This is a genomic window from Streptomyces sp. AM25 (genome assembly GCF_058146165.1).
This window is the reverse complement of the sequence record NZ_JBKIWN010000023.1, coordinates 1-56,199: the sequence shown is the minus strand read 5'-3', so window position 1 is coordinate 56,199 and position 56,199 is coordinate 1. Positions and strand designations below refer to the sequence as shown.

General features: G+C 72.0%; 51 protein-coding genes and 1 riboswitch. Of the genes, 33 read left to right on the top strand and 18 right to left on the bottom strand.

The features are described 5' to 3' along the window. Positions 1-242: 242 nt before the first annotated feature. Together ACLHRZ_RS27930 and ACLHRZ_RS27925 are read left to right on the top strand one after the other, a co-directional pair. Positions 243-605, top strand: a complete 363-nt coding sequence (locus ACLHRZ_RS27930) for a DUF805 domain-containing protein (RefSeq protein WP_490421313.1) — start codon at positions 243-245, stop codon at positions 603-605. 132 nt (positions 606-737) lie between these two features. After that, positions 738-998 (top strand): hypothetical protein, encoded by a 261-nt coding sequence (locus ACLHRZ_RS27925; protein ID WP_490421312.1) that lies wholly within the window; start codon positions 738-740, stop codon positions 996-998. Positions 999-1,120: 122 nt separating this feature from the next. Here the strand turns inward: ACLHRZ_RS27925 and ACLHRZ_RS27920 are convergent, their stop codons facing one another. Beyond that, positions 1,121-2,050 (bottom strand): carbohydrate-binding protein, encoded by a 930-nt coding sequence (locus tag ACLHRZ_RS27920; protein WP_490421311.1) that lies wholly within the window; start codon positions 2,048-2,050, stop codon positions 1,121-1,123. Between the two features lie 826 nt (positions 2,051-2,876). Here ACLHRZ_RS27920 and ACLHRZ_RS27915 point away from each other — a divergent pair. From ACLHRZ_RS27915 to ACLHRZ_RS27875, 9 genes are all read left to right on the top strand, one after another. Then, entirely contained in the window at positions 2,877-5,060 is a 2,184-nt protein-coding gene (locus tag ACLHRZ_RS27915; protein ID WP_490421310.1) for a hypothetical protein, read from the top strand. Positions 5,061-5,126: 66 nt separating this feature from the next. Next, positions 5,127-6,644 (top strand): GT4 family glycosyltransferase PelF, encoded by a 1,518-nt coding sequence (gene pelF / locus ACLHRZ_RS27910; RefSeq protein ID WP_490421309.1) that lies wholly within the window; start codon positions 5,127-5,129, stop codon positions 6,642-6,644. Continuing rightward, entirely contained in the window at positions 6,641-8,083 is a 1,443-nt protein-coding gene (locus tag ACLHRZ_RS27905; RefSeq protein WP_490421308.1) for a hypothetical protein, read from the top strand. Before pelF ends, ACLHRZ_RS27905 begins: the two co-directional genes overlap by 4 nt. Positions 8,084-8,154: 71 nt before the next feature. After that, positions 8,155-9,156 carry an SDR family NAD(P)-dependent oxidoreductase gene (locus ACLHRZ_RS27900; RefSeq protein ID WP_490421307.1) on the top strand — a complete coding sequence of 334 codons (1,002 nt, stop codon included), beginning with the start codon at positions 8,155-8,157 and terminating at the stop codon, positions 9,154-9,156. Between the two features lie 49 nt (positions 9,157-9,205). Continuing rightward, positions 9,206-9,919, top strand: a complete 714-nt coding sequence (locus ACLHRZ_RS27895; RefSeq protein WP_490421306.1) for a nucleotidyltransferase family protein — start codon at positions 9,206-9,208, stop codon at positions 9,917-9,919. A 9-nt stretch (positions 9,920-9,928) separates the two neighbouring features. After that, positions 9,929-10,828 carry an NAD-dependent epimerase/dehydratase family protein gene (locus tag ACLHRZ_RS27890; RefSeq protein WP_490421305.1) on the top strand — a complete coding sequence of 300 codons (900 nt, stop codon included), beginning with the start codon at positions 9,929-9,931 and terminating at the stop codon, positions 10,826-10,828. After that, complete coding sequence (locus tag ACLHRZ_RS27885) at positions 10,825-11,505, top strand: spherulation-specific family 4 protein (protein WP_490421304.1); 681 nt, start codon at positions 10,825-10,827, stop codon at positions 11,503-11,505. The genes ACLHRZ_RS27890 and ACLHRZ_RS27885 overlap by 4 nt, the downstream gene beginning before the upstream one ends. Next, positions 11,502-12,356 (top strand): endo alpha-1,4 polygalactosaminidase, encoded by an 855-nt coding sequence (locus tag ACLHRZ_RS27880; protein WP_490421303.1) that lies wholly within the window; start codon positions 11,502-11,504, stop codon positions 12,354-12,356. Before ACLHRZ_RS27885 ends, ACLHRZ_RS27880 begins: the two co-directional genes overlap by 4 nt. Before the next feature lie 179 nt (positions 12,357-12,535). Then, a riboswitch (cyclic di-AMP (ydaO/yuaA leader) is annotated at positions 12,536-12,689 on the top strand. Positions 12,690-12,693: 4 nt separating this feature from the next. Further along, entirely contained in the window at positions 12,694-13,161 is a 468-nt protein-coding gene (locus ACLHRZ_RS27875) for a C40 family peptidase (RefSeq protein WP_490421302.1), read from the top strand. On the opposite strand, the gene ACLHRZ_RS27870 is transcribed toward ACLHRZ_RS27875, so the two are convergent. Further along, positions 13,154-13,573, bottom strand: coding sequence for a YchJ family protein (locus ACLHRZ_RS27870; protein WP_490421301.1), 420 nt, complete (start codon positions 13,571-13,573; stop codon positions 13,154-13,156). The two genes, ACLHRZ_RS27875 and ACLHRZ_RS27870, sit on opposite strands and share 8 nt — an antisense overlap. Positions 13,574-13,734: 161 nt before the next feature. On the opposite strand from ACLHRZ_RS27870, the gene ACLHRZ_RS27865 reads away from it, so the two are divergent. Then, complete coding sequence (locus ACLHRZ_RS27865; RefSeq protein WP_490421300.1) at positions 13,735-14,196, top strand: hypothetical protein; 462 nt, start codon at positions 13,735-13,737, stop codon at positions 14,194-14,196. A gap of 46 nt (positions 14,197-14,242) precedes the next feature. Here ACLHRZ_RS27865 and ACLHRZ_RS27860 read toward each other — a convergent pair whose 3' ends face one another. After that, positions 14,243-14,659, bottom strand: a complete 417-nt coding sequence (locus tag ACLHRZ_RS27860) for a hypothetical protein (protein ID WP_490421299.1) — start codon at positions 14,657-14,659, stop codon at positions 14,243-14,245. 295 nt (positions 14,660-14,954) lie between these two features. On the opposite strand from ACLHRZ_RS27860, the gene ACLHRZ_RS27855 reads away from it, so the two are divergent. The 6 genes from ACLHRZ_RS27855 to ACLHRZ_RS27830 all read left to right on the top strand — a co-directional run bounded on the left by ACLHRZ_RS27855 (position 14,955) and on the right by ACLHRZ_RS27830 (position 18,682). After that, positions 14,955-15,221, top strand: coding sequence for a hypothetical protein (locus tag ACLHRZ_RS27855; RefSeq protein ID WP_490421298.1), 267 nt, complete (start codon positions 14,955-14,957; stop codon positions 15,219-15,221). A gap of 84 nt (positions 15,222-15,305) precedes the next feature. Beyond that, positions 15,306-15,761: a phenolic acid decarboxylase gene (locus tag ACLHRZ_RS27850; protein WP_490421297.1), complete on the top strand. Its 456-nt coding sequence runs from the start codon at positions 15,306-15,308 to the stop codon at positions 15,759-15,761. Between the two features lie 59 nt (positions 15,762-15,820). Then, positions 15,821-16,306 (top strand): MarR family winged helix-turn-helix transcriptional regulator, encoded by a 486-nt coding sequence (locus ACLHRZ_RS27845; RefSeq protein WP_490421296.1) that lies wholly within the window; start codon positions 15,821-15,823, stop codon positions 16,304-16,306. Positions 16,307-16,380: 74 nt separating this feature from the next. Continuing rightward, positions 16,381-17,298, top strand: coding sequence for an endo-beta-N-acetylglucosaminidase H (locus ACLHRZ_RS27840; RefSeq protein ID WP_490421295.1), 918 nt, complete (start codon positions 16,381-16,383; stop codon positions 17,296-17,298). A gap of 6 nt (positions 17,299-17,304) precedes the next feature. Beyond that, positions 17,305-17,520, top strand: a complete 216-nt coding sequence (locus ACLHRZ_RS27835; protein ID WP_490421294.1) for a hypothetical protein — start codon at positions 17,305-17,307, stop codon at positions 17,518-17,520. A gap of 154 nt (positions 17,521-17,674) precedes the next feature. Continuing rightward, positions 17,675-18,682 (top strand): terpene synthase family protein, encoded by a 1,008-nt coding sequence (locus ACLHRZ_RS27830; RefSeq protein WP_490421293.1) that lies wholly within the window; start codon positions 17,675-17,677, stop codon positions 18,680-18,682. A 119-nt stretch (positions 18,683-18,801) separates the two neighbouring features. Here ACLHRZ_RS27830 and ACLHRZ_RS27825 read toward each other — a convergent pair whose 3' ends face one another. After that, positions 18,802-19,248 (bottom strand): RICIN domain-containing protein, encoded by a 447-nt coding sequence (locus ACLHRZ_RS27825; protein ID WP_490421292.1) that lies wholly within the window; start codon positions 19,246-19,248, stop codon positions 18,802-18,804. 125 nt (positions 19,249-19,373) lie between these two features. Here ACLHRZ_RS27825 and ACLHRZ_RS27820 point away from each other — a divergent pair, with 125 nt between their 5' ends. The 3 genes from ACLHRZ_RS27820 to helR all read left to right on the top strand — a co-directional run bounded on the left by ACLHRZ_RS27820 (position 19,374) and on the right by helR (position 23,094). Then, positions 19,374-20,369, top strand: a complete 996-nt coding sequence (locus ACLHRZ_RS27820) for a TolB family protein (RefSeq protein WP_490421291.1) — start codon at positions 19,374-19,376, stop codon at positions 20,367-20,369. Positions 20,370-20,518: 149 nt separating this feature from the next. After that, complete coding sequence (locus ACLHRZ_RS27815; protein ID WP_490421290.1) at positions 20,519-20,806, top strand: hypothetical protein; 288 nt, start codon at positions 20,519-20,521, stop codon at positions 20,804-20,806. Positions 20,807-20,862: 56 nt separating this feature from the next. Beyond that, positions 20,863-23,094, top strand: coding sequence for an RNA polymerase recycling motor ATPase HelR (gene helR, locus ACLHRZ_RS27810; RefSeq protein ID WP_490421289.1), 2,232 nt, complete (start codon positions 20,863-20,865; stop codon positions 23,092-23,094). Here helR and ACLHRZ_RS27805 read toward each other — a convergent pair. Further along, the gene (locus tag ACLHRZ_RS27805) at positions 23,045-25,201 is read right to left on the bottom strand and encodes a hypothetical protein (protein ID WP_490421288.1); all 2,157 of its coding nucleotides are present in this window, start codon (positions 25,199-25,201) and stop codon (positions 23,045-23,047) included. The genes helR and ACLHRZ_RS27805 overlap by 50 nt on opposite strands. 130 nt (positions 25,202-25,331) lie before the next feature. Here ACLHRZ_RS27805 and ACLHRZ_RS27800 point away from each other — a divergent pair, with 130 nt between their 5' ends. Together ACLHRZ_RS27800 and ACLHRZ_RS27795 are read left to right on the top strand one after the other, a co-directional pair. After that, the gene (locus ACLHRZ_RS27800) at positions 25,332-26,657 is read left to right on the top strand and encodes an alpha/beta hydrolase (protein ID WP_490421287.1); all 1,326 of its coding nucleotides are present in this window, start codon (positions 25,332-25,334) and stop codon (positions 26,655-26,657) included. Next, the gene (locus ACLHRZ_RS27795) at positions 26,654-29,197 is read left to right on the top strand and encodes a phosphatidylglycerol lysyltransferase domain-containing protein (RefSeq protein WP_490421286.1); all 2,544 of its coding nucleotides are present in this window, start codon (positions 26,654-26,656) and stop codon (positions 29,195-29,197) included. The genes ACLHRZ_RS27800 and ACLHRZ_RS27795 overlap by 4 nt, the downstream gene beginning before the upstream one ends. Here ACLHRZ_RS27795 and ACLHRZ_RS27790 read toward each other — a convergent pair. Then, complete coding sequence (locus tag ACLHRZ_RS27790) at positions 29,115-29,762, bottom strand: HD domain-containing protein (protein ID WP_490421285.1); 648 nt, start codon at positions 29,760-29,762, stop codon at positions 29,115-29,117. The genes ACLHRZ_RS27795 and ACLHRZ_RS27790 overlap by 83 nt on opposite strands. A gap of 122 nt (positions 29,763-29,884) precedes the next feature. Here ACLHRZ_RS27790 and ACLHRZ_RS27785 point away from each other — a divergent pair, with 122 nt between their 5' ends. After that, positions 29,885-30,370: a MarR family winged helix-turn-helix transcriptional regulator gene (locus ACLHRZ_RS27785; RefSeq protein ID WP_171079426.1), complete on the top strand. Its 486-nt coding sequence runs from the start codon at positions 29,885-29,887 to the stop codon at positions 30,368-30,370. 90 nt (positions 30,371-30,460) lie between these two features. Beyond that, positions 30,461-31,081: a DsbA family protein gene (locus ACLHRZ_RS27780; protein WP_490421284.1), complete on the top strand. Its 621-nt coding sequence runs from the start codon at positions 30,461-30,463 to the stop codon at positions 31,079-31,081. Positions 31,082-31,123: 42 nt separating this feature from the next. On the opposite strand, the gene ACLHRZ_RS27775 is transcribed toward ACLHRZ_RS27780, so the two are convergent. Then, positions 31,124-32,155: an IPT/TIG domain-containing protein gene (locus ACLHRZ_RS27775; RefSeq protein WP_490421283.1), complete on the bottom strand. Its 1,032-nt coding sequence runs from the start codon at positions 32,153-32,155 to the stop codon at positions 31,124-31,126. Between the two features lie 168 nt (positions 32,156-32,323). Here ACLHRZ_RS27775 and ACLHRZ_RS27770 point away from each other — a divergent pair, with 168 nt between their 5' ends. Continuing rightward, positions 32,324-33,844, top strand: a complete 1,521-nt coding sequence (locus ACLHRZ_RS27770) for an MFS transporter (protein WP_490421282.1) — start codon at positions 32,324-32,326, stop codon at positions 33,842-33,844. A gap of 29 nt (positions 33,845-33,873) precedes the next feature. Here ACLHRZ_RS27770 and ACLHRZ_RS27765 read toward each other — a convergent pair whose 3' ends face one another. The 4 genes from ACLHRZ_RS27765 to ACLHRZ_RS27750 all read right to left on the bottom strand — a co-directional run bounded on the left by ACLHRZ_RS27765 (position 33,874) and on the right by ACLHRZ_RS27750 (position 41,014). Further along, positions 33,874-34,410: a hypothetical protein gene (locus tag ACLHRZ_RS27765; RefSeq protein WP_490421281.1), complete on the bottom strand. Its 537-nt coding sequence runs from the start codon at positions 34,408-34,410 to the stop codon at positions 33,874-33,876. Positions 34,411-34,548: 138 nt separating this feature from the next. Next, positions 34,549-37,116 carry a class III lanthionine synthetase LanKC gene (lanKC, locus tag ACLHRZ_RS27760; protein WP_490421280.1) on the bottom strand — a complete coding sequence of 856 codons (2,568 nt, stop codon included), beginning with the start codon at positions 37,114-37,116 and terminating at the stop codon, positions 34,549-34,551. A 166-nt stretch (positions 37,117-37,282) separates the two neighbouring features. Further along, positions 37,283-39,919 (bottom strand): class III lanthionine synthetase LanKC, encoded by a 2,637-nt coding sequence (gene lanKC, locus ACLHRZ_RS27755; RefSeq protein ID WP_490421279.1) that lies wholly within the window; start codon positions 39,917-39,919, stop codon positions 37,283-37,285. A 33-nt stretch (positions 39,920-39,952) separates the two neighbouring features. Further along, entirely contained in the window at positions 39,953-41,014 is a 1,062-nt protein-coding gene (locus tag ACLHRZ_RS27750) for a radical SAM protein (RefSeq protein WP_490421278.1), read from the bottom strand. A 411-nt stretch (positions 41,015-41,425) separates the two neighbouring features. Between ACLHRZ_RS27750 and ACLHRZ_RS27745 the strand changes: the two genes are divergently transcribed. Continuing rightward, the gene (locus ACLHRZ_RS27745) at positions 41,426-43,462 is read left to right on the top strand and encodes a GAF domain-containing sensor histidine kinase (RefSeq protein WP_490421277.1); all 2,037 of its coding nucleotides are present in this window, start codon (positions 41,426-41,428) and stop codon (positions 43,460-43,462) included. A 20-nt stretch (positions 43,463-43,482) separates the two neighbouring features. After that, the gene (locus ACLHRZ_RS27740; protein ID WP_490421341.1) at positions 43,483-44,175 is read left to right on the top strand and encodes a response regulator transcription factor; all 693 of its coding nucleotides are present in this window, start codon (positions 43,483-43,485) and stop codon (positions 44,173-44,175) included. Positions 44,176-44,193: 18 nt separating this feature from the next. On the opposite strand, the gene ACLHRZ_RS27735 is transcribed toward ACLHRZ_RS27740, so the two are convergent. Further along, a complete protein-coding gene (locus ACLHRZ_RS27735; protein WP_490421276.1) occupies positions 44,194-45,033 on the bottom strand; it encodes a glycosyltransferase family 2 protein in 840 nt (279 codons plus the stop codon). A gap of 229 nt (positions 45,034-45,262) precedes the next feature. On the opposite strand from ACLHRZ_RS27735, the gene ACLHRZ_RS27730 reads away from it, so the two are divergent. Beyond that, the gene (locus ACLHRZ_RS27730; RefSeq protein WP_490421275.1) at positions 45,263-45,394 is read left to right on the top strand and encodes a hypothetical protein; all 132 of its coding nucleotides are present in this window, start codon (positions 45,263-45,265) and stop codon (positions 45,392-45,394) included. Between the two features lie 115 nt (positions 45,395-45,509). Here the strand turns inward: ACLHRZ_RS27730 and ACLHRZ_RS27725 are convergent, their stop codons facing one another. Then, positions 45,510-46,472, bottom strand: a complete 963-nt coding sequence (locus tag ACLHRZ_RS27725; RefSeq protein ID WP_490421274.1) for a hypothetical protein — start codon at positions 46,470-46,472, stop codon at positions 45,510-45,512. Positions 46,473-46,713: 241 nt separating this feature from the next. Here ACLHRZ_RS27725 and ACLHRZ_RS27720 point away from each other — a divergent pair, with 241 nt between their 5' ends. Genes ACLHRZ_RS27720 through ACLHRZ_RS27710 form a run of 3 tightly spaced genes read left to right on the top strand, consistent with a single transcriptional unit; the run spans position 46,714 to position 49,220 of the window. Beyond that, on the top strand, positions 46,714-47,529 hold the full coding sequence (locus ACLHRZ_RS27720; RefSeq protein WP_490421273.1) for a MetQ/NlpA family ABC transporter substrate-binding protein: 816 nt from the start codon (positions 46,714-46,716) through the stop codon (positions 47,527-47,529). Between the two features lie 6 nt (positions 47,530-47,535). Continuing rightward, on the top strand, positions 47,536-48,561 hold the full coding sequence (locus tag ACLHRZ_RS27715) for a methionine ABC transporter ATP-binding protein (protein WP_490421272.1): 1,026 nt from the start codon (positions 47,536-47,538) through the stop codon (positions 48,559-48,561). Next, complete coding sequence (locus ACLHRZ_RS27710; RefSeq protein WP_490421271.1) at positions 48,558-49,220, top strand: methionine ABC transporter permease; 663 nt, start codon at positions 48,558-48,560, stop codon at positions 49,218-49,220. Before ACLHRZ_RS27715 ends, ACLHRZ_RS27710 begins: the two co-directional genes overlap by 4 nt. A gap of 130 nt (positions 49,221-49,350) precedes the next feature. On the opposite strand, the gene ACLHRZ_RS27705 is transcribed toward ACLHRZ_RS27710, so the two are convergent. The 5 genes from ACLHRZ_RS27705 to ACLHRZ_RS27685 all read right to left on the bottom strand — a co-directional run bounded on the left by ACLHRZ_RS27705 (position 49,351) and on the right by ACLHRZ_RS27685 (position 54,345). Next, positions 49,351-50,304, bottom strand: coding sequence for an oxidoreductase (locus ACLHRZ_RS27705; RefSeq protein ID WP_490421270.1), 954 nt, complete (start codon positions 50,302-50,304; stop codon positions 49,351-49,353). Positions 50,305-50,366: 62 nt separating this feature from the next. Further along, positions 50,367-51,830 (bottom strand): FAD/NAD(P)-binding protein, encoded by a 1,464-nt coding sequence (locus ACLHRZ_RS27700; protein ID WP_490421269.1) that lies wholly within the window; start codon positions 51,828-51,830, stop codon positions 50,367-50,369. A 53-nt stretch (positions 51,831-51,883) separates the two neighbouring features. Continuing rightward, positions 51,884-52,441 carry a hypothetical protein gene (locus ACLHRZ_RS27695; RefSeq protein ID WP_490421268.1) on the bottom strand — a complete coding sequence of 186 codons (558 nt, stop codon included), beginning with the start codon at positions 52,439-52,441 and terminating at the stop codon, positions 51,884-51,886. A 30-nt stretch (positions 52,442-52,471) separates the two neighbouring features. Further along, positions 52,472-52,942, bottom strand: coding sequence for a MarR family winged helix-turn-helix transcriptional regulator (locus tag ACLHRZ_RS27690; RefSeq protein ID WP_490421267.1), 471 nt, complete (start codon positions 52,940-52,942; stop codon positions 52,472-52,474). Continuing rightward, a complete protein-coding gene (locus ACLHRZ_RS27685) occupies positions 52,939-54,345 on the bottom strand; it encodes an MFS transporter (RefSeq protein ID WP_490421266.1) in 1,407 nt (468 codons plus the stop codon). The genes ACLHRZ_RS27690 and ACLHRZ_RS27685 overlap by 4 nt, the downstream gene beginning before the upstream one ends. A gap of 154 nt (positions 54,346-54,499) precedes the next feature. Here ACLHRZ_RS27685 and ACLHRZ_RS27680 point away from each other — a divergent pair, with 154 nt between their 5' ends. Next, the gene (locus ACLHRZ_RS27680) at positions 54,500-56,122 is read left to right on the top strand and encodes an alpha/beta hydrolase (protein ID WP_490421265.1); all 1,623 of its coding nucleotides are present in this window, start codon (positions 54,500-54,502) and stop codon (positions 56,120-56,122) included. Positions 56,123-56,199: the final 77 nt, after the last annotated feature.

The window sequence follows — 56,199 nt, the reverse complement described above, 5'->3', positions numbered from 1 at the left end:
GCGGGCTCGTCGTGGCTGGTGGCGCCCACGCGGCGGAGCCGCATATTCAGCAGGGCCCCGCGCCCCTTTGGGGCGCGATCACGCATTGCACTTCGCCAAGCCCGCTCAGCGGTCGAACGTCTGGAAAGCGGGCTGCTGATCTTGCACAGGTGAATTATGGCGCCCCGCCGACATGGTGTAGTTTTTACCTCGGCTTTACGTAGGAGGCGGGCCCTTCGGGGCCCATTGCTTTGGGAGACCCAGTGCACTGGTTCGTGGATGTACTCAAGAAATACGCGGTGTTCAGCGGGCGTGCGCGCCGCCAGGAGTACTGGATGTTCACCCTGGTCAGCTTCGTCATCAGCATGGTGCTGGCGATCGCCGATTCCGTGTTCGGCACGGACCCGCTCATCGGGGCCGTGTACGTCCTCGCCGTGTTCCTCCCCACCCTCGCCGTCACCATCCGGCGCCTGCACGACACCGACCGTTCGGGATGGTGGGTGCTGTTCGGCCTGATTCCGCTCGTGGGCTGGATCGTCCTGCTGGTGTTCATGTGCCTGGACACCACGCCGCACCACAACAAGTACGGCCTCAGCCCCAAGCAGCTTCCGGCGTACGGGGCCTAAAAGGCCGGCCGGCGGCACGGGCATTGACAGCCGGATATCGCAGGGCGAGCCTGGAATCGGGCGCCGTGTGCGGTTGAGGGAATCCCGCGGACGTCTGCGACGCCCGGGCGTCTTCCCACGAGGAGCTGCACCATGTCGAATTCCCTCGGTTCCGGGCGCCGGGTGCTGGTCACGGCCATCACCGCGCCCCTCCTGCTGGTCTCGGCCGGAGCGGCGACGCAGGCCGTCGGCGCGCCGTCCGTCCCGAATACGGTGACGGTCACGACGGCTGCCGCGCATCCCAAGGCTCCGGCTGTCTCCTGTGCCGCGCTCAAGAACTGGCTGGACCACCACAGTGCCAACACGCAGCAGTGGCGCAAGGTTTCCGTGATGTGGCAGGAGAAGTGCCTCTGACCGGATGCCGATGCGCATAGGCGCGTACTGGCGCGTACAAGTGCGCACAGGACAAGCACCGACCCCGCCGCTTCCGGCGGGGTCGGCGCTTTCTCCCGGCGTCGCCTACTGCCGCGCGTCTCCTACTGCTTCACCGTCCAGTGGTCGTCCGCCCCCGCCTGGACGAATTTCAGCCCCGGGCACAGGAATGCGGCGCCGTCGGGATTCGGCTCCGTCCACGGCGAGTCCGACGGGCCCGCCGCCTTCCATGCGCCCCCGCTCCGCAGCTGTATCGACGAGCTGTCGAAGACCGTGCTCGCCGCCTCCGTGCAGTAATAGCCCGTACCCGTCGCCGGGTTGACGCTCGCGTAGATCTCGAACATGTCCCAGCCGTGGTCCAGCCCGCTGCGGTCCTGCCCCGACTGGCGGAAGAGGAGTTCCCAGGCTGCGGTCCGGTAGTTGTAGAGGTACGACGACCAGCTGTTGGACGTGGCGTCGTCGCGGACCATCTGCACGCTGTAGGCCGTGCCGCCACCGCTGTTCGTCGTCGTGTACTTCGCCAGGAAGTCCGTGTCGATCGCGAGCACCTTCGCCGGGCCGCCGGGATCGCTGCACCAGTCCCAGGCCCAGATCTCGTTGCCGCTGTTCGCGTATGCGGTGACGACCTCCATGCAGGAGTTCTGGGCCTTGGTCGTGGGCGCGTAGGTGAAGTTGTCGGAGGCCGAGACCCGGTACGAGGGGTCCACGGAGTGGGTGGCCGTGATGCCGTCGTGCGTCCCGGGCTGCGGGAAGACGCCCCACCAGTTGTGGGTCAGGTCCGCGGCGAACCCGGGCCGGTGGGTCCAGGCGGCGGCGCTGCGCTCCCGGCGGCCCTCGGCGAAGGTGCGGACCGCGCGGTCGCGGCCGGGGGAGTGGCCGGGGGCGTGCGCGGCGGTGACGACTCCGCGGTGGGGTGCGTCGGGTGCGGGAGCGGTGCCGGCGTCGTGGCCGGCTGCGGGAGCGGCGCCCAGAACGGGCAGGACGGCCAGTGCGGCGACCACGGCTGCGACAAGGGGCGTGCGGCGTCTTCTCACGTGGCTCCTCCAGGGAACGTGGGGGGTGGGAGCGTCGGTGCCATGTCACGTTGTGCTCATGACAAATTCCAACGTCCATGCCCCCTGACTTTCGGTCAAGAGCCGTCGCAGCGGAACTCAACCGCCCCTCGGAGTCGTCCGGTTCGCATGGGGCCCACGGAACCGGGATGACCGGTCTGGTCTTCGCTCGGCCCCAAGATGCCCTCCGGTAACGGCAGATGCCAGACGCTCTCGCCGCATGCGTAGCGCAACAGGCATATTGGACAGCACGCATCAGGCCGATCTCGGGGCGTTCGGATACGGGAAGGGCAGGTGCGACGCGGTTCCGGCAGAGGTGGTCCAGGGGTGTTGTATACCAATGTCGGCACAGGTCACCCTGGCGATGCCCGGACATCCGCGCGAAACGCGGACGGCAAAGAGCCGTGAGAGGTTACAGCGAAAACAGGCCAGGGATTCATGAACGGATCCGGGCACCTCTCCAGTGAGCCCCGCGTGGCCTCCGGGCATGGCGCACTATATGGCTGAGCGGTCGGGAGGCGGAGCCTCCCGGACCCGGGGCGCGGCCGCGCCCCGGCGCCGCATCGATGCCGCGCGGTGCTGGCTCCGTCCGCGCGGCCCGGATCCGGGCAATCGGCGTCCGCTTCCGTGTCAGGGCAGGAGCGGGCGCAGCCGGTATGGGGAGTCCGGCTGATGCGGGGCCGAATGGTGGGGATCATTCGCTGTGCGTGGCGCATCCGGAGAACGAGCCCGGTGCTGCCCGCACTTGTCCTGGACGACATGGCGGCGCACCCCATGCGCGCCCTGCGTCCCGGGGGGAGTTGACGTCATGGGAACGAGAAGCAGAAGCAGACGTGCTGCACGGCCGGTCGCGGCGGGGGCTGCGGCCGTCCTGCTGGGCATGGCCCTGCCGGCCGGTGCCGCGCACGCGGCCGACGCCGCGCCGCGCATCGACCTGAAGGTTCTGGTGGTCGACGACGGCGGGCCCTCGGTGGAGGCCATCCGCAGCACGCTGGACGCCGCGGGGACCCCGTACACCAGGGTCGATCTCACCGACCCCGCGCGCCAGAAGATCGACGACACTTTCCTCGCCGACACCGTGGACGGGCAGGCGCGGGCCAAGTACCAGGGCATCGTGCTGCCCAACGACAATCCCTTCGGCGGGGGTTCGGCCGAGATGGCCGCGCTGGCCGGCTACGAGAAACGATTCGGCATCCGCCAGGTGGACGCCTACACCTACGCCCGTCCGGCCGTCGGCCTGAACGTTCCCGCCGACTCCGGTTACGCCGGCACCCTGGACGGGAAGACCGCCCAGGTCACCTCGGCGGGGGCAACCGGCCCCTTCGGTTACCTCAGGAAAAACGTTCCGTTCGAGGACAACGACCCGAACGTCAGCGAAAGTTACGGCTACATTGCCCAGCCGCTCGCCCAGCAGCCCGACGGCGCCGGCTACACCACTCTGCTCGACGCCCCGGTCCCCGGCGGCACCGGGCGCGGGTCGCTGATCGGCCAGTACAACCACGACGGGCGCAGCGAGCTCGTCATCACCTTCGTCGCCAACCAGTACCAGACGCAGTACCGGCTGGTCTCCCGCGGCATCGTGGAGTGGCTGACCCAGGGCGTCCACCTGGGCGCCTCCCGCAACTACTTCGGCGTGCACGTCGACGACATGTTCGCCTCCGACGACCGCTGGGACACCAAGCTCAAGTGCACGCCCGGCGACGTCGACTGCCCCGGCAACCCCACCCCCGAGCACCCGGCCCTGCGGATGACGGCCGCCGACGCGCAGTACGCCAAGCAGTGGTCGCAGAGCCACCACCTCCCGCTGGACTTCGCCTTCAACGGCGTCGGCAGCGTGGAGTACCGCTCGGAGCACGGCGGCCTGCCCGACCCGCTGCTCCAGCAGCTCACCGCCGACCAGAAGTCCTTCCGGTGGATCAACCACACCTACACGCACGCCTTCCTGGGCTGCGTGCAGAACGTCACCGTCGTGCCCTGGAAGTGCACCACCGACGCCGCGGGGAGGACCCAGTGGGTCAGCGGCAAGGAGATCGGCGACGAGATCGGCAACAACCGCGCCTGGGCCGCCCGCGAAGGCCTGGCCATCGACAACGACGAGCTCATCACCGGTGAGCACTCCGGCCTGAAGATGCTCCCGCAGCAGACCCAGGACAACCCCGAGCTCGGGCCGGTGCTGGCGAAGCTGGGTGTCGCATGGACCGGCAGCGACACCTCGCGCGAGCCCCAACAGCGTCCCGTGGGCCCCGCCCTCACCGTGCCCCGCTACCCCATGAACGTCTTCTACAACGCGGGTACGGCGGTGGAGGAGGCGGACGAGTACAACTGGCTCTACACCAAGAAGTCCGACGGCGGCAGCGGTACTTGTGAGAACTCCAAGGTGACCACCTGCCTGGCGAAGCCGCTCGACGTGAAGACCGGGTTCGGCACGTACATCACGCCGCTGGAGACCCGCATCGCCCTGAGCCACGTCCTCGCCAACGACCCGCGGCCGCACTTCATGCACCAGTCGAACCTCTCCGAGGAGCGGATCGGCTACAAGGTTCTGGAGAACGTCCTCTCCGACTACGCCGGGCTCTTCGCCGACAACACGCCGATCGTCAACCTCCGCATGCGGGACATCGGTACGGAGCTGAGCAAGCGGACCGCCTGGAACGCCGCCCTCGCCGCGGGCAAGGTGACCGCCTACCGCATCGGCAACACCGTCACCGTCGCCGCACCCGCCGGGGTCCAGGCCCTCGCCACGCTGCCCGACGGCACCCTGCAGGGCGGCTCCGTCTTCGGCACCGCCTACGCCGGCAGCCGGTCCGACTGGGCCGCACCGGCCGCAGGGCAGAGCCGGATCGACTTCACCCTGGCCGCCGGGTCAACTCCCGCCGTACACAAGCACGGTGGTGCAGCCGCCACGGTGCAGGCACCGGCAGCCGCCCTGCCCGTGCCGCGTGGTGTGAGTCACCCGGTGCCCTACGGGCCCGGTGCAACCGCCCGGCACTGACCCGGCGTCCGTACCTCCGTGCAGATTCCGCCCATGTCCTGACGTCTCCTGGAGAAACCGACTTTCATGCACGGACCGCATGCCGTAAGGGCATCCGACATCCCTTCGGTGACCCTCCTCACCGAAGGGACCTACCCGCACAGCCACGGTGGGGTGAGCGTGTGGTGCGACCAACTGGTCCAGGGGATGCCTGACGTGGACTTCCGGGTCATCGCCGTCACCGGAACCGGCCGGGAGCAGCTCGCGTGGGAGCTGCCCCGGCAGGTCCGGGAGGTCGACGCCCTGCCGCTGTGGGGACCGCCGCCCGCCGGCCGCGCCCCGCGCGGCCGGGCCCTGCGCGAATTCCTCACCTGCTACGAGCAGTTCCTGCTGGCCCTCCTCGACCCCGGTGAGGAGCAGCACTTCGCCCGCACCTTCTACCGGCTGGCCGACCACGCCACCGAGGGCGTCCTCTTCCCCGCGCTGCGCGGGGAGGCGGCGGCCCGCCTCCTGGCCCGGCTCTGGAACCGGCCCCGCCTCGGCACGGCCGCCGCCCGCCCCACCCTGCACGACGCGCTGACCGCCACCGACCTGCTGGAGCACGCCCTGCGCCCGCTCGCCGCACGGGTCCCCGCCGAGGGGATCACCCATGCGGTGAGCGGGGGCCTGGCCGCCGTGCCCGGGCTCGTCGCCCACCACCGGCACGGCACCCCTTTCCTGCTCACCGAGCACGGCATCTATCTGCGCGAGCGCTATCTCGGCTTCCGCAGCGAGCCGTACCGCTGGCCGGTCAAGGCACTGATGCTCGGGCTGTTCCGGATGCTCGCCGTCGAGAGCTACCGGTGCGCCGCCCTCGTCACCCCCGGCAACCGCTACAACCGGCGCTGGGAGGAGCACGGGGGCACCCCGCCCGACCGCATCCGCACCGTCTACAACGGCGTCGACCCGGCGGCGTTCCCGCCCGCCGGGCCGGAGCCGGAGACACCGACGCTCAGCTGGGCCGGGCGCGTCGACCCCATCAAGGGCCTGGAGACCCTGATCCAGGCGTTCGCACTCGTCCACAAGGAGATCCCCGAGGCGCGGCTGCGCCTGTTCGGCGGTACCCCGCGCGGGGGCGAGGGATACCGCACCGCCTGCGAGAAGCTCGCCGCCGACCTGGGCGTCGGCGAGTCCGTCACCTTCGAGGGGCGCGTCGACGACATTCGCGACGCCTACGCGGCGGGGAACGTGGTGATGCTCTCCAGCATCAGCGAAGGCTTCCCCTTCACCCTCATCGAGGCCATGTCCTGCGGCCGCGCCACCGTCTCCACCGATGTCGGCGGGGTCCGCGAAGCCGTCGGCGACAGCGGGCTCGTCGTACCGCCGCGCGACCCGGAGAGCATGGCCAAGGCCGCACTGCAGCTGCTGGGCGACCCCGAGACCCGCGCGAAGATGGGGGAGTCCGCACGGCTGCGCGTGGTCGAGCAGTTCACCCTCCGCCAGACCATCAGCGCCTTCCGCGACATCTACCGTGACCTCGGCGGACTCCGCCCGGTGCAGCAACTGCCCCGGCAGCGGCGCCTGTCCGCCCCCGTCATGGCCATGGCCGCCGGGGGTGCGGGATGAGCGGAGTCTTACGCCTCGTCCCCGACGAGCCCGAACCGGCACACGAATTGGCCACCCCCGTCCCGCCGCGGCACCGGCCGCGGTGGGCGGCCGACCCGCTCGACGACCTCGCCGAGGAGATGGCCGACGTGTGCGCGGCGGCCGTGCACCCCGACGAGATCGCCGCCGTCCTGGAGGCCGGCGGCCTCACCGGCGAGCAGATCACCGAACGCTACGGCAGGAACGACGCGTTCGAGCTGGCCGCGGAGCTCTTCGCCCGGGTGCCGCGCAGCCACCCCGAGCCCCCGGCCCGCACCGACCCCTGGCGGGTGTCGCCCGGCGCCTGCCTGCTGCGCTCCCTGGTGTTCACCCTGCCCGGCTTCGGCTACACCCTCGCCGCACCCCTGATCACCGGGGGCCGGCACGACGGCGGACTGCCCGCGGGCACCGGCCCGTTGGCCGTCTCCGCGCTGCTGGCCTGGGCCTGGAACCAGGGCCTCGCCCACCGCGCCTACCTCCGGCTGGCCGCGGGCGGCCGCCCCGCGGCCGGGCGCTGCCTGGCCGTCGGCGCACCGCTCGGCGCGCTGCTCGCCACCGCCGCGGCCCTGCTGCTGCCGGGCCCCGCCGGGGCGTACGCCTTCGCCGCGGGCCAGGCGCTGTACCTGGCCGCGGCCACCACGCTGCTGGTGCTGGGGCGTGAACGGCTGCTGCTGTACGCCCTGTTGCCCACGGCCGCCGGGGGAGCGGCGACCCTGGTGGAGAAACCGCCGGTCGCGGCCGGCGTCGCACTGCTGCTCGGTACGGCCGTGGGGGCCGCCGCCGCTGCCGTCCGCACCGTCCTGCACACCCGCGGTACCGAGGCACAGCCGCCGCGGCTCTCGCCGTTCGCCTCGCTCCCGTACGGCCTGTTCGGCCTGGGCTGCGGGGTGTTGACAACCGTCGCCGCACTCGGCGACGCCCTGCGGCACACCGGTGGCATCGGGACCGCCGGACCCGCCGTCCTCGCCCTCACTCTCAGCATGGGGGCCGCCGAATGGCTGCTCTACCGCTGCCGCGGCAGGGCCCTCGACGCCCTCGCCCGTTCGACCACCTTCCCCGGCATGCTGCTCGGGGCGGCCCGCGTGCTCGCCCTGTGCATCGCCGCCTACCTCGCGGCACTGGCCGTGCTGACGCTGGCCGTCGCCCTCCTGTGGCCGCACGCCTCGCTGCCGGACCCCACCCGCACCGCGGCGCTGCTCGCGCTCGGTGCGGTGCTGTGGACCGGACTGCTGCTCCAGGCCTACGGCATCGCCTGGACCCCGGCCCTGCTGTGCCTGGCCGCGGCCGGGACCGAGACCACCGCCCTCGTCCTGCGCATCTCCGCACCCGCCCGGGACCAGCTCGTCACGTGCACCGGTGCAGCGGCCGCCCTGCTGGCCGTCGCCACCGCGCTGCTCGGACGGATCACCACGCACCGCTGAACGCACCGAACCAGAACGTCCGTTCCTGAGAACGTCCCTGAGAACGTTCCTGAGCAAGGGGAGAACCGCGCATGTCCGCACCTGCACCCGTCGCCGTCACCGGCGCCGAGGGATTCATCGGCTCGCACCTGGTCGAGGCGCTCGTCGCACGCGGCCACCGGGTCCGCGCCATGGTGCAGTACAACTCCTTCTCGTCCTTCGGCTGGCTGGAGACTGTGCCCGAGGACGTCATGGACCACGTCGAGGTCGTCCTCGGCGACGTCCGCGACCCCGGCTCCGTCCAGTCGCTGGTGGCCGGGGCCGAGACCGTCTACCACCTGGCCGCGCTCATCGCGATCCCGTACTCGTACCGCGCCCCGCACAGCTACGTGGAGACGAACGTCACCGGCACCCTCAACGTCCTGGAAGCCGTTCGGCATTCGGGCGTCCCGCGTCTGGTGCACACCTCCACCAGCGAGACCTACGGCACCGCGCAGACCGTGCCCATCACCGAGGACCACCCCATCAACACCCAGTCCCCGTACGCCGCGTCCAAGGCGGGCGGCGACCGGCTGGCCGACAGCTACCACGCGAGCTTCGGGCTCCCCGTGGTCACCCTGCGCCCCTTCAACACCTTCGGGCCGCGCCAGTCCATGCGCGCCGTGATCCCCACGGTGATCGGGCAGGTGGCCGCCGGGCAGCGCACCATCACCCTCGGCGACCTGCGGCCCACCCGGGACTTCAGCTACGTCAAGGACACCGTCGCCGCCTTCCTCGCCGTCGGCACCGCGCCCGCCGCCGACGTCGTCGGCCGCACCTTCAACTCCGGTACGGGGGAGGAGATCTCGGTCGGCGACCTGGTGCGCCTGATCGGCAAGCTCATGGACGCCGACCTGGAGATCCGCACGGACAAGGAGCGCGTCCGTCCCGGCGCCTCCGAGGTGATGCGGCTGCTCGCCGACGCCTCCCGGCTGCGGGCCGCCACCGGCTGGGCCCCGGCCCACACCCTCGACGAGGGGCTCGCCGCCACCATCGCCTTCTTCCGCGACCCCGCTCACCTCGCCCGCTACAAGACCGGCATCTACAACGTCTGACGTTCCACCGCCCACCGCTCCCGCACCGGGAGCAGAGAGGAACGGCATCATGCACGCAGTCATCCTGGCCGGAGGCAAGGGCGTCCGGCTCCGCCCGTACACCACCGCACTGCCCAAGCCCCTGGTGCCCATCGGCGACCAGCACGCCATCCTCGAGATCGTGATGCGCCAGCTCGCCGGCGCCGGATTCACCAGCTGCACCCTGGCCATCGGGCACCTCGGCCACATCATCAGAGCCTACGTGGGCGACGGCTCCCAATGGGGCATAAGAGTCGACTACACCACCGAGGAAAGCCCGTTGGGCACCATGGGCCCGCTGCTGACCATGCGCGACCGGCTGCCTGAGCACTTCCTGGTGATGAACGGCGACGTGCTCACCGACCTCGACTTCGGCGACGTCCTCAAACAGCACATCGCCTCCGGGGCACCGCTGACCATCGCCACCTACGCCCGCCGCGTCAACATCGACTTCGGCGTGCTGACCACCGACTCCGGGCGCGTCGTGGGCTTCGCCGAGAAGCCCAGCATGGACTACCGCGTCTCCATGGGCGTCTACGGCGTCTCCCGCGAGGCCCTCGCCCGCTACACCCCCGGGCTGCCGCTCGGCTTCGACGAGCTCGTCCTCGACATGCTGCGGGACGACTGCCCGCCGCACGCCTACGAGTTCGACGGCTACTGGCTCGACATCGGACGTCCCGACGACTACGACCGGGCCAACGCCGAGTTCTCGCTCCGCCGTGACCTGCTGATCAAGGGAGCGTGAACGGCCGGCATGCGCATCCTCGTTCTCGGCGCCACCGGCTTCCTCGGCCGGCACGCCACCGGGCAGCTGCGCGCCCTCCCGGGCGCGCGGGTGCTCCGCGCGGGCCGGTCGCCCGACGCGGACGTCTTCTGCGACGTGGCCGCCGCCGATACGGGCCGGCTGGCGGCCGTCCTGCGCTCGGTGGCCCCCGACGCGGTCGTCAACTGCGCGGGAGCCGTGGGCGGCAGCGCGGTGGACCTCGCCGCTCTCAACGCGCTCGGCCCCGCCGTCCTGTGCGCGGCCCTGCACGAGGCCGCGCCTCGGGCCCGCCTGGTCCACCTGGGCTCGGCCGCCGAGTACGGACCCGCCGACGGGCAGCGTCCCGCCGCCGAGTCCGGCCCGGCCCGCCCGCTCGGCCTGTACGGCGCGAGCAAACTGGCCGGCACGCTCGCAGTGACCGGATCCGGCCTTGACGCCGTCGTGCTGCGGGTGTTCAACCCCGTGGGACCGGGCCAGCCTCTCGCCTCCCTGCCGGGCCGGCTGGCCGCCGAACTGCGCCGCTCGGGCGGCGACGGCCGGATCCGGACCGGGGACCTCTCCGCACACCGCGACTTCGTCGACGCACGGGACGTCGCGGCTGCCGTCGCCCGCGCCGTCACCGCGACCGGGCCGCTCCCTCCCGTCCTCAACATCGGCAGCGGCACGGCACGCCGCGTCCGCGACGTCGCCGAAGGCCTCGCCCGCGCGGCGGGCTTCCGGGGCACGATCGAGGAGGACGGCGACGGTTCCCCGCGCTCGGCCGCCGTCCCCTGGCAGCAGGCGGACGTCACCGCGGCAGCCCGCTGTCTGGACTGGACACCGCGGTACGCGTTGCCCGAGAGTCTTGCCGACGTGTGGGCCGGCACGGCAGCAGAGGAGAACGTCCGATGACGCAGACGCAGCAGGAGGAACAGCGGCTGCTCGTCCCGCTCTACGCCCACCCGGCCACCCACCCGGAGGCCTGGGCGCAACTGCAGGCGGCGGCCCCGCTGGTGTACGGGGTCGTGCTCAACGCCGCGGACGGCCCCGGCCACCGCCCCGACCCGGCCTTCACCGAGGCCGCCGGGCGGCTGCGCCGCGCCGGGGTGCGGCTGCTGGGCTACACCGACACCGGGTACGGCCGCCGCCGGCCGCGCGCCGTGGCCGCGGACATCCGCCGGCACCGCAGGTGGTACGACGTGGACGGCGTCTTCCTCGACCAAGTCCCCTCCGGGGCCGCGGTGTTGCCGCACTACCGGCGGCTGGTCCTGATCGCCAGGACGATGGGCGCGCGGACCGTCGCGCTCAACCCGGGGACCCATCCGGACCCCGGCTACGCGCGGCTCGCCGACGTCTTGGTCACCTTCGAGGGCAGCTGGGAGGAGTACCGGCGGGCCGGGGTGCCGCCGTGGACGGCGGACCATCCGCCGGGCCGGTTCTGCCACCTCGTCTACGCCGTCCCGGAGGGCTGCGCGGAGCAGGTGGCCCGCACGGCGGAGCGGCGCGGGGCCGGGGTGCACTGCGCGGTGCCGGGCGACGGGGCCAACCCCTGGCAGAGCGCGCCCTTGACGACGGGGGCGGTGCGATGAAGGGGATACGGGCGGGGGCGGCCGTGGCAGGTGTGCTGCTGTTGCTGGCTGTCGGGGGCTGCGCGTCCTCGTCCTCCGACGATGAGGGAGACGGTCCGGACGAGCAGGCGACGGCACCTGCACCTGCACCTTCTGCTCCCGCCTCCGGGGAACGCTGGCAGCCGAAGCCGGGGACGCGCTGGCAGTGGCAGCTGGACGGCAAGGTCGACACGTCGGTGGACGTCCCCGTCTACGACATCGACGGATTCGAGAACTCGGCCGCGACGGTCTCGGTGCTGCATGCGCGCGGCCGGAAGGTGATCTGCTACTTCAACGCCGGCGCGTGGGAGGACTTCCGGCCGGACAGGAACACCTTTCCCAAGGGCGTCCTCGGCGCGAACAACAAGGGCTGGAAGGGCGAGAAGTGGGTGGACATCCGCCGCCTCGACGTCCTGAAGCCGATCATGGCGGCCCGGATCGACATGTGCCGGAAGAAGGGCTTCGACGCCGTGGAGCCGGACCTGACGGAGGGCTTCCGCAACTCGACGGGCTTCAAGCTGACTGCCGACGACCAGTTGGCGTTCAACCGGATGCTGGCGAAGCTCGCGCACGACCGGGGGATGTCCGTGGGGCTGAAGAACGACCTGGAGCAGATCCCGCAGCTGTTGGGTGACTTCGACTTCGCGGTGAACGAGCAGTGCGCGCAGTACGAGGAGTGCGAGCGCCTGACACCCTTTGTGAAGGCGAACAAAGCGGTCTTTCACGTCGAATACGACCTGAAACCGGGGGAGTTCTGCAGCCAAACGACGCGGCTCGGGCTGAGCTCGATGCAGAAGCGGCTGGGTCTGGATGCGTGGCGCAAGCCGTGCTGATGGGGTGCCAGATGCGGGCGTGGTTGCAGTTACAGGGCGGAAGTGAAGAAGTTCACAGAAGCCCCATTCGGCTCTGAATTCGAGCGCGGGGTGGTGCAGGATCGTCCCTCGAACATGAGACCCCGTCACCGAGGCGGGCCACCCGGGCGGACGCCGAGTCCTGCCACCGCACCGGGTGCGGAACCGATTCGACGGACCGGCAGGAGCGGGAGACCCGAGCACGACGGACCACGATGGCGGTGGTCCTTGGGGTGAAGCCACGACCGTGGCCGGGCACCTTCGTCCAGCCCGAACCCGACAGGTCATCTTTCGCAGGCGGCTGACGAAGGGCTTCGGCATGTCTGCAATGCCTTCTGCACTGCCGCGAATACCTGCGCGCATTCCCGTACTTGCCGCCGCCGCGGTGGCGGCAACGGTCCTGCTGCCGGGCATGGTCCCCGGCACCCAGGCCGCCACCCCCGGCGAACAGGCCCTCAGGGTCGCGGCCGCCAAGCAGGGATCGCCCTACCAGTACGGCGCGACCGGCCCGAACCGCTTCGACTGCTCGGGCCTGACGCTCTACTCGTTCAAGCGGATCGGCAAGCGCCTGCCGCGCACCGCGGCCGACCAGTACAACGCGACCCGCCACCTCTCCGCGGGCTCCCGCCAGGCCGGTGACCTGGTGTTCTTCCACTCCGGCAGCAACGTGTACCACGTGGGCATCTACGCCGGGAACAACAAGATCTGGCACGCCCCCAAGCCGGGCACGCGCGTGCGCCTGGAGAAGATCTGGACCGGCAGCGTCTGGTACGGCCGGGTCAGGTGACGGCGCCGTCCAGGTAGACCCACCGCCCGTCCTCACGGACGAACCGGCTCACCTCGTGCAGGACGTCCTGGTGCCCGCGCTCGCTGCAGCGGGCCCGGAACTCGACGGTGCCCTCCTGGTGGAACGGGCTGCCGTCCGTCGTCGCCAGGACGTCCAGCCCGGTCCAGCGCATCTCGGGGTCGAGATCGAGGTGCGCGGGCCGGGTGCTGGAGTGCCAGCTGCGCAGCAGATACGCGGTGTCGCGGACGACGAAGGCGGCGTAGCGCGAGCGCATCAGGCGTTCGGCCGTGGGCGCGGTCTTCTGCCCGCTGTGGAAGGCGCCGCAGCAGTTCTGGTACGTGTCGCCGAGCCCGCAGGGGCAGGGCGAGGCGGGGCCGACGGCCGGCCGGGGACGTGCGCTGGATCTGGACACGTCTTGATTGTGCCGGATGGGAACCCGTTCGGCCGCACGGTGGTCATCGGCTTGCCGGTTTGACATACGCGCAGGTCAGGTTTACTGCGGGGCCCGTCCGGGCGCGGGGCCGGGGCCGTCCGCCGGTTGCGGCCCGGAGGCCCTCCACCAAGGGTGACGGCATGCGCCTGAACCCGTTTCCCTCCACTGCCGCGGCCGCCGTGTGCGGCACGCTCGCCTTGCTGATCGCCGGTCCCGCGCTCGCGTCGGACGCACCGCCCGCCACGCCGGGGCCCGCTGCGGCGGAGTCGCTGGACACGGTGGGCAACCTCGGCGAGACGCTGCTGCTCGCATCCCGGATCGGCACGGAAGCCCGCTCGAAGACCCCGGACACGGCGGCGTTGCAGGAACTGCAGCGGCGGCTGCGGTCGACGTCGGGCCGGCTGCAGAGATCGGTGAAGGCGGCGGACCGCGCGGCGGAGGTGCCGGCACAGCTGAAGAAGCTGGACGACGACGTGACGGCGCTGCTGAGGGCGACGGGGTCGGAGGACACGGCCGGGGTCACGACGGGGGTGACGGCAGTGGTCACCGATGAACGGGCGCTGCTGGGGTCGGTGCCGAAGCTGTTGCCGGCGGCGGCGTGAGGGTCGCCGACTTGATCGGCGACCCCCACGACGTCTCGCGCCCTGTTCAGAACAGGGTGTGCTCCAGGTGGTAGTAGCCCACCTCCGGGGACTTCGGGTCGACGAGCTTGATCTGCGCGTTCGGCGTGGGCGCAGCCAGCGCGAGGTCCTTCGGAGAACGGATGACGAAGCCCTGCGGCCCGGCCACGAGCGTCCACGGCTCCGGCGTGCCCTCCTTGGCCCAGAGGACATCCGTGCCGTCGGCCGTGAGGAAGAGATCGGGCTCGATCTCGAGGTTGATGTTGTACTGCCCGGGCAGCGTCTCGCTGACCCGCTCGATGGTCCAGTGCTGGAGCATCGGCGGGATCAGCATGTTCCGCGCGATGACCGGGAAGCCGTGCTCGCTGGGGTACTGGCCGCGCGTCACGTAGAGGTGCTTGCTCTCAAGTTTGTAGATGCCGGAGGCCACTTGGATCTCGCTCATGGTGCTCGAATCCTCTCTTCCACCGGGATTGGCGGTCCGGGATGGGTAGTCGGTGCTGCCGGTGCGCGTCCCACTGTCCCGGCGCACCCCGGCACTGCACAGATTCGATTAACGTCACGCCGGATGTGGCCCGTTGATGCGGCCACTGTGCCCTTGAGCACGGCGAGGGTGTGAGGCACCTCACGCCCAGGGGTGGTGGGTTGAAGCTCCCCTGGCGAGAACGCGCGGGTACACGGCGTGTCGAGCGGCTGGGGGTGCCGTCTTTACACATCGCCCGGGAATGGCTACGGTGAGCGTGCACGCTCCACTCCTCGCCGCCCACTTCGCGGACGCCCCGCCCGGCCACGTGCTGCCCGGAGACGACCACGCCGGCACCGCGGCCCTCGCGGGCCGGAGCGTCGAGGACAACGCCCTCTACGCGCGCTTCTGCAGCACGTTCGACGAGCGCATCGAGCGCTATCTCGCCCTCACGCCGGAACAGCGGCTCGGGGGAGTGGCCGAGCCGCGCCGCGTCCTCGGTGGGCCGCCTGCCTCCCCGGTGATCGCCGCAATCCTCACCTGACCGCCTGACCTGCATGGTTGACATATCAACCATGCAATTCGTAGCGTCATGGTTGACACGTCAACCCAACGGAAGGTGACACCCGTGAACCGCAAGCACCGCCGCATCGCCCTCGGTCTCGGGGCGACCGCCGCCCTGTCCACCGCGCTGCTGGCGCTCACCCCGGTCATGGCCCAGGCGGACGCCCCGGCGCGCGCAGGCCACACCGCCGCGGTCCGGACCGCCGAGCCGGACTTCGCCGGCGAGACCCTGCGGATCTCCTACGACAACGGCTACAAGTTCGAGCTGCGCTTCGAGGGCGCGGACACCGCCCACTGGAAGGTGCTCGCCGGCCAGGACCCGGCCGAGGGCACGGTGAAGGTCGAGCACCGCGAGGAGTCTCCGGGTGTCTACCGGCTCAAGTGGACCGAGGCCGACGGCACGACCGTCGAGCAGGTGCAGGACTGGAACGAGCGCACGGTGACAGCCGTCATCGAGTTCGAGCAGGACGGCGCCAAGCAGCGCCTCGACCTCAAGGGCACCTTCCGCGTCGCGTGCTGAAGGGGGCGTACGCCCCCGCGTCCCGGTCCGGCCCGGTCCCCTCGCTAAGGTTGGCCGACGTGGACGAACCGAACTGGCTGGACCGGGACGAGGCCCGCGCCTGGCGCGGCTATGTCGCGATGAGCGAAATGCTGGAGGCGCGGCTGAGCCAGGACCTGCGCAAGGCGGGCCTGTCGAGCGCCGACTACACCGTGCTGGTCCTGCTCTCCGAGGCCTCCGGCCGGCGGCTGGGCCTGAGCGAGCTCGGCAGCGAGGCCCAGTGGTCCAAGAGCCGGGTCTCCCACCAGATCCGCCGCATGCAGGAGCGCCGCCTGGTGGTACGGGCGGACGACGAGGACGACCCCCGCCGCGCCCACGCCGTCCTCACCGACGAGGGGGCGGCGGCGCTGCGGGCCGCGGCCCCCGTGCACGTACGCGGCGTCCGCCGCTATCTGCTGGACCACCTCACGCCGCAGCAGCAGGCCAACCTGGTCGACATCGCCCTCAGCGTTCTGCCGCACCTGAGCCCGGCACCGCTGCCCCCGGAACTGCGGGCCGACGACTGACGGCCGAAGGCCGTACAACAGCCCGGCTGTGCAACGGGTTTGCGTCTGGGGCCGGTGTGGGCAGGCGTTGCCGTATGACTTTCACTCTTGGCCGAGGCAGAGCGCAGACGGCTGCGCTTGCGTTATTGGCCGCAGCAGCGCTCCTGGTCGGTACGGCAGCGACCACCCCGGCGACGGCAGCGGTCCCGAAGAAGAAAGGGCCGACCTCGGTCGCCTATGTCGAGGTGAACAGCAACAGCATGCTCAATGTCGGCAAGTACACGCTGGCCAAGGGCGGCGGCAACGTCTTCGACGTCGCGGTCGTCTTCGCCGCGAACATCAACTACGACACCACCAAGAAGTCGGCATACCTGTACTTCAACGAGAACGTCCAGCGCGTCCTCGACAACGCGGCGACGCAGATCCGGCCCCTGCAGGCCAAGGGCATCAAGGTCATGCTGTCGGTGCTCGGCAACCACCAAGGCGCCGGCTTCGCCAACTTCCCGTCCAAGGACGCGGCTTCGGAATTCGCCAAGCAACTGTCCGACGCTGTCGGCAAGTACGGCCTGGACGGCATCGACTTCGACGACGAGTACGCCGAGTACGGGAACAACGGGACGGGCCAGCCCAACGACAGCTCTTTCGTCCACCTGGTCTCTGCACTGCGTGACTACCTGCCCCACAAGCTCATCTCCCTGTACGACATCGGCCCGTCGGCGGAGAGGCTGTCCTACGGCGGCGTGGACGTCTCGTCGAAGTTCGACTACGCCTGGAACCCGTGGTACGGGCAGTGGTCGGTTCCGGGCATCTCGCTGCCCAAGTCGAAACTGTCACCGGCAGCCGTCGAGGTCGGCGCCACGCCCACGAGCACGGCGGCCGACTTCGCCAAGCGAACCGTGAGTGAACGCTATGGCGTGTATCTGACCTACAACTTGGACGGTTCCGACCGGCACGAGTACGTTTCCAGCTTCACCAGGGAGCTGTACGGCAGCGACGCCGTGTACACCCCTTGACGGCAAATGTCGGATCAGGGTTTCCGCTGCCGGAAGTTCCATCTCCGCAACGACCAGCCCGAGCACGGCGACGATGCCTGCCTGGACATGGACCGGCTGGCTGCCGGCACCGGCGTGTACATCGTCAACACCACCCAGTGCGGCGGCGGTGACTCCGACTCCCAGCACTGGTCCTTCGCGCCCTTCGACACCTCCACCGGACCTGACGAAACGGGGGACTGACACCTGCGGGACAGGCTCGGGCACATCCCCGTCGAGCAGCCGCTGCCGGAACTTCCTCGATAGGATCAACACTTGGGAGTGAACCCTGACATCACGGTGGCCCGGGATGGGAAGTGAACCGAACATGGGATCCCTTACGCAACCTCAGTTCCACATGCCCTTCCAGTCCCGCCTCAACCCCCACGTCGGCGAGGCCCGCGCCCATGCCAAGGAATGGGCCCGGCAGATGGGCATGTTCGACGACGAGTACTTGGAGTGGCCGCAGAGGTGGAGCGAGGAGAAGTTCGATCAGGCCGACTTCCCGTTGTTCATCGCCTTGACCCATCCGGACGCCGACGCGGACGAGTTGGACCTGGTCACTGCTTGGCATGTAGCTCTGTGGTTCGTCGACGACCTGTTCCTGCCGCTCTACCGGCGTGACCACGACCAGGAGTCGGCTGCAGCCCAGGTGGACCGGCTGATGCTGTTCCTGCCGTTGGACGGACTGCCGCGGCCGCTGAGTCCGGGCAATCCTGTGGAACGGGCCTTCGCCGGTCTGTGGACCGGTACGGCCGCCACCATGAGCCCGGTCTGGCGCGACCGCTTCATCCGCAGCGTGCGGCGCTTCCTGGACGGGGTGTTGTGGGAGCTCGAGCATGTCGACCACGCCGTGACCGACTTGATCGAGTACCTGGGCGCCCGACGCGACTTCGGCGGTCTGCAGTTCACCGCCGTGCTCATGGAGCACGCGATGGGCGAGCTCCGGCAGAAGGTGCTGAGCAGCAGGGAGTTCCGCACCGCCGTGGACGCGTTCGTGGACGCCATCAGCCTGCACAACGACATCGTGTCCTACGACCGGGAGGTCGATGAGGGCACAGTGGGCAACAACGGCGTCGAGGTTGCCCGCAAGGCCCTCGGGCTGAATCGGCCTGATGCTACTGGCATCGTCAATGCTCTGCTGACCGCCAGGGTCGACACTCTGGCCGAGGCCCCGACGGCCGTACCGCCCGATGCGGTACGGTTCGTCGAGTCGCTGCAAGAGGCGCTGGCAGGTTCGTATCTGTGGCATGAACTAACGGGCCGCTTCGGCCAGGACACGGCCGGAACCTTCGGGAAACCCAGCGGGCTGGGCACATCCGCGGCGTATGTCTTTGAGGGGCGTTCCGCGGTTCTGCAGGGCTGACCAGATCAGAGGGGCATTTGTCCTCGCCCCTTGCCGCGCAGACCTCGCTGCCCCGACAGCAGCCTTGTTGCACAGGTGCAATCTTGCCCGAAGCATGATTGCACCTGTGCTGCCCGGCGTCACATGCGCTTCCAGCTCTGGTCGTCACCGCCGGTGCAGTCCTGTGCGTACACCGACGAGCCGTCGGTGCCCACGCACTTGCCAGTGGCGGCGTTCAGCAGCTGGTACGGGTTGGTGCCGTCGAGTATCCATCTCTGGTTGCCGCTGCCGCAGGCCTGCGGGAACACCGAAGAGCCGTGGGTGCCGAGGCACTTGTCGGTGGCGACGTTGCGCAGCTGGACCGGGCCGGTGCCCGTGGCCACCCAGCGTTGGTTGTAGCCGGTGGCGTTGCAGTCCTGCGGGTACACCGAATTGCCGTCGGTCTCCAGACACTTGCCGGTGGCGGTGTTCTGGTACTGGAGCATTGCAGGGAGGGGCGGGGTGCCGGCGCCGGCGGACGGTGCGAACGCGGTGAGGGCGGCAGTGGCGGCCAGGGCGCCGGTCGCCAGCAGGTAGCGGTGTTTCATCTGTGCCTCCTGGGCAGAAGCGTTACGACGGGAACGGCGCTCACAGCGTGGCGACCGAACGCTTCGCTCAGTAGTGCCGAATCGGACACTGTCACCCCGCAGTTGACTCGGCTACCGTCACCTCCGTGCGCTTACGCCTCCTCGCTGCCGCCGCCCTCGCCGGAGCTCTTCTCCTCACCGCCTGTGGCGGGGGAGGCGGGGGCCCCGCCCCCGACAACAAACGGGCCGACGGCGCTCAGCCCCTCTACCACCCCACCGGCCGCACCAGCGCCCAGAACCCCGCCTTCTCCCCGGACGGCAAGTCCGTCCTCTTCACCCTCTTCCACGACGGGTACAACGAGGGCGCCGCCGCCCTCCGCACCATCCCGCTCGACGGCGGTTCCGCGCACCCCCGGACGCTCCTCTCCGAACCCGACAAGGCCGCCGTGAACCTGCCCGGCTCCAGCTGGCACCCGCGTGCCGGTGTCGCCTTCGCCTCCGACCGCAGCGGTCAGGACGAGGTCTGGATCATGGAGCCCGGCGGCAAGCCGACCCGGGTGACCCGGCACGGCGGCGACACCGGGTACTTGGAGCCCAGCTTCTCGCCCGACGGGCAGTGGATCGTCTTCCAGGAGAGCATCGAGAACGAACACCCCGACGGCTCCGAGCTCGGCTCGCTGTGGAAGGTGCGCCGCGACGGCAGCGGTGCCACCCGGCTGATCGACGGGCCCGGGACCCGTACGGACAACCGGCAGCCCAACTGGTCGCCCGCCGGTGACCGGCTGGTCTTCCAGCGCCGCGAGGCGGGCAGCGAGGACTGGGCGCTGTACGTCGTGAACGCGGACGGGAGCGGGCTGCGCAAGCTCACCACGACGCCCGGGGAGCACACCGACCCCAGCTGGTCGCCGGACGGGCGGTCCGTGGTGTTCTCCTCCACCGCCGACGGGCTCGACCTGCCGCAGATCTTCGTCATCCCGGCGGCGGGCGGTGGCCGGCCCGTGCGCGTCAGCAGGAGCAGCAACACCTATGACGGCGCGCCGAGTTGGTCGCCCGACGGACGTTGGATCGCCTTCGAGTCGCATCCGGGGGGCGAGGACAAGCCGTCCTCGCTGTGGCGCGTCCCCGCCCCGCCGGGGCGCTAGACGAAAAAGGGCAAGGAGAACATCTTCTCCTCGCCACTCTCAACATATAGCGCACCAGGGGCCTTGCCGCAAGGCCCCCATCCTCCCGCACAATCATCGGCCTGGGCCGGAACTCCGGCCGGGATCTGTGGAAATGGGAGAGTCGCGAAGTGCGTGTGCTGTTGTCGACGTATGGGTCGCATGGGGACGTCGAACCGCTGGTGGGGCTCGCAGTGGAGTTGCAGGCACTCGGCGCCGAGGCGCGGGTGTGCGCGCCCCCGGACGACGTCTTCGTGGAGCTGCCGGCCCGTGTCGGTATGCCGCCCGTCCCGGTCGGCCGGCCGATGCGGTCGATGGTGCGGCCGTCGTTCGCGGCGGAAGCGCGGCGGCGTGTGGCCGCGAAGCTGCTCCCCGACACGATCGGCCAGGCCCGGGGAAGGGCGTCCGTGCCCGCGTGAGCCACGCGCGCGCCCGCAACACCCTGGCGACCCGAACCGGCAAAGGAGCTGATCCCGTGAACCCCCGGACCCCCGAGACCACCAGCGCTTTCGACCTTCCCGACCGCCTCTCCGCCAAGGCCGACCCGGCGCTGATCGCCGACGACGAGCAGCACTTCGCGGCCATCGCGGAGTGCCTGGAGCAGTCGGTCGCCGAGCTGTCCGACCGCCTCGACGCCGAGCGCAGGGCGCCCGGCGGCATCGGACAGCAGGCGATGGAGCGGGACCTGGAGATCCACCGGCTGTCCGCCCGCCTGCGCACACTGCGCCGCTTCGGCCTGGACCTGTGCCTCGGGCGCATGGTCGGCGCGGACGGCCCCGAGCCCGTGTACGTCGGACGGCTCGGCCTCAAGGACGGTGCGGGCCGCCGGCTGCTCGTCGACTGGCGCTCCCCGGCGGCCGAGCCGTTCTTCGGAGCCACCCACGCCGATCCGATGGGCCTGGCGAGCCGCCGCAGGTATCGCTGGACCCGCGGCCGGATCGGCGACTACTGGGACGAGGTGTTCACCCCGGACGGCTTCGCCGGGCATGCCGCGCTCGACGACCAGTCCGCCTTCATCGCCAGCCTGGGCAGCAACCGGTCGGAACGGATGCGCGACGTGCTCGGCACCATCCAGGCCGACCAGGACGCCATCATCCGCGCGGGATCCCGCGGCGCGCTCGTCGTCGACGGCGGTCCGGGCACGGGCAAGACCGTCGTCGCCCTGCACCGCGCCGCCTATCTCCTCTACTCCGACCCGCGCCTCGGTCACCGCCGGGGCGGCGTGCTGTTCGTCGGCCCGCACCGGCCCTACCTGAACTACGTCGCCGACGTCCTCCCCAGCCTCGGCGAGGAGGGCGTGCAGACCTGCACCCTGCGGGACCTCGTCCCCGAGGGGGCCACGGCAGCCGTCGAGACGGACCCGGACGCGGCCCGGCTGAAGTCCTCCGCGGACATGGTGAAGGCGATCGAGACGGCCGTCCGGTTCTACGAGGAGCCGCCCGCCGAGGGGATGACGGTCACCACCGACTGGTCCGACATCCGGCTGAGCGCCGACGACTGGGCCGAGGCCTTCGACGCGGCAGGACACGGCACTCCGCACAACGAGGCGCGGGACCGGATATGGGAGGAGCTGGTCGCGATCCTGCTGGACAAGCTCGACGGCGACGTCGCGCCCGACGTGTTCCGCCAGTCCCTGCTGCGCGACGAGGAACTGGTCGGCACCCTCGACCGCGCGTGGCCGCTGCTCGACGCGGCCGACCTCGTCGGAGACCTGTGGTCGGTACCCGCCTACCTGCGCATGTGCGCACCCTGGCTCGGCCGCGACGAGGTCCGGACGCTGCAGCGCGCGGACGCGCAGGCCTGGACGGTGTCCGACCTGCCGCTCCTGGACGCGGCCCGGCAGCGGCTCGGCGACCCGGAGGCGTCGCGCCGCAAACGCCGGCACGACGCCGCTGTCGCCACCGAACGCGAGCGCATGACCAGGGTCGTGAGCGAGCTGATCGAGGTGGCGGACGACGAGTACGGGACGGGCCTGGTGACGATGCTGCGCGGCGAGGACTTCCAGGACGCCCTGGTCGACCGGACCGCACTGTCCGTCGGCGAACCGGACCTGCTCGCCGGCCCGTTCGCGCACATCGTCATCGACGAGGCCCAGGAACTGACCGACGCGGAATGGCAGATGCTGCTGCTCCGGTGCCCGTCCCGGAGCTTCACCATCGTCGGGGACCGTGCCCAGGCCAGGCACGGGTTCACGGAGCCGTGGCAGGAACGGCTCGAACGGGTCGGGCTCGACCGGGTCGGCATGGCCTCTCTGAGCATCAACTACCGGACGCCGGAAGAGGTCATGGCGGAGGCCGAGCCGGTCATCCGGGCCGTGCTCCCGGACGCCAACGTGCCGGCCTCCATCCGCAGCAGCAGCGTTCCCGTACTGCACGGATCTGCTGCGGATCTGGGCTCGATCCTCGACACCTGGCTTGCTGCGCACGCCGACGGGATCGCCTGTGTCATCGGCGATCCCGTGTTCCGGGCGACGTCCCGCGTCCGGTCACTGACCCCGGAGCTGTCGAAGGGGCTCGAGTTCGACCTGGTCGTCCTCGTCGACCCGGAGGCGTTCGGTACGGGAATCGAAGGAGCGGTCGACCGCTATGTGGCGATGACCCGGGCGACGCAGCAACTCGTCATCCTCACAAGCCAGCCGCTCCGCCGGGGCGCGGTACTCAGCCCGTCGTCACCGTCAGCAGCGAATACTGCGCCACCGTCAGCGTGACCGACACCGAGTCGCCCGTCACCTGCCACGGCACCGGCTGCGGAGTCGGCGAACTTGCGTCCGCCGAGCTGACGATGGCCGCCAGCACCCGCTTGCCCGCCGGGACCGGCAGTCCGACCGTGCACGTCGCCGGAACCGTACGGAATGCCGCCGGACTGTCGCCGAAGCAGGTGAAGTTGACCAGTTGGACGATCGTGTCGTCACCGAGGCGGCTCAGCTCCAGGTGGATGCGGTCGTCGCCCGTCAGCGTCACGGCGGCGGGCGCGGCCGCGCGCACCGGGGTGAGCAGCCGGTCCGCGACCGCCCGGTCCGTCTTGCCCAGGTAGCTGCGGCCGAGCAGGTCCTTGACGTACCAGCACGTGCCCGAGCCGAAGCTGTTCTGTTTGCTGTCCGGCAGGGGGTCCTTCTTCCCGAAGCCGAGCACGTCGGCCAGCGCGTACTCCCCGCGCACCGTGCCCAGTTCGTCGAGGCCGGTGGGCACCGGGCCGGTGATCACGACGGTGCCGCCGCCCGCAACGAAGCCGCGCAGCACCCCGGCCTCGGCGTCCGAGACGGCCTGCAGGTTCGGCAGCATCAGCACGCGGTACCCGGCGAGGTCGTCGGCGGTGAGGCCGGGGCTGGGCACGGTGCGGAACGGGATGTGCGCGAACACCAGCGACTTGACCGTGCCGCGGAACTCGCTCAGCCACTCCTGCTGCAGGCAGCTCTCCTGCCGGGTGCCGGTGGCCCACCAGTCCTTGACCCCGGCGGGCGTCTTGGTGTTGACGTACATGCCGGTGCCCTCGGCGTGGCTGACGAAGTCGCGCGAGGCCGAGGAGTGGTAGACGCCGACCACGGCCGACGAGGCGGCGCTGAAGAGCTTCTCCTGGTTGGCGGCGACGAACGCGTACATCCGGGTGCGCATCGCCTTGTCGGTGGTGTCGTTCTTGAACGGGCTCTTGACCTCGTACGGGTTGCAGCCCGCGGCCAGCAGCTCGGCCATCACCAGGGAGGCGTCGTCGGCCTTCCAGCCGTAGGAGAACGCCCAGGCCGGCTTGGTGCCGCTGGCGGCCCGCGCGTACTTGTACATCGAGATCAGGCACGCCCAGTCGGACGCGGTGGCGTGGCGCATCCCGTCGTAGTTGCCGAGGATGTCCACCTCCCACACGTGGCTGACGCCCTCCGCCTTGCGCAGGTAGGCGCCGTCGAGGCCGACGAGGGTGGCGTACTGGTAGTCCATGCTCACCGTCTCGACGAAGGTGAGCACATCGGGGTTGACCGCGCGCCCGGCGGCCGCGATGTCGAGCTGCCACTGCAGCAGGTTGCGGTGCCGCCACTCGACGAAGCGGCGGAACGGCAGGCTGCCGAAGTCGGCCTTCTTCGGTATGTCCAGGCCGGTGTCCGCCTTGAATGCGGACGCCGCCCACGGGGAGGCGTCGCACCAGGTGAGCGCGCCGTCGAAGTAGATGGGGACGTCCGGCCAGATCGCGTCGACGCCGGTGGCGGCCAGCGCCTTGATGCGGCCCAGGTAGAAGTCGCGCCAGGGGGAGTTGGGGCTGACCCAGCAGCTCTCGTCGCCCGGGTCCACCCAGACCACCAGGCTGCCGTAGAAGACGTTGGGCTTGCCGTCGGGGGAGAGCTGCACCCAGGACTTGCCCTGGTCGGTCTTGTAGAAGGACGGTCCGTCCTCGCCGCCGGTGCTGATCACTTCGAGCGACGGGTAGTACATGACCACCCGGATGCCGGCGGTGTGCGCGAGCTGCACGAAGCTCTTCACCTTGCCCATGTGGGTGGCGAAGGCGTCGTCGGTGATCCAGTTCGACAGGATGGTGTCGAGCTCGATCACGCTGGCGTTCTGTGCCTTGAGGGTGTTGATCACGGGCTGCATGTCGTGGACGGGGTCGGCGTCCTCGTCGAACGTCCCGTCGGCCAGCCGGGCGAATCTGCTCCAGTCCGGGAAGGCCCCCGCCCGTACCGCCGGGCCCGCCCAGGCGGCCTGGTCCAGCGGCAGCGAGACCGGTGCCGGGCCGTGCAGGCCCGGTATCGCCCGGGCCGCCCACGCGGCTCCGCCCACCCCCAGCCCCGCCCGTAACAGCCCTCTCCGGCTCAGTCTTCGGTTCACGTCCATGACGTCCCCTCCCAGAAGCTGTGAGGCAGTGATTCTGCAAGGGAATCTGCCGGGAGCACAGACTTCCGGCAAGACCGCCCTCACACCGCCGCCGACTTGCCGGAAATATTCCCTTCCATAGGCTTTTGTCGTGGTGCGACACATACCGAGTGCGGCAGGCCCGCTGGACTGGTCGCTGGTGACCGGATGGATACCGGCCGCCCTGCTCGTCCTCGGCTGCTGCTCCCTGGCCGCCCTCCTCTTCTCCCGGCAGCGCCGCTGGCTCACCCGCTGGGCCCCGGCCGCCGTCCTGCTCGCCGCACTGATCACCTGGCTGCTGCGCACGGCGGTCGACGACTGGATCCAGCCCTTCCCCGACCCCCTGCCGACCCCGGTCGTCCTCTGGGCCGGCCTCGCCGTCCTCGGCCTCTGCCTGGCCGCCTTCCGGATCCCCCGGCTGCGCCCCCGCTTCTGGCTCCCCGCCGCCCTCGCCGGTCTCCTCGTCGTCCTGCTCGGCGCCTCCGGCATCAACCGGTACTTCGACCAGTACCCCACCGCGCGCAGCGCCCTGAACTCCTGGCTGCTGAAGACCACCCGGCTCAGCGAGGCAGGCGGCACCACCGAGGCCCTGAAGGTGCCGCCCGGCAAGACGATCGCCGACGTCTGGCGGCCGCCGGAGGGCATGCCCGAGGACGGGACGATCTCCAAGTCCCCCATCCCCGGCACCGCATCCGGCTTCAAGGCCCGCGACGCCTACATCTACCTCCCGCCCGCCTACCGCAGCAGCCCGCGCCCCCTCCTCCCCGTGATCGTCCTCATGGCGGGCCAGCCGGGCGGGCCCGAGGACTGGATCAACTCCGGCCGGCTCGCCGAGCTGATGAACACCTTCGAGTCCGCCCACCGCGGACTCGCCCCCGTGGTCGTCGTCGTGGACCCGCTGGGCTCGCAGTTCGCCAACACCCTGTGCCTGGACTCCCGGTTGGGCGACGTCCAGACCTACCTCGCCCGGGACGTGCCCGACTGGATCCGCTCCCACCTCCAGGTGGCCGCACCCCGCACCTCCTGGATCGTCTCCGGCATCTCCTTCGGCGGCACCTGCTCCATCCAGCTCGGCGTCAACGCCCCCCAGGTCTACGGCGTCGTCAACGACATCTCCGGCCAGGACGAACCCACCCTCGGCAACCGGCAGAAGACGATCGACAAGGCCTTCGGCGGGGACACCGCCGCCTTCCAGCGGGTCAACCCTCTCGACGTCATGGCCCGGCAGCGGTTCCCCGACACCAAGGCCGCCTTCGTCGCCGGCACCGACGACCACACCTACCGGCCCCAGCAGCAGAAGATGTACGACGCCGCCGTCCGGGCCGGCATGCAGGCCGAGTTCGTCCTCCTCCCCGGCGGCCACAGCTGGGCGGTCTGGCGGCCCGGCCTGGAGAAGCAACTCCCGTGGCTGGCACGGCAGACGGGACTCCTGCCATGAGCGCCGTGAACGCCGCCGCCCCCGCGCCGCCGCCCCCGGGGCCCACCGTCGGCGACAGCACCCACCCCTGGCGCGCCACCCTCGACCGGCTGCTCGCGCCCGTCCGCCACGCCCCCTTCACGCTCGCCTTCCTCGCCGTGCTGTGGATCGTCGGAGCCGTCACCGGAAGCCTCGGCACCGGCCCCAGCCGGCACCGCATGGAGCGGATCGGCGTCGGCGTGCCCTCGCTCGCCGAAGGGCGCTGGTGGACCCCGGTCAGCTCGCTCCTGTGGTGCCCCGGCCTCGGCGGCTACATCGGTGCGACGATCGTCGTGCTGCTGGCCGTCACCCCCTCCGAACGGCGGCTCGGCGTCGCCCGCACCGCGGGCGCCCTGCTCGGCGGGCAGATCCTGGGCACCCTGCTCGGCGTCGGCATCGTCAAGACCGGCTCCCTCGCGGGGGAGTGGTGGCTCGACAGCCTCACCGACGACCTCTCGGTCTCCCCGACCGTCGGCGCCCTCGCCACGGGCGCGGTCCTCAGCTACCGCCTCACCGCGCTCTGGCGCCGCCGGATGCGGCTCGGCATCGCCGCGTTCGCACTGGTGATGGCCCTCTACGTGGGACACCTCCAGGGCGTGCTGCGGCTGTGCGGGGCCTTCGTCGGCATGCTGGCCGGCGCCGCGCTCCACCACCGCACCTGGCCCGTCCGGCTGCGCCACTCCTCCCACACCGAGGCCCGGGTGCTGGTCGCCCTCGTCGTCGCCGCCTCCGCGATCGGCCCCATGGTGGCCATCCTCTACAAGGACGCCTACGGGCCCTTCAACTCCTTCGAGGCCCTCTACGTCTCCGTCCGGCCCACCGCACAGGAGATCGCCGACGCCTGCGCCGCCTCCGCCCAGGACTGCCACTCCGTCCACGCCGTACGGGACTTCTACGACTCGCCGGCCGTCGTCATGTCCGCCCTCGTCCCCCTCGTGCTGCTCGTCCTCGCCGAAGGGCTGCGCCGCGGCCTGCGGCTCGCGTGGGGGCTGGCCGTGCTCGTCAACCTGTTCTGGATGGCTCTGTTCGCCTACTGGCTGCACGACTTCCTCAGCCATCCGACGGCCTGGGGCGCGGCACCCTCCGAACAGGCCGGTTTCGTCCAGGCGTTCGCCGAGCAGATGCTGCTGCCCTTCCTGGTCCTGGTGCTGCTCGTCATCACCCGGGCCCGCTTCGACCTGCGGCTGCCGCACTCGGCCATGCGCGGCCTGGCTGCCGTCGTCGGGGGCGCGTTCCTGGTGGCCTGCGCCGCGTACGTGGGCATCGGCTGGGCCGTGCGCGACCAGTACGACCCGCCCGCCACGCCCGGACTGCTCTTCGGCGGGCTGGTCTCGGAGTTCCTGCCGCCCGCCTTCCTGGACGCCTTCACCGACTCACCGGTGCCGGTCGGCGGCACCGCGCAGGCCCTCTTCCGCTACTGCGGGCTGTTCTTCTGGCTGATCACGCTCGCCGCGCTGCTCGTCACCTTCCGCCGCCCGCGGCTGCACACCGATGCCGACGCCGCCGTGCGCGCCCGCGAACTCCTCGCCGCCCACGGCGGATCGAACCTCTCCTTCATCACCACCTGGGACGGCAACCACTACTGGTTCGACGCCCCCGGCCGGGCCGCCGTCGCCTACCGCGTCATCTCCACGGTGGCCCTCACCACCGGCGACCCCTTCGGCGCCCCGGACGCCCGCGCGGCCGCCGTCGCCGGCTTCTCCCGGTACTGCGACGAACGCGGCTGGACGCCCTGCTTCTACAGCGTCGGCCCGGACACCCGCGCGGCGGCGGAGGCGCTGGGCTGGCGCTCGGTCCAGGTAGCCGAGGACACCGTGGTGCCGCTGCCCGACCTCGCCTTCACCGGGAAGAAGTGGCAGGACGTGCGCACCGCCCTCAACAAGGCCAAGAAGGAGGGCATCACGGCCGAGTGGTGGACCTTCCACGACGCCCCCGTCGCCCTCACCGACCAGGTGCGGTCGATCTCCGAGGAGTGGGTCGCGGACAAGGGCCTGCCCGAGATGGGCTTCACCCTCGGCGGCCTCGACGAACTCGACGACCCGGCCGTGCGCTGCCTGCTGGCCGTCGACGCCGACCGCACCGTGCACGGCATCACCAGCTGGATGCCGGTGTACGAGCACGGCGAACCGGTGGGCTGGACCCTGGACTTCATGCGCCGCCGGGCGAGCGGATTCCGCGGCTCGATGGAATTCCTCATCGCCTCCGCCGCGTTGGGGTTCCAGGAGGAGGGTGCGCGATTCCTCAGCCTCTCCGGCGCCCCGTTGGCGAGGAAGGCGACGGAGGAGCCTCCGGCCGCCCTCCAGCGCGTCCTGGACTTCGCGGGAAAGGTGCTGGAACCGGTCTACGGATTCCGCTCGCTGCTCAATTTCAAGGCGAAGTTCCAGCCGCGCTACCGGCCGATGTACATGGCCTATCCGGACCCCGCCGCACTGGCGGTGATCACGCGCGCGATTGCGAAGGCGTATCTGCCGCACATGACCGCGGCGCAGGGAGTGCGGCTGATGCGGCAGTTCTCGTCATGACGGAGAGGTCGGGTTCCCCGAACCGGTCCCGCAGGGCGTGGAAGGCGTCCGCCTTGTCCTGCCCGAAGCGCTGCACCTGCTCCGCGTACTCCGCGGCCGACAGGAACCGCGGGGGCGTGCTCTTGGTGTGGAACTTGTCCGCGTACATCACCAGTTGCTCCTCCGGCGTCTCGGCCGTGTAGTCGGCCACCGGGAGCGGCAGCTGCTGCCTGCGGATGTCGTCCTCGGTGAGGCCGACGCCGGTGTGGCAGGAGCAGAAGCGGCACAGGCGCTCCGGGAGGCCCTCGGCGCGGAGGATCTCGTGGCCGAGGACGCCGTGACGGATGTAGGAGCGGTGGTCGATCCGTCCGGTGCGGTCGTCGTAGAGCCGGTAGACGCCGATGTCGTGGAGGAGAGCGCCGGCACGGACGAGGTCGGCGTCGAGGCGGTCGCCGGCGGCGGGCAGGAGGTGCGCGGCGATGGCCGCGACGATCTCGCAGTGGCCGTGGACGAGATCGAAGGCTTCGAGCGTCGGCGCGTACTTCTCGTGGAGTGCGCGGGCCTGGTCGGGGGTGGGGAGAGCCATCGGAGCAGCGTACGTGGTCCGCTGCGGGTCGTTTGTGGCTGATCGCGCAGTTCCCCGCGCCCCTTTGGGGCGCTGGTCGTAGGCTCAGGCGTCACGAAGTGCGGCGAAAGGGGCGAGGGACGGTGGCGGAGATCGCGACGGCGGAGCAGGCGGCGAACGACGGGCTGGTGCTGGCGTTCGGGCGGCTGCAGGGAGCCGCGAACCGCTTGGAGTACATCCTGGGGCGGGCGATCGAGGAGGAGTGCGGCATCAGCCACCTGATGTTCGAGGTACTGCTGATCCTCGGCCGGGCGGGGGACGCGGGGCTGCCGATGCGGGCCATCGCGCAGGAGCGCGTGCTGACCACGGGCGGGGTGACCCGGCTGGTGGACCGCATGGAGGCGGCCGGGCTGGTGGCCCGGGACGCGGACCCCGACGACCGCCGGGGGCGGCTGGTGCGGCTGACGCCCGCGGGCGAGGAGACGGTCGTACGCGCGGCCCGGCTGCACGTGGAGAACATCCGCCGCCACTTCGTGGACCCGCTGCCCGCCGAGCACCGGGAGCGGTTCGCGGAGGACCTGAAGATCCTGAGCCATGCGGCACGGGATGCGCTGCCGCGACTGCGCTGAGTGACATGGGACGACGAGGGAATGCCTGACGCGTCAGATACTGTTGAGGGTGTCGACAGCGACACGCATGACACCCCTGGAGAACGTCCCATGAAGCTCGTCTACGTCTTCGACGCCTACTGCGGCTGGTCCTACGGGTTCTCGCCGACCCTGGACGAGATCACCCGCCGCCACCCCGGCCTGCCCGTCGAGGTGGTCTCGGGCGGCCTGTTCACCGGGCCGCGCCGGGTCCCGATCCGGGAGTTCGGCTACGTCCAGGGCTCCAACGCGAAGATCAGCGAGATGACGGGCGTGGAGTTCGGCGTCGCGTACGACCGGCTGATCGCGGACGGCTCGTTCGTGATGGACTCCGAGGCCGCGGCGCGCGGCACGGCCGCCCTGCGGCAGGCCGCACCGGAGCGGGCGGCCGAGCTGGCCGGTGCCCTGCAGGAGGCGTTCTACGCGGACGGGCTGAGCCTGTCGGACGCGGCGACGTACCGGAAGGTTGCGGAGGCGGCCGGGCTGGACGCGGACGCAGTGGTCGCCGCCTTCGAGGGTCCGGCGTCCGCGACGGCCGCCCGCGAGGACTTCCGCCGCTCGGCGGCGTTCGGGGTGCAGGGCTTCCCGACCCTGCTGGCCGTCGACGGCGCCGGCCGGGCGACGGTCCTGGCCGTCGGGCACGCCGGGGCCGACGAGGTCGGGCGGCGGCTGGCGGCGCTGGGCGCGGTGTGAGACCGGCCGGGCGCTGACGGCCCGGCCGGTTGCCGAGAGTGCCTACGGCTGGTACGTGTACCGCCCCGCAGGCACGACCGCACTGCGTCCGCCCCGCGTCGTGACGGTGACGTCCACCGTGCCCGTCCCCGCCGGAGCCGTCGCGCTGCAGATCGTCGGCCCGCACGAGACGTGTTCGGCCGGGCGGTCACCGAACAGCACGGTGCCCCGCGCCAGGTCCGTGCCCTGCACGTACACGTGACCCCCGCCGGCGGCGGGCCCGCTGTTCGACATCAGCCGGGTCACCACGGGCGCCGGAGGAGCCGCCGGCGGCGGACCGCTGTACGTGAAGCCGCCGTCCGCCGTGTCCGAACCGCCCGGGGTGACGACCGTGACCGGGACCGTGCCCGTCCCGCCGGGGGTATGGGCGACGCATGAGGATTCCGTGCACGAGACGTCCGTTGCCGGATCGTCGCCGAACAGGACGGATCCGTCGGCCAGATGGGACCCGGTGACGGTCGCCTCCGTGCCGCCGGCGCCCGGCCCGCCGGACGTGCTGACCCCCGTCACCTCCGGTACGGGCGGGGTCTGTGCAGGCGGCTGCGGGACGTTGACGGCCATCGTCGCCACGTTGTCGGACGGGTCGGTGTCGCCCTGGTTGGCGACCGTCGCCCTGATCACCCCGGAGGGTTCCGTGTTCGCGCGGCGGTAGAACGTCACCTTCATGAAGTGTTCCCGCCCCGGCACCATGGTGCCGATGAACGTCGCGTCCAAGTGACGGCCGTCGGGCGAGAGGGACTCGGCGAAGGAGTAGTCGTAGGGCATCGAGTACATCATGGCGACGTCGGACATCCACATGCTCGGCGGCAGGTCGAAGGTGATGTGGGTGACGCCCGTGACGTCGGCGGTGCCGACGGACTTCCAGTTCAGCGAGATCTGACCGGGCGAGCGCTCGGCCGGGGCCTGGCCGTACATCGCGACCGCCAGATCGGGGTCGCCGCCCCGGTCGTCCGACGCGGCCGCGGGACCGGCCGCGGTCAGGGCGAGCAGGACCGCTGCACAGACTGCTGATAAGCGCGTTCTTCGGCTTGTCATGTCCGGAGAATCGTCAACGGGGGCCTGTGCGTTACACGTTGACGCCACGCCCCGTGAGGCACGCGGGGAAGTGCGCGAGCAACCACGGACGACCCGCAGTCGCAGGACCGCACGCGGGGCGGAGCCCTCCGGTTGCGAAGATCCCCACCCGCCCGCACATACTGGGACATGGAGCAGGCCAAGGCTGAGCCTCCCGCGTCCGGCCGCTGGGCGATGCTGGCCGTGCTGTGCGCGAGTCTGCTGCTGGTGGCCATGGACGCCACCATCCTCAACGTGGCCCTGCCCTCGCTCATCCAGGATCTGCGGCCCGGCCCGCTCGCCCAGTTGTGGATCATCGACGTCTACGGTCTCGTGCTCGGCGGGCTGCTGGTCACCAGCGGCGCCGTCGGTGACCGCTTCGGCCGCAAGCGGCTGTTCCTCGGTGGTTTCGTGCTCTTCGGCCTGGCCTCCGTCATGGCCGCCACCGCCCACACCTCCTGGCAGCTGATCGCCGGCCGCGTGCTGCTGGGGCTGGGCGGGGCCATGGTCATGCCGTCGACGCTCTCGCTGATCCGGAACATCTTCACCGACGACCGGGAACGTACGCTCGCCATCGGCGTGTGGGCGGCCGTCGCCGGGGCCGGGGCCTGTGTGGGGCCGCTGGTCGGCGGGGTGCTCGTCGAGCGCTTTGGCTGGGCGTCGGCGTTCTGGGTCAACGTGCCGGTCGTGGTCGTCACCGTCGCGGCGGGCGTCCGGCTGCTGCCGGAGTACCGGGCCCCGCAGGCCGGCGGCCTGGACTGGGCGGGGGCGGCGCTCTCCGTCCTCGGCATCGTCTGCGTGGCCTGGGGCATCAAGCACGTCGCCAAGGGCGGCACCGGACCCCTGGACCTGGGCACGCTCGTCGTCGGCGTGCTGCTGATCGCACTGTTCGCCCGCCGCCAACTCGGCCTGGCGGGCCCGCTGCTGGACGTGCGGCTCTTCCGCAACGGCCCGTTCCTGGCGGCCGCGCTGGCCACCCTGATGGCGATGCTCGCCATCGGTGCCGCACTGTTCCTGATCTCCCTGTGGCTGCAGTACGTCCACGGCTACTCGCCCGCACAGGCGGGCCTGCGCACCGTGCCGTCCGCGCTGGCCATGCTGGCGGGATCGCTGTCCACGCCCTGGCTGATGCACCGCATCGGGGTGCGCCCGGTGCTGGCCGTCGGGCTCGGCGCCCTGGCGGCGGGGTTCCTCGTGCTCGCCCTCGCGCCCGAGCCGACGAGCTACGGGGTCGTGGCCGTCGTCCTCGCCGCGCTCGGCCTCGGCGACGGGCTGGCGATCACGGCTTCGGCGTCGGTGCTCGTCTCGTCCGTCCCTCCCGAACGCGCCGGGCAGGCCGGTGCGGTGTCCGAGACCGCCTACGAACTCGGGGTCGCCCTCGGGGTGGCGCTGCTCGGCAGCATCCACGGCGCCGTCTACAGCAGCAGGATGACCGGGCTGCCCGTCGGCGGCTCCGCGGCGCAGACCGCGCGCGGGTCGGTCGGCGGCGCGGCCGAGGTCGCCCGGGAGGCCGGCGGCGTGACGGGGCGGCGCGTGCTCGCGGTCGCGCGCGAGGCATTCGACCACGCGCTGACCACGACGGCGTACGTCTCCGCGGCGATCGTGATCGCCGTGACGCTGCTGACGGTCTTCCTGGTGCCCCGCGGCTTCCGGGCGACGGGCGGCCACTGAACGGCCGCCCGTCACAGCGGAGTCGGGGCTCAGGATCCGTCGATCTCCAGCTCCACCCCCGCAAAGGCCTGCCGGAGACCCGCCTCGGTCAGACAGTCCGTCGGGAGCGAGCCCGGAAGCGTCTGGACGCCGCGCACCGCCCGGTGTCCCTTGCCCCGGCCCTCGACGACCGTGCCCAGGAGCCGGAGGGTATGGGCGCCCAGCGCCCGGGTGCCGACGGAGGAGGTGTAGTCGATCACCGACTCCCCGCCGTCCGCGTAGTGCACGACCTCGTGTCCGCCGGCGGTGACGAGCGCAAGACAACCGGCCCCGGGCGAGGCGCCCTTGATGGTGCCCGTGGCGCTCACCGTGTGCCCCGGGCGGTCCGTGCAGGTGTAGGTGGGGTGCGCCTCGATCCCGACGTCCCGGGGCTCGAGCGTCAGCCCCGGGGTGTAGGACGTGCTCTCCTGACCCGAGCAGGACAGCGGGGCGTGCGCGTGCGCCTGCGCGGCCGGGGCCCACCCCAGGGATGCGACGGTCAGCGCCGTCGCACACAGGGAGACCCGGACACCGTACCTACCGAACATACCCACCTCTTCGGTGACTTGGGGGAATCGCGGAACGGCTCTCTTCCTACCCGTCGGAACCCGTCATTCCGCCCCGTTCGTACCGAGCACCCGCAGCATGCCGACCGGCGCACGCCCCCCGCACACCACCGACTCCCCTCAGGAACCGAGGAACGGCAGCCCGCCCCCGCCCCGCACCGCCGCGTGCACCGCCAGCAGCACCCCGGCCGTACCGGTCGCCAAGTCCATGGACAACCGGAGCAGTCCGTCCATCGCGAACGCCAACTCGCCCTCGTAGGGCACGGCATGCACCCCCAGCCCCCGCAGCTGCACCTCCCGCAGCTCCTGCGGCCCGTCCAGGTGCGCCAGGGTGTACAGCTGCCCGGCGTGGCCCGTGAACAGGCCCGGCGAGAGCAGGAGTTCCGCCCCCAGGCCGTCGCGGATGCGGTCCCGCAGCCGTGCGAAGTGGGGGTCGGGCCGGTGCCGCAGGAACTCCTGGAGGACGAGGCCGATCCCCGCGCTGCCCGCGCCCAGCCCGGCCACCCAGCGCTGCCCGTCCCTGACCTGGACGTACCGCCCGCGCGGTGCGCCGCAGCGCGCGATGTCCCGGGCCAGGGCGGTCTCCGCGCACCGCAGCCAGCGCTCCTCGCCCGTCGCGGCGAAGAGCCGCACGAACAGCAGGGCCGGGCCCGACCACCCGCGCATGAGCCCGGCCGCGGCGGCGCCGTCGCCGTCGTGGAGAGAGCGTGCCACGCGATCGCCGAGCCGGACAGCGGTCTCCGCGTCGCCGGCGTGCAGGAAGGCCAGGGCGATCCCGGCCAGGCCGCCGAACAGGCCCGTCCCGCAGCCCCGCAGGTCGAAGGCGGCCAGCCGCTCCAGCACCGCCCACGCCTCCTGCAGCCGCCCCGACTCGCCCAGCACGTGGGCCACTCCGGCGAGCCCGTCGTAGAGCCCCGGCCGCGGCCACTGCGCGCGTTCGGCCGCCCGCACCAGCCAGTCGGTGTGCCCGGCGAACTCCGGGCGCGTGCCGTACCCGGTGACGTGCAGGGCGTGCAGCACCCCGGCCGCGCCGTAGGCCAGGCCCGTCGCCTGGCCGTCGAACTGCCGGACGTCGCCGGGGAAGAGCCGGTCCTCCCGTTCCGGGGTGGCGCTGCGCAGGACCGCCTCGCACAACGAGTCCAGCACCGGGTCCCACTCCGCCTCCCGGCCGTCCGGGGGCCAGTCCACCGCGGGCTTGACGGCCGTGCCCGCGGGCGGGGCCAGTTCCTCGCGCAGCCGCGCGGTGAACTCCGGCGGCACCGGGAAGCGTTCCTCGACGAGCCGGACCAACTGCCCGGGCTTGCGCGGGTCGAAGCGCATCAGCTCCGTCAGCGGGCAGAAGACCGCCAGGCGCAGACTGGCCAGCCCGTACGCGTCGACCGCGGTGCCCGAACGCGCCCACGGGGCGACGAAACCCGGTGTCCCCATGGCCGGGGCGACGTCCTCGCCGGTGCCGAACGCGGTCTCGAAGTCGACGAGGCACACGCTGCCGTCCGGCCGGACCAGCACGTTGCCCGGCTGGAGGTCCCCGAAGACGACTCCCCGTGCGTGCAGCGCGGCCACCGCCGCCCCGATCCGGTCGAGGACGCCGCACGCCCACGCGGCGTAGGAGGCCCGCTCCGCGGGGTGCGGGTCGGGGCGGAGGAGCGGGTGGCGCCGGGCGACCGCCTCCAGCAGCGGTTCGCCCTCGACGAACTCCTCGGCCAGGAAGTGGTGTTCCCAGTGGACGGTGCGCCCCAGGACCTGCGGCACGCAGTCCAGCCCGGACAGCCGCTGCAGCACGGCGTGTTCGCGGGCCAGCCGGGCCACCGCGTCCCTGCCCCGGTCGTCGACGGCGGTGTACGGGCGGGCCTCCCGGAGCACCACCGTGCGTCCGGTGCCGGTTTCGACGGCGCGGTAGACGCCACCGCTGTTGGAGAAGCGCAGCGCCTTCTCCACCCGGTACGGGAGCCGTCCGCCCGGCCCGCTGCGGGAGGCCCGGATCCGGTCCGCGACGAACGGCGGGACGCCGGCCCACGGCGGCACCCGGAACACGGCCCCGCGCACGTCCGGCACCGGTTCGCCGTCCGGGCGCAGCACGGCGGGCACGTAGTCGCCGTCGTGCGAGAAGCAGAAGCGCGGGGCGAAGCCCCCGTAGCGCAGGTACAGCGGGCCCTCGTGCCAGCGCAGGTCGCTGAGGATGTACGGGCCCCTGACGCCCCGTAAGAGCGAGGACAGCTCCCGCAGCGTGCGTTCCAGCAGCTCTTCGCAGCGCGGGTAGATGGTGATCAGCTTGCCGCCGGCCGAGCGCGGCGCCCGCTTGCTGTTGACGAGCGCCAACAGGGTGCTGCTGCGCAGGAACTTGAAGCCGATGCCGTGCTCGACGCAGTACTCCCACACCGTGTCGACCACGCGCGGGGCCTCTTCGGCCGTCGCCGACGCGTGGATCTTCCAGCCCTGCGGCTCCAGCCGGGCGCCGGCGCGCTGGAGGGAGACCCAGCCGGCGCGCTCGGCGCGGTGCCAGCCGGGGGGCGCGGGGCGGTCGGCCCGTGCGAAGCGTTCGGTCGCGTCTTCGACGCGGTCCGGGGAATCGGCGAAGAGGGGGTCGGCGGCGAGGTGGCCCTGGGCGAGTATGGTCGTCCTCCTCCGGGATCTGCGCCCCGTGGGCCGTATGTCGGCTGCGGGCGCGTCGTGGTTGGTCGCGCCCACGCGGCGTAGCCGCATGACGCAGCACAGCCCCGCGCCCCTGACGGGGCGCTCCTGCGGCGGAGCCGCCGACGCGCCGGCCGTCCCCGTGGGGCGATGGGCGGCCGGCCGGCGCGCCTCCCCCGGGGCCGGCCGTCAGACCTGCCCGAGGGTGCTCTGGTAACTGTTGCTACACGGCCACAGGGCGGGGGTCTCCTCCTCCATCTCCTGCAGCTCCAGGATTTCCGACATGCCGTTCACCTCCCTCCGGCGCCGCGCGGGTGACGGACCGCGGATCGAGGAAGGGAAGGACGGGGCCGGTCCTCTCGAACGCGGAGCTCAGCGCCAGCAGCACGCCCGCGGAGCCGGTCGCCAGGTCCGCGGACAGCCGCAGCGCGCGGAAGCCCGGGAAGGCGAGGTGGCCGCCGTAGGACTGGGCGTGCCAGGACAGCAGGCGGATCTGCCGCAGCAGGGCCGGGCGGTCCGCGGGCTCGTCCAGCGCCGCCAGCACGGCCACCGATCCCGAACGCCCGCGCAGCAGGCCCGCGTTGCGCACGTACACCGCGTCGCAGGTCCGGCGGATGCGGGCCAGCAGCTCGGCGCGCTGCCCGTCGGGGCGGTGCCGCAGCAGGTCGCGCAGGACGAACGCGAGCCCGGTGCTGCCCCCGTGCAGGTACGGAAGGTGGGCTGAGCCGTCGAAGAGCGCCACGTGGCCGTCGGGCAGCGTCCGCAGCCTGTTCAGGTCGAGGCGCACCGCCCGGTCGGCCAGGTCGAGGAAGCGCCGTTCCCCGCACTCCTCGTACAGCCGCAGGAAGAACAGGGCGATCCCCGTCGCGCCGTGCAGCAGCCCGTACGGTGCGGGCCGGCCCGGCCTGCCGGGCAGCGGTCCCTCCTCGACGGCCTCGGCCAGGTCGGCGGCCAGGCGCAGGGCCGCGTCGTGCAGCGCGGTGTCGCCGGTGGCCGCGGCGAAGTGCAGCAGGGTCAGGGCGATGCCGGCGCGGCCGCCCGCCAGGTCGAGGGTGAACGCCCGCTCGTCCAGGGCCAGACAGCGGTCCAGGACCTCGCGGGCGGCCTCGCGCCGGCCCAGCAGGTCGAGGGTGAGGGCGGCGCCGTGGAGGCCGTCGTAGAGGCCCGGCCGGGGCCTGCGGTCGCCGGTGGCGGCCGCCGCCAGCCAGGCGGTGTACGGCTCCGGGACGTCCGCCCCCGCGCGGTGCAGCGCGTACAGCACCCCGGCCGCGCCGTAGCCGAGGGGGTAACCGCCGATGAGCGTGCGCCCGTTGGGGGTGCCCGGGAAGAGGCGGTCGGTGCGGTCGGGCGTGGCGCAGGCGTGGATGCCGTGCACGAGCGCGCTGCGGATCGCGGGCCAGTCCGGCGGGTCGGCCGCCAGCAGGGCGCCCGCCCGGTCCTGTTCGGCGGGCCGGTCGCCGGGCCACAGCCCCTGCACCAGGGCGGGGCCGAAGTCCGGGGGGACCGGGTAGTGCCGGGCGACGGCCGCGACGAGCGTGTGCAGCTTGGCGGGGTCGCGCCAGGGGACCGGCAGGAACAGCCACAGCCGCAGGCAGTCGAGCAGGTGGCGCACGGCCTCGGTGCCGCGGCAGCCGGGCGGCACGCTGAAGCCCGGCTCGCCCGGCGCCGCCGGGCGGGTGTCGTGCAGTCCGGTCGCCGAGGCGAAGCCGACGAGCGCCACTCGGCCGTCGGGCCGCAGCACGACGTTCTTCGGCGGCAGTTCGCCCAGCCGCAGGCCCCGCCCCTGCACGGCGGTGAGCGCCCGGCCGATCCGCTCCAGCACGCCCAGCGCCCACGCGGTGTAGGACCCGGCCTCCCGGGCGGCGCGCCCGGTGGAGGTCAGCGGGAAGGCGAGCGAGGCGGCCTGCAGCAGGGTGCGGCCCTCGATGAACTCCTCGGCCAGGAAGTGGTGTTCGGCGTAGACACGGTGGTCCACGAGCCGCGGTACGCACTCCAGCCCCACGAGCCGCTCCAGCGCCGAGCGCTGCCGGGCGAGCCGGGTGACGGCGTCCTCGCCGCGCGGGTCGAGGCCGGCGTGCGGCCGGGCCTCGCGCAGCAGCACCGGCTTGCCGGTGCGCAGGTGCACCGCGCGGTAGGTGCCGCCGCCGTTGCCGAGGCCGAGGGCGCGCTCGACCCGGTAGGGGAACTCCCCCGCGGGGGCGGCGTGCAGGGCCTCCAGGTCGGGGCGCAGCACCCCGGGCAGCTCCAGCCAGTCGGGCGGGGAGAACACCGGGCGGCGCGGCTCGGGGACGAGCGTGCCGTCGGGGGTGAGCAGCGCGGGCCCCCACTCGCCCTCGCCGTCGGGGCACGTCCGCCCGTCCCGGGACCCGTAGCGCACGTACAGCGGCCCCGGCCCGTGCCGCAGCCCGCCCAGCACGTACGGGCCGGTCAACCCGTCGAGCAGGGCGCCGAGTTCGGGGAGGGTGCGGGTCAGCTCCTCCTCGCCGTCGAGGTGGACGGTGATGAGCCGGCCGCCGGTGAGCCGGTCGGCCCGGTCACCGTTGAGCTCGCGGGCGGCGGCCCGGCTGCGGACGAAGTCGAACGGGAGCCTGCGCTCGACGCAGTAGCCCCAGACGATCTCGACGGCCCGGACCACCTCGGGCAGGGTGACGGACACGTGGATCTGCCAGCCCTGCCCGGGGGCCGCCTCCCCGCCGGGCCGCAGGGTGACCCACCAGCCCGACTCGCCGCGGGCCCAGCCCTCGGGGGCGAGCCGCCGTGCCGCGGCCAGCCGTTCGCCGGCGTCCGGGTAGCGCTCGGGACGGTCGTAGAAGACCGGGTCGGCGAAGCAGAAGCGGTCGTAGTCCTTGAACGTCAACACGGCACGTCCTCCTCGGGGCGAGGACTCGATGGGTCACAGCGCCAGGGCGCTGAATTCCGGGGGGTTCGTCCGGACCGAGCGGCGGTCGATCCGGGACCGCACCTCCGGGGAGCCGAAGTGGTAGTCCATGCGCCGCACCGCCTCCGCCCAGTCCTGCATGGTGCGCACGGCGGAGAGCGTCTCGATGACGAACGGGTCGTTCAGCCGCGAAATGCCGCGCTGCCAGAGTTCCATCGGGGATTCTTCGAGCAGGTTTCCCACCGTTCCCTCGTAGACGGGCAGGGCCCGCACTTCGCCGTCGGGTTCGACCTGCATCACTCGTGCGTCGACGCCGCTGGCGAAACGGTCGGGGCGCATGACGAGATTGCTGTTGTCGGTGGTGAAGACGCGCACCGATTCCGGGGCGAGGTCCTGGAGCCGGGCGTGCCGTTGCTCACTCGTCAATTCCGCCACCTGTTCGTCGTCGAGGAGCTCGAAATGGCCGAACTCGGGGCGGCTGGCGAGGCCTTCGGGGACGGCCGCGTTGAAGGTGACGCTACGGAGTTCGGGGAACCGGGGTGCGATGGCCGTGCAGAATTCCTCCAGCTGCGGGAAATTGCTGCGCACCACGACGCAGTCGATGCCGAACCACAGCGGACTGCGCCGGCGCCGGCGCCGCTCGCGCGCCGCCGCGTCGAGCAGGGTCAGGGCGCTCAGGGCCCGGTCGAAGGAGCCGCGCCGGCCCCGGATCCGGTCGTGGATCTGTGCCGTCGCCCCGTCGAGGCTCACGATGACCTCGTCGAAGACCCTGGCGAGTTCCGTGGCCATCCACGGTTCCATGATCCAGCCACTGGTGTAGACGGCCGTCTTGATGCCGGCCCGGGACAGCTTGCCGGCCACGTCGAAGATTCCCTTGACGACGAGGGGTTCGCCGCCGGACAGGGCGACCACGCGGGGGTTGAGCGTGATCAGGGCATCGGCGACCCGCAGCATGTCCTCGTGGCCCAGTTGCCGCGGAGCCCGGCGACCGGACTCCGAATAGCAGTGCGAACACCGCAGCGGACAGGCATAGGTGGTGTCCCAGACGACCACCTCGGGACCGGACGACTCGAGCATGGTTCCCCTTCGGCATTTTCCACCGGCTTTTCAACACGGAACGGTTCGTGCAGAGTTCGTGGTGTCGCACGCCAGAACGACCTGCCGTCACCCGCCCGCCGTATCGGGGACTTTTCCACGACGGACGCACCGAGTCTGCCGCGTCCGCGGCACGGAGGGGGACCCCGGAACCCTCCGATTCCACTGGGGGTTTTCCGCCATACGCACATGCGGGACAGCTTCTGGACCAAGGTCACGAACTCTGCTCATACTGTGTCTTCCCGGGGGACGACCCCCGGACCCCCGGCCGACCGTGTCCTTCCGGGGGACGACCCCCGGACCCCCGGCCGGAAGAGCAGGCATGCGGGGTTCGCGGAGCGATATCGCGAGGGGAACCTTCGGTTGATGCGGGTGAGGGGTACCGGCCGGCCCATGCGCATTGCCGCGATCTCCGGCGGGCTGTGCCTCCTGTGGGCCGTGGCGGCCGGCGCGATACTGCTGCGGAACAACACCGTGACGCTGCCCTGGATCCTGGGCTCCGTCCTGCCGTGCTACTGCGCGGGCCTGTTCGCCTGGTGGCACGCCCCGGCCAACCCGGTCGCGCGCAGGCTGCTGCTGGTCGGCACCGCCCTCGCGTCGAGCATCGCCATCCGCTACACCGCCGCCTTGCTCACCACCCGGTGCGGCTGGGACCTGACCGCGCCCGAGAACGGCCTTCCCTCACCGGAGGCCTCGGCCGTCCTGCTGCCGACCGAGGTCAACAACCTGACCTTCAGCATCCTCGTCGTACGCCTGCTCGCCCTGCTGCCCGACGGCCGCTACCGCTTCCGCCACGAACGCACCGTCCTGGGCGCGTTCTGGGGCCTGCTCACCCTGCCGCTCGTCCTGCCGCTCGCGGGGGTGCCCACCCGCGTCGTCGAACTCGCCGTCTTCTACCACCCCGAGGCGTGGCTGCCCGGGCTCGGCGCCGCCCTGCTCGTCGTCCGCTGCCTGCGCGCCCGGGCGGCCGGGCAGGAGGACGTCGCGCGGCTGCTCCCCCTCGCCGCCGCGGCCGCCGTCCTCTTCCTGGGCCGCGGCAGCTGCCGCCTCTTCCGCACCTGGCACGGCGAGACCGGCATCCTCTACCTCATCGGCTCGCTGCTCGGCGCCCTGCCGTACGTGCTCATCTCGCTGTCCGTCGTCTACGCGGCCTTCCGCTACCGCTTCCTCGGCGTGGACATCGTCATCCACCGCGAAGTCGTCTACGGCACGCTGTGGCTGATCATCAGCGCGTGGTACCTGGGCATGGCGATGACGCTCGGGCTGACGGCCGGCCAGTACTTCCCGATCGGCCTGTCCGTCCTCGTCGCCGTCACCGCGACGGCCCTGTTCCAGCCGGTGCGCGCCCGGCTGAACCAGCTCGCCGAGCGCCGCGTCTTCGGCAAGCGGCTCAGCAGCTTCGAACTGATCGTCCAGTTCGGCACCGCGCTCGAACACGCCTATGACCTCGACCTGCTGGCCCCCCAGCTGGCCGCGGGCCTGCAGGAGGGGCTCGGCCTGCAGTGGGTCCGCATCCGGCTGGGCGGCGAGGGCCTGCCGGCCCACCTGGGCGCCGCGGGCGAGGAGACGGACGGAACCTCCAGGACGACGCTGCCCCTGTGGTACGGGCACGAAGTCCTCGGCCTCATCGAGTACGGGCCCAAGACGGAGGGCCGGTTCATGCCCGAGGACCACGACGTGGTCGAGACCCTGGCCCGGCAGGCCGCGCTCGCCGTCCACAACGTGTACCTCGCCGCCGAACTGTCCGCGCGCGTCGAGGAGGTGCAGCGCCAGGCGGGCGAGCTCGACGCCTCGCGTGCCCGCATCGTGCACGCCCAGGACGGCGAACGGCGGCGCATCGAGCGCCGGTTGCACGACGGCATCCAGCAGGACCTGGTGGCCCTGGTCGCCAAGCTGCGGCTCGCCCGCAACCGGCTCGCCCGCGGGGGCGACGTCGACGCGGTGCTCACCGAGGTCCAGGACGACGCCTACCGCGTCATCGACGAACTGCGCGAGGTCGCCCACGGCATCCACCCGCCGGTCCTCACGGACCAGGGCCTGGTGGCCGCCGTCACCTCCCGCGCCCGCCGGATGCCGATCCCGGTCACCGTGCACGTCGAGGACTCGCTGGACCGGGTGCGCTTCGCGCTCGAGGTCGAGGAGTCGGCGTTCTACCTGGTCTCGGAGGCGCTGACCAACGTGCTCAAGCACGCCGACGCCACGCACGCGACCATCCGCATAACGCGCTCCGGCGGCTGGCTGGTGGTGGAGGTCACCGACGACGGCGTCGGCTTCAGCGGCGACCCCGCCGCCGGGTCGGGGCTGACCGGCATGCGGGACAGGATCGAGGCGGTCGGCGGCGATCTGCTGATCACCAGCCGGACCGGGGGCGGCACCGTGATCCGCTCCCGGCTGGCCGAGCGGGTGTGCGAGGACGGAGGATGCCGGTGACCGACGTGGGTGAGGAGGCGATGCGGGTCGTCATCGCCGAGGACCACTACCTGGTGCGCGAGGGCACGCGCCGGCTGCTCGAGGACACCGGGCACGTGGCCGTGGTGTCCGCGGTCGGCAACGCGGACGAACTCCTCGACGCCGTCGACCGGTTGCGCCCGGAGGCGGTGATCGCGGACATCAGGATGCCGCCGAGCCACCACACGGAGGGCATCGCCGCGGCCCACGAGATCCGCGCCGCGCACCCCGGCATCGGTGTGGTGATGCTCTCGCAGCACGCCGATGAGAACTACGCGTTCGACCTCTTCCAGCGGGGGACGGACGGCCTGGCGTACCTGCTGAAGGAACGGATCGGGGAACTCGACGAACTGCTGCGAGCATTGCGGGAGGTGGCGGCGGGCCGCTCGGTGGTCGACCCCCGCATCGTCGAGGTCCTGATGGGCAGCCACACACGGGCGGCGGACGCCCCGCTGGCGGCCCTGACCCGCCGGGAACTGGACGTGCTGCGGCACATGGCGGAAGGCAAGACGAACCGGGCGATCGCGAAGGCGCTGACACTGTCGGAGTCGACGATCGAGAAGCACGTCAACTCGACTTTCTCCAAACTGGGGTTGGCGGAGGAGAGCCAGCTGCACCGGCGGGTGAGCGCGGTGCTGGCGTATTTGCGGCATGCGCCGCGGGGGGCGGGGCCCGCCCCCCGAACAGGAGGGTGAGGGGTCGATACACCGGCCTCAGACGATCGGCGGGCGGCCCAGCTTGGTCATGCGCCACACCGTGGCCCATCGGATCGGCTGGCGCCGCCCGCACGGCGTTCTCGCGCCCTCTGCGAAGCCGCCCGCCCACGCGCGCAGCCCGGCCAGGGAGCGACTGCGAGCGAGCGTGAGCAGCGCCCACACGCCGAGGTAGACGGGGACCAGGGCGGCGGGCAGGTGCCGCTTGGCCAGCCAGACACGGTTGCGGGCCACCATCCGGTGGTAGACCGCGTGGCGGGTCGGCAGCGTGCGCGGGTGCTGGAGGACGAGCGCAGGTTCGTAGAGGACCTTCCAGCCGGCGTCCAGAGCGCGCCACGCCAGGTCGGTTTCCTCGTGGGCGTAGAAGAACTCTTCGGGCCAGCCGCCGACTTGTTCCAGCATCGGCATCGACAGCGCGTGGCCGCCGCCGAGGAACGTCGTCACCAGACCACGGCGCATCGGGTCTTTTGCACGGAGGCGCGGCACGTGCCGGCGCTGGGTGTGTCCCGTCTCGTCGGCAATACGGAAGCTGATGATGCCCAGGTGGTCGTCCTCCTCGTACAGTCCCTGGATCCGGCCGAACACGTCCGGACTGATCAACAGCCCGTCGTCGTCCAGGTCGACCAGCACATCAACGTCGCCGAAGTCCCGGAGCACCCGCAACGCGACGTTGCGACCGCCGGAGACGCCGAGGTTCTCGTCCAGCTCCACCCCCGTCACGCCTTCCGGCAGAGGAGGCAGGGGGGACCCGTTGCCGACCACCACGACACGGGCCGGGACGGCGTCCTGCTTGGCGACGGAGTCGACAAGGGCGCGGAGTTCCTCGGGCCGGTTGCCCATCGTCAAGATCGCGACGCCTACGCGCGGATGACACACAGCTGAACGCTCCCTCCTCGACCGGACGGTTCCGCGATACTAAGCGCTCCGCGGAAGTGCAGTGCGTCAACTGCGGGCTCGTCGTGGCTGTTCGCGCAGTTCCCCGCGCCCCTTCGGGGCGCGATCACGCACTGCACTTCGCCAAGCCCGCTTGGCGGCTTACGCCACGCAGCCGGGCAGAGATGGGGACACCGTGGGGAGCAACGAGCCCAAGGGCACCGCAGCAATGATCGTCAACGCACGCGGCGAGTACCTGCTGCACCTCCGGGACAACATCGCAGACATCAGCTGCACTGGTTCCCCGCCGCCACAACTCATCGGTTGACCATCAACATGAGAAGGAGTGCATGCCCGTACTCCGCTGAGGAGATTGCCGAGTCGGGCCCGGCGTGGAGTCGTCACCGGCACCCGACCCCGCAAGCGCGGCGCAGCCGCCCCGCCTACCGCACATCCTCCCACGTCACCACCGGACTCCCCGCCCGCAGCGCAAAGTCCATCGCCGCATCGCGCACCGGCCACTTCAGCCGCAGCCAGCACGGGATCGTCGCCGGGATTCCGTCGTCCCCGGCGAGGTGCCAGAACGTGTTCGAGTCCTGTCGGGCGAAGTACGGGCAGAAGAACGAGACGACCAGCGTCACCCGTCGCCCCCGTGTCACCGGGGTCACCGCGTGGAAGATCCGGCTCCCGTGCAGGAAGAGTGTCGCGCCCCGGTCCCCGCAGTCCGCTTCCCGGATCCTCGGGTCGCCGTCCCGTGCACCGTCGAACTGGTCCGTGCGGCCGCGGAAGTAGCTGAAGCGGCCGCCCTCGTAGTCCTCGTAGCCGTTCAGCTGGATGGTGAAGACGTAGTCCATGCCGTCGCGGTGCCAGCGCACGATGTCGGGGCGGGCGCCCGGGCCCCGGCCCTCGAAGTAGTTGATCTGGGCGGTGGGGATGCGCAGGGGGTGCGGGATCAGCGGTACGCCCACCAGGCGGGAGCACGTCAGCAGGAACGCCCGGTCGCGGATCATGTTGTTGATGAACGCCGACATCAGGTCGGCGCTGCGCACCCGGCGTGTGGCGATGAAGCGGCTGGCGCCCGCGGCGCCCTCCAGCCGGTCGCACACCTCGGTGAGGCAGGCGAGCCCCTCGGGTGTCAGGATCTGTACGGGGCCGACGAGCGCGGTGTCGTCCAGTCGGCCCTGGCCGCAGCCGAGTTCACGGGACGTGTAGCCGAACTCCTGGAGCCGCACCCGCGGCCCCCGGGGGCGCGTGACCACGAACTCGCTGCGCCAGCGCGGTTCGCCGGGCAGCTCCGGTGCCCGCCGCGGCGGCCTTGCGCGCACCGCGTGGAGGACCTGGTCGAATCCGGTGGCCGTTCTCGGCAGGTTGAGCGCGTTGGTTCTTCGGCATCTCGCCCGGGTCATCGACATAAGGGCAGTATGCGACCGGCCTGCGGGACTCCGACAAGATCCTTGGAAAACTCCGGCCAGTTCCTTTGGTTTGTTTCGGGTGGGTGAATCTCTCCTTTCGTCGGAAGGCTGATTGACGGTTTCGTGCTTACGATCCGCGGAACGTTATTCGCACTTCCGGAATGAGTCCCCGACGAACCTCACTCTGTCCCGCCGCCGTGCCCTCGCGGCCTCCGCAGCTGCCGCCCTCGCCCTCGTGCTGTCGGCCTGCGGGACGTCCGACGAGGCGGGCGGCAACCGGGTACGGATCGGGGTCAGCGGAACGGACCCGGAGTGGGACGTGCTGGCGAAGGAGGCGAAGAAGGAAGGCCTCGACGTGAAGATCGTGCCCTTCGACGACTACCAGCTGCCCAACAAGGCTCTCGCGGACGGCGACATCGAGCTGAACGCCTTCCAGCACCTGGCGTTCCTCAGCCAGTTCAACGCGCAGAACCGCACCGCCATCGTGCCCGTCACCTCCACCTCCGTCGCGCCGATGGGGGTGTACTCCCTCACCTACAAGTCCGTCGACGCCGTCCCCGACGGCGCCCGGATCGCGATTCCCAACGATCCGTCCAACCAGGGCCGGGCCCTGCTCGTCCTGCAGCAGGCCGGACTGATCCGGCTCAGGGACAAGGCCGGCATCTACGGCACCCCCGACGACATCACCGGCAACCCCAAGCACCTCACCATCACGCCCGTCGACGCCCAGCAGACCCCGCGCAGCCTCAAGGACACCGCCGCCTCCGTCATCAACGCCGGAGTCGCCGAGCAGGCGGGCCGCCGCACCGATCAGGCGATCTTCCGCGACGAGCCCGAAAGCGCCGCCGCGCGGCCCTACGTCAACGTCATCGCCGCCCGGGCGAAGGACAAGGACAGCGACACGGTGCAGAAGATCGTCAGGCTCTACCGGTCGGCCCCGGTGCAGGAGGCCGTCAAGAAGTCGTCGGGCGGCGCCCGTTACGTCCTGGACCTCCCGCAGGCCGACCTCCAGCAGGAGCTCGACCGGCTCTCCGCGCAGGGACGGGGCTGAACCACCGTGATCGAACTCCGCAACGTCACCAAGACCTTCCCCGCCGGCGGCGGCCGCGACGGCGGCCCCGGCTTCACGGCCGTGGACGACGTCTCCCTGACCGTCGCCCGCGGCAGCGTCTACGGCATCGTCGGCCACAGCGGAGCCGGCAAGAGCACGCTGCTCCGGCTCGTCAACCACCTCGAAGTGCCCACCTCCGGCAGCGTCCTGGTGAACGGCCAGGATCTTGCCGCCCTCGGTGAGCGGGGGCGGCGCGAGGTGCGCCGCTCCATCGGGATGGTCTTCCAGCAGTTCAACCTCTTCCGGTCCCGCACCGTCCTCGGCAACGTCGCCTATCCGCTCAAGGTCGCCGGCACACCGCGCGCCGCGGCACGCGAACGGGCCGCGGAGGCCCTGCGGTTCGTCGGCCTGGACGGGCACGCCCGCCGCTACCCCGAGCAGCTCTCCGGCGGCCAGCGCCAGCGCGTCGGCATCGCCCGCGCCCTGGCGACCTCGCCGAAGGTGCTGCTCTGCGACGAGGCCACCTCCGCCCTCGACCCGCAGACCACCCAGGAGGTCCTCGCCCTGCTGCGGCGCGTCAACAGCGAACTCGGCATCACCATCGTCCTGATCACGCACGAGATGGACGTGGTCCGCGCCCTCTGCGACCACGTGGCCGTGATGGCCGACGGCAAGGTGGTGGAGAGCGGCGGCGTCTACGACGTCTTCTGCCGGCCGCAGCACCCCACCACCGAGGCGTTCGTCCGCTCCGCGCTCCACGACCTCCCGGACGCCGCCGCCCTGGACCGGCTGCGCGCCCGGCACGGCGGCCGGCTCGTCACCGTCCCCGTCACCCACGACGAGGACGGCATGCTGGAGCTCTCCCGCCTGCTGCGCGTGTACGACGTGGACTTCACCGTCGCCCACGCGGGCGTCGGCGAGGTGCAGGACCGCTCGCTCGGCAGCGTGACCCTCGAACTGCGCGGCGCGGAACGGGACATCGACGCCGTCCTCGCCCGCCTCGCGGACCAGCGAAAGGCGGTCGCACGGTGAAGGCCGACTGGCACACCTTCTGGCCCAAGGTCGTCGACGCCACCGGCGAGACGGTGTACATGGTGCTCGTCACCCTGGCCCTGTCCGCCGTCCTCGGCATGGCCGTCGGCCTGGCCCTCCACGCCACCCGCAAGGGCGGCGTGCTGCAGAACCGCGCGGTCTTCGCCGTCCTGAACACCCTGATCAACGTCGTGCGGCCGGTCCCGTTCATCATCGCCATCGTGGCGCTGTCCCCGGTGACGCGGAGCGTGGTCGGCACGATGATCGGCACCGATGCGGCGGTCTTCCCGATGGTCGTCGTGGCCACCTTCGGCGTCGCCCGGATCGTCGAGAGCAACCTCGTCGCCGTGGAGCCCGGGGTGATCGAGGCGGCCCGCTCGATGGGCGCGGGCCCGGTGCGGATCATCCTCACCGTGCTCGTCCCCGAGGCCCTGGGGCCGCTGGTCCTCGGGTTCACGTTCATGCTGGTCGCCCTCATCGACTTCTCCGCCGTGGCGGGGACGGTCGGCGGGGGAGGCGTGGGCAATCTGGCCATGACGTACGGGTACCTGCGCTTCGACACCTCGGTGATGGTGGTCGCCGTGGCCGTGCTCGTCGTCCTGGTGCAACTGGCCCAGCTGCTGGGCAACTTCCTGGCCCGCAAGGTGCTGCGCAGGTAGCCAAGCACTCCGCGGGTAGTGCAGTGCGTCAACTGCGGGCTCGTTGTGGCTGGTCGCGCAGTTCCCCGCGCCCCTTTGAGGCGCGACCACGTACTGCGCTTCGCCAGGCCGACCTACTAGTGACGGACCATCAGAATGGGTTCTCCTCCTCGAAGTACGGGCCGCCAGGCCAGACGTACGGGACCCGGGTGAGGGCCTCCGACGTCTCCCACAGGGCGCGTGCCCGGGCGGTGTCACCGGCGGCCGTGGGGAGTTCCACGGGGCCGGGGCCGCCGCGGGCCTCGAAGCGCCCGGTGGGGCCGTAGAAGCCGCCGGGCGCGATGCCGGGCGCGGTGCCCGCGTAGAGGGAGGGCAGCGCGGCCGCCTCGACGGGCTGTCCGACGAACCGTTCCAGCGTGACCTCCGCCAGGCGTCGCACCGGGCGGGACAGGTGCCGCTGCAGGCCCGTCAGGCTGGAGCCCGGGTGGACGGCCACGCTGACCGGTCCCGCGCCCGCGGCGTCGGCGCGGCGCTGGAGCTCCAGTGCGAACAGCACGTTGGCGAGCTTGGACTTGGCGTACGCGGCCATCGGCCGGTAGTGCCGGGTGCTCTGCAGGTCGCTCGGATCGGCCATCGGGCTGCGGGCGATGGCTGCGCTGACGGTGACGACGCGGGCGCCGGGCGCCCGCAGCAGCAGCGGGAGCAGTCGTCCGGTGAGGGCGAAGTGGCCCAGGTGGTTGACGCCGACGGTGAGCTCGAAGTCGTCCACGGTGGTGCGCCGTTCCGGAACGGCCATCACGCCGGCGTTGTTGACCAGCAGGTTCACCGGCCGGCCGGCGCGGCCCAGCAGTTCGGAGAAGGCCTCCACGGAGGACAGGTCCGCCAGGTCGAGCCGCTCGGGCCGCACCCGCGCACCGGGCACCTCGGCGGCCGCGCGCCGGGCTGCTTCCCGGAGCCTGTCCTCGTCCCGGCCCGCCATGACGACCTCGGCGCCCGCCCGGGCCAGCTCGCGCGCGGTGACGTAGCCGATGCCGCTGCCGGCGCCGGTCACGACGGCCAGCCGGCCCTCCTGGCTGGGCATGTCCTGGGTGGTCCAGCTGTGCATCTGACTCCTCGGCGGCCGGTCGGCGGACCCGGGCGACCGTATTGTCCGCTGCCGGGCGCCCGTCACCGTGCAGGCGCGCCCGCCGCGACCTGCTCGGCGACGTGCCGGGCCTGGCGGGCCACGTTGCGCAGGTGGTTCGAGAACGGGATGCGGACGTGCGTGCCCACCCCCGTCAGCCACACGTGCTCGGGCGGCGCCTGCGGGAACCGCCGGACCCGCAGGTCGGCCTCCAGCCGGCCGAGCGTCCGGCCGCCGGGCTGCGGTCCGGACAGGTGCAGGGCGCTGTGGTCCCGGTCCCAGTGCAGGGCGGGCAGCTCGAAGCCGGTGGCGTTGACGACGTGCCCGAAGCGCTCCCGCGTCCCGTCCGGCCACTGCACCTGCCAGGCGCCGTCACGGAAGGCGACGGCCTCGGGATAGGCGGGGGCGACGCGGAGGCGGTCGGCGTCGAAGTGGGCCAGCAGGCGGCGGGCGTTGACGACCGTCATCGCCGTGGCATAGCGGCCGGTGAAGGGGGCGAAGTGCGCCAGCAGGGCCCGCAGGCGGGGCTCGGGGAGTCTGCCGCCGAGGGCGATGGCCCCCTCGATCACCGGCACCACGAGGTCCGGCCAGGCGCAGGCGCCCGCCTCTACCAGGGCCGTCTCCTCGCGCAGCCGCTGTACGGGGTCGGCGGCGGAGGAGGTCTGCCGGCGCAGCGGCCGGGGGCCGAGCAGCCGGAGCGCCTCCACCGCGCAGCGCAGCAGCCGGTCCGGGAGGTGCGGGTCCGCGGGGTCGAGTGCGGCGATGCGGTCGAGGGGAGGCAGCGGGCGGCCGGGCGCGGCCAGCGAGGGGCGTACGGCGGGCAGCTGCCCGGACGGGGAGGTGAGGGTGGCGCGGTGGCCTCCGCGGCACAGCAGCAGGGAGGCGTCGATGGCGGACTGGTGCGTGCCGAGGACGAGTACGCGGCTGCCGGGGTGCAGTGCGTCGCGGAGGCGGCGGGCCGGGTAGGGGCTGTCGAGGTAGGCGGGGTGCCCGGTGAAGTCCGCGAACTTGTGCGGGACGCGGGGCCGTTGGACACCGGTGCCGATGACCACGGCGTCGCCGGCCAGTTCCTCTCCGGTGCCGAGGCGCACCGGGTGGCGGGGGCCGGTGCCGGTGCCGATGGAGTCGGCGGTGGTGCGGTGGTGGTGGACGTCGATCCCGTGGGCGGCGGCCAGGGCGGTGGCCCGGACGGAGCGCTCCTGGCAGTACTCGGCCATCCGCGCCCGCGGGACGCAGTCCTTGGGTGTGCCCGTCCAGCCGTGCTCGCGCAGGTGGACGACAAAGTCGTCGAGCCGGTCGGCGCGGACGGAGTTGATCTCGGCGGCGCTGTTGCACAGCAGCAGCGGGTCACGGTCCCCGAAGGCGAGGCCCCAGCCGGGCGGGTGGGGGTCCACTACGTGGAGGGAACGGGGAGAGGCGCGGCCGGTGCCGACGAGTGCGTCCACCAGGTGCACGAGGACGCTCGTGCCGGCCACACCGGCCCCGATGACCACGATGTTCTGCTCCATGGGCGGCATCTTGCCCGTGGGCGGAGGAGTTCAGGCCTCGCGGGTGCAGAGGTTCATATGCGGGGGCGGGCGATGAACGGGCGAAGGAGTCGTCGCCGGTCCGCGAGCTCGTCACCGTAAAGGGCTTTCCGCGCAGCGGCTTGGAACGCGTCGATGCTTTTGCGCAGCACGTTCAGCAAGGAATCCAGCGCCTTCACCTCGGCATCACGAGGCGGTTCTCCCGGCCTGTCCTCAACTGCCGTACGGCGATAGAAGGCGTAGAGGGATTTCGCGCGGTTGTTGATTTCCTCTGCATGGGTGGCGACGTCCTCGGGCCCGCGCAGGGCGACGGTCGGCCAGAGCTTCTCGATGTTGTCCACCTCGGCTCGCATGGCGTCGAGGATCGTCGACGTGTCCGATTCCCCCTGCGCGGCCAGGCGGTGGAGGTTCGTGGCGCAGGTGAAGAGGGACAGGTACACCTCGAAGCGGGGCCGGCGGAGATCCTTCCGGTCCTCCGCCCTGATGGTGAGCTGCACGCCCTCGCGTTGGGCCCATCCGGCCGCGAAGGCCGCGCCGACAGTCGCAACAGCCGCCGCCAGCGCACCGGAGACCGCCGCCAACCCTGCGTCCATGCTGCTGATTATGGCCCTGGGGGCGGTGCCCTATCCCTCTTCCTCGGCCAACCGCGTCAGCAGGTCGAGCGCCTCGATCACCACGGCCTGCTCCCGCTCGTCCAGCCGCTCCCCGAGCGCCCGGGCGATCCAGCCCTCCCGGGTGCGCCGCACCTCCGTCAGCTGGCGGCGGCCCTTGTCCGTGAGGGACATGATGGCCTGGCGGCGGTCGGTGGGGTGCGGGGAGCGCTCGACCAGGCCCTCCTCCTCCAGGGCGCCGAGGGTCGCGCCCATCGACTGGGGGCGGACGCGCTCGGCCCGGGCGAGGGCGACGGTGGTGGCGGGGCCGTGCCGGTCCAGCCGGCTGAGGACGGCGGCCTGGGACAGCGTCACGCCCTCGCCCTCGGAGGCGGCGCGGAGGCGCCTCATCAACTGTCCCGTCAGGACGCGCAGTTTCGCCGCTGCCTCGGCGAGCTCGGGCGAGACGGCTGAGGCAGAGGACGGCGGCTGCTCGTGGATCACTTGGAAAGGGTACCTTTCGACAGGCTGCGGTCGGCCAGTGTGGCCACGAGCAGCACGGCGCCGAGCCCGGTGAGCACGAGGGCGATGGTGTGCAGGCCGTGGGTGCCGGCCCGGTCCCCGTAGAGCAGTCCGATGAGGGCGGCGGAGACGACGGCGCCGGTGTACTGGGCCGTGCGGAAGAAGCCTGCGGCCGTGCCCATCCGGCCCTCGGGCGCCTGGGCGTAGAGCGCGGTCTGGTTGCCCACGGCGTTGAGCCCGTTGGGCAGTCCGAAGACGACGCCGATGGCCGCCAGCAGCAGGACGGGGGTGCCGGGGCCGGTGAAGAACAGGGCCGCGGCGGCCACCGTCATGGCGGCCGTGCCGGTCACCAGCGGCCCGCGCACCCGCCTGCCGCGCGCGCCGGACCACGAACAGACCGCCGCCGTCGCGGACATGGGCAGCATCACCAGGCCGGTGACGGTCGCCGAGTAGCCGGGGACCTCCTCCAGCCACTGCGTGTAGCCGTACATGATGCAGTAGATGACGAGGAAGGCCGCTCCGCAGCGGGCGTAGGTGCGCAGCAGGGGGCGGTTGGCGGCCAGCATCCGCAGGTCGAGGAACGGCTTGCGGGCCCGGAGTTCCCAGGCGGTGAGGGCGCCCGCCATGGCGACGGCGAGGGCGAGCAGCAGCCAGTCGGGGTGGCGCAGGCGCATCAGGAAGAGCATCGCGGGGACCATGACGCCCGCGAACAGCAGGACGCCCAGCGGGTCGAGCGCCTGCCACACGGGCTCGCGCGGTGTCGTGCGCGGTTCGTCCGCGGGCAGCCACAGCAGGGTGAGGAGGAGGCCGGCGGCGGCCAGCGGCACGTTGACGCCGAAGATCGACCGCCAGCCGGCCAGGCCGATGAGCAGGCCGCCGAGCGCGGGCCCGACGGCCGCGCTCGCCAGCCCCGCGATGGTCAGCGCGCCGAGGACGCCGCCCGGCGGCTCCTGGTCCAGCCGGGCGGACTGGGCGCGGATCATGGCCATGGCGGCGGGGTAGGCGGCGGAGGTGCCGATGCCGATGAGGACCCGGACGGCGATCAGCATGCCGAGCGAGGAGGCGCCGAGCCCGGCCAGGCCCGCCAGCCCGACGAGCACCAGACCCGCTGTGTACACCCTGCGGGCGCCCAGGTGGTCGGCGATCCGGCCCATGGCGGGCTGGGCCACCGCGCTGGCCGCGTACAGCCCCGAGACCAGCCATGCGGTGCCGGCGGTGCCGACGCCGAGATCGCGGCCGATGGGGACCAACGCGGTGGCGATCATGGTCGAGTTGACCGGGTTGAGCATCGAGCCGATGACGACGGGCGCGACGAACCGCGGGCCGAAACCGGTCCTCCGGATGCGTTCGCCGGCGGGGGCGGTGGTGGTCAGGGTGCTGGACATCGGGCTTCTTTCGCCGTTCCTGCAGATGACAACAGTCTGCCTGCCAATAAGGGAAGCTTGCAAGTTTGCCTTCTAATATTTGAGGAGGTGCTGCGGTCATCCCGATGGCCCCTCCCCGGCTGCGCCGCCGCCCGCCGCGCCCTGGACTGGGACCGTGACCTGCATACGAACCCGGTCGCGCAGGGCATCGCGCGCCGCCGTGACGGCAATGGCCGTCGCGGGCGCCCTCGTGGCCGGAGGGTGCAGTGCGGACGACAGCCCGGGGCGACCGGAACCGCGGTCGGCGGGTCCCTCGGGCACACCCGGGCACGCGGCCGGTTCCGGTCTGCCGCCGCTGCCCGCGCACCTCGCCCGGCAGCGCCTCGACTGGGGGGAGTGCACCACCCAGGACGCGGGCCCCGCGGGCGTCACTCTGCGTCCCGACGCCGACTGCTCCTGGCTCACCGTGCCCGTCGACTACGTGGCCCCGGCGGGCAGCACCCTCCGGATCCGGGTGGCCCGCGTCCGGGCCCGGGACACGGAACGCCGCCTGGGCTCGCTGGTGTTCAACCCCGGCGGCCCCGGCGAACCCGGCGCCGCCCTCGTCGCCGACGGGGCCTTCGAGGCCACCCCGGACGTGGCCGCACGCTACGACTTGGTCGCCTTCGACCCGCGCGGCACCGGCCGCTCCGCCCCGCTGCACTGCCCCGAGGGCAACGGCAGCGACCTCATCCCGCGCACCGCGCAGCAGGCGGACGCGGAGTTCCGGGCGGCGGCCGCGCAGGGCGAGGACTGCCGCCGGGTCACCGGCGCCCTGCTGGCCCACATGGACACCGTGAGCGTCGCCCGCGACATGGACCTGCTGCGCGCCGCCCTCGACGAACAGCGGCTCAACTACCTCGGCGTCTCCTACGGCACCTTCATCGGCCAGCACTACGCACGGCTCTTCCCCGACCGCGTGGGCCGTTTCGTCCTCGACAGCGTCGTCGACCCCGCCGCCGACCAGACCGCGGTAGCCCGCGGCGACACGAAGGCGCTCGACGCCAGCTTCGCCAGCTACGCGCGCACCTGCGCGGCGAACGAGTGCCCCCTGGGCCGCACCGCGGACGAGATCGTCGGCAGGACCACGCAGTTCGTCCGCGCGCTCGACGCCGCCCCGCTGCCCGGCCCCGACGGCAGCAGGCTCACCACCGGCATCGCCGCACAGGGCATCCGGGGCCCGCTCTACCAGGCCGAGAAGTGGCCGGACCTCACCCTGGCGCTGGCCGACGCCATGGCCGGCAGGCCCGGCGCCCTCATCGGCCTGGCGGCCGAGCAGATCCCCGCCACGGGCACCCGCAGGGAGGGCGCCCCGCCGGTGGACGTGCCCGCGGAGGACCCCACCATGCCCCGGAACGCCGTCGACTGCCTCGACCGCCCGGGGCCGCGCAGCGCGTCCCGACTGCTCGCGTACGTCGGCGAGTTCGACAAGGCGTCACCGCTGTTCGGGGCCACCGTGGCCACGGCCATGTTCCACTGCGCGGCCTGGCCCATCGCCCCGACGGGCCGCGCCGAGCGGCTGACCGCGCCCGGGGCGCCGGCGATGGTGCTCGTCTCCTACGCGGTCGACCCCGCCACGCCGCTGGACAACGCGAAGGCCGTGCAGAAGAACCTCGGCGGTTCGTCGCTCGTCGTGCGCGAGGGGACGGGGCATGCCGCCTACGGCGGAGGGTCGGAGTGCACCGATCGTGCCGTTGACGGCTTTCTCGTCGGGGGCGTGCTGCCTCCGGCGCACCTGGAGTGTGCGGTTCAGGAGTAGGCGGTTCTGCGGCTGCAGGTCGCCTGTGGTTGCTCACGCAGTTGGTACCTCTCGACTTTCGGGGTTTTCGTGGGCCT

Coding starts and splice junctions, on each gene's coding strand:
- ACLHRZ_RS27890 (WP_490421305.1), top strand. CDS start 9,929: ATGCGCATCCTCGTTCTCGGCGCCACCGGCTTCCTCGGCCGGCACGCC.
- ACLHRZ_RS27885 (WP_490421304.1), top strand. CDS start 10,825: ATGACGCAGACGCAGCAGGAGGAACAGCGGCTGCTCGTCCCGCTCTAC.
- pelF (WP_490421309.1), top strand. CDS start 5,127: ATGCACGGACCGCATGCCGTAAGGGCATCCGACATCCCTTCGGTGACC.
- ACLHRZ_RS27750 (WP_490421278.1), bottom strand. CDS start 41,014: ATGCTCGAGTCGTCCGGTCCCGAGGTGGTCGTCTGGGACACCACCTAT.
- ACLHRZ_RS27915 (WP_490421310.1), top strand. CDS start 2,877: ATGGGAACGAGAAGCAGAAGCAGACGTGCTGCACGGCCGGTCGCGGCG.
- ACLHRZ_RS27825 (WP_490421292.1), bottom strand. CDS start 19,248: ATGAAACACCGCTACCTGCTGGCGACCGGCGCCCTGGCCGCCACTGCC.
- ACLHRZ_RS27705 (WP_490421270.1), bottom strand. CDS start 50,304: ATGCACAGCTGGACCACCCAGGACATGCCCAGCCAGGAGGGCCGGCTG.
- ACLHRZ_RS27875 (WP_490421302.1), top strand. CDS start 12,694: ATGTCTGCAATGCCTTCTGCACTGCCGCGAATACCTGCGCGCATTCCC.
- ACLHRZ_RS27790 (WP_490421285.1), bottom strand. CDS start 29,762: ATGGCTCTCCCCACCCCCGACCAGGCCCGCGCACTCCACGAGAAGTAC.
- ACLHRZ_RS27795 (WP_490421286.1), top strand. CDS start 26,654: ATGAGCGCCGTGAACGCCGCCGCCCCCGCGCCGCCGCCCCCGGGGCCC.
- ACLHRZ_RS27770 (WP_490421282.1), top strand. CDS start 32,324: ATGGAGCAGGCCAAGGCTGAGCCTCCCGCGTCCGGCCGCTGGGCGATG.
- ACLHRZ_RS27775 (WP_490421283.1), bottom strand. CDS start 32,155: ATGACAAGCCGAAGAACGCGCTTATCAGCAGTCTGTGCAGCGGTCCTG.
- ACLHRZ_RS27725 (WP_490421274.1), bottom strand. CDS start 46,472: ATGACCCGGGCGAGATGCCGAAGAACCAACGCGCTCAACCTGCCGAGA.
- ACLHRZ_RS27900 (WP_490421307.1), top strand. CDS start 8,155: ATGTCCGCACCTGCACCCGTCGCCGTCACCGGCGCCGAGGGATTCATC.
- ACLHRZ_RS27765 (WP_490421281.1), bottom strand. CDS start 34,410: ATGTTCGGTAGGTACGGTGTCCGGGTCTCCCTGTGTGCGACGGCGCTG.
- ACLHRZ_RS27735 (WP_490421276.1), bottom strand. CDS start 45,033: ATGGGCAACCGGCCCGAGGAACTCCGCGCCCTTGTCGACTCCGTCGCC.
- ACLHRZ_RS27860 (WP_490421299.1), bottom strand. CDS start 14,659: ATGAGCGAGATCCAAGTGGCCTCCGGCATCTACAAACTTGAGAGCAAG.
- ACLHRZ_RS27925 (WP_490421312.1), top strand. CDS start 738: ATGTCGAATTCCCTCGGTTCCGGGCGCCGGGTGCTGGTCACGGCCATC.
- ACLHRZ_RS27895 (WP_490421306.1), top strand. CDS start 9,206: ATGCACGCAGTCATCCTGGCCGGAGGCAAGGGCGTCCGGCTCCGCCCG.
- ACLHRZ_RS27830 (WP_490421293.1), top strand. CDS start 17,675: ATGCCCTTCCAGTCCCGCCTCAACCCCCACGTCGGCGAGGCCCGCGCC.
- ACLHRZ_RS27865 (WP_490421300.1), top strand. CDS start 13,735: ATGCGCCTGAACCCGTTTCCCTCCACTGCCGCGGCCGCCGTGTGCGGC.
- ACLHRZ_RS27685 (WP_490421266.1), bottom strand. CDS start 54,345: ATGTCCAGCACCCTGACCACCACCGCCCCCGCCGGCGAACGCATCCGG.
- ACLHRZ_RS27740 (WP_490421341.1), top strand. CDS start 43,483: ATGCGGGTCGTCATCGCCGAGGACCACTACCTGGTGCGCGAGGGCACG.
- ACLHRZ_RS27835 (WP_490421294.1), top strand. CDS start 17,305: ATGTCGGATCAGGGTTTCCGCTGCCGGAAGTTCCATCTCCGCAACGAC.
- ACLHRZ_RS27780 (WP_490421284.1), top strand. CDS start 30,461: ATGAAGCTCGTCTACGTCTTCGACGCCTACTGCGGCTGGTCCTACGGG.
- ACLHRZ_RS27840 (WP_490421295.1), top strand. CDS start 16,381: ATGACTTTCACTCTTGGCCGAGGCAGAGCGCAGACGGCTGCGCTTGCG.
- ACLHRZ_RS27700 (WP_490421269.1), bottom strand. CDS start 51,830: ATGGAGCAGAACATCGTGGTCATCGGGGCCGGTGTGGCCGGCACGAGC.
- ACLHRZ_RS27695 (WP_490421268.1), bottom strand. CDS start 52,441: ATGGACGCAGGGTTGGCGGCGGTCTCCGGTGCGCTGGCGGCGGCTGTT.
- ACLHRZ_RS27905 (WP_490421308.1), top strand. CDS start 6,641: ATGAGCGGAGTCTTACGCCTCGTCCCCGACGAGCCCGAACCGGCACAC.
- ACLHRZ_RS27805 (WP_490421288.1), bottom strand. CDS start 25,201: ATGGACGTGAACCGAAGACTGAGCCGGAGAGGGCTGTTACGGGCGGGG.
- ACLHRZ_RS27880 (WP_490421303.1), top strand. CDS start 11,502: ATGAAGGGGATACGGGCGGGGGCGGCCGTGGCAGGTGTGCTGCTGTTG.
- ACLHRZ_RS27745 (WP_490421277.1), top strand. CDS start 41,426: ATGCGCATTGCCGCGATCTCCGGCGGGCTGTGCCTCCTGTGGGCCGTG.